A 57671-nucleotide genomic window follows, 5' to 3' on the forward strand; every position below is an offset into this window, starting at 1 on the left:
TGCAGGCAATCACCCACTTCTGGCGGTGCCTGATCCAAAAAGGCGGACAGCATCGACGGCACGAAATGCAGGGTAGTTATCCGGTGCTCTTGGATTAAGGCGCTCAGATAAGCCGGATCTTTATGTCCCTCAGGCTTTGCTACCACCAGACGGGCACCGTACATCAGGGGCCAGAAGAACTCCCAGACGGACACATCGAAACTGAAGGGTGTTTTTTGCAGAACAGCATCATTCGCATTCAGCCGATAGGCCTTTTGCATCCAGACCAAACGATTGACGACGCCAACGTGCTGGTTCATCACGCCCTTTGGTCGTCCCGTTGATCCAGAGGTATAGATCACATACGCCAGATGGGAAGAAGTCAGTCCGCTGTCAGTTGGATGTAAGTCATCAGCTTTTTGCCCGGACCATTGCAATGCATCTGCCTTCAAGTCGATCACGCTGATATTCGCGCTCATCGCATATTTCTCCAGCAGAGCGCGAACCCCAGCCGGCACCGCACCATGAGACAATAACGCACGGGGAGCGGCGTCATGCAGCATGTAGTCGAGCCTTTCAGCAGGATAGTGAGGGTCAAGAGGTACGTAGGCTCCTCCGGCTTTCAGTACCGCCAGCAGCGCAACCACCATTTCTATGCTGCGTTCTATACACACGCCGACCAATGTATCCGGGCCAACGTGCAAATCTTCTCTGAGGAATCGGGCCAGTTGGTTCGCTTTCTGGTTCAATTGCACATAACTCAGCACTTGGTCTTCGAACACCACCGCAATAGCATCCGGCGTCCGACGCACCTGATCCTCAATCAGGGTATGGAGGCAAGTCTGTCGCGGAAAATCAGATTCGGTCTGATTCCATTGCCACAGCAATTTATCTTTTTCCTGCGCCGGCAAGACATGAATCCGACCAATTCTTCTCTCTGGTGCGCTTTCCAGCGCGGTGACAATTTCCTGTAACGCTGTCTGCAAGTAGTCACAGATAAGTTCAGGATCAAGCCCCTGTTCGGCCTGTGCATTAATAACAAAATCGTTGGTGAAATCATCAATATTGACGGAAACCGGATAATGGGTTCTCTCCATACTGCCGGAATAACTGACTCCATTTATGGAGGAAGGATTCATTGCCTGAAAAGGATCTGCCGAAGGAATATTGCGCACTTCACTGTGACGATAATTCAGCAATGAAGTGAACAGAGGCGCTGTTCCCTGTGTCTGTACTGATTTCTGTGCCAGCGCTAATGACGCCTGTTCATGCCTGACCAGCTGCGTCAGAGTATCCTGAGCATTCCAAAGACACTCAAAAACAGCAAGGTTATCCAGACGTATCCGGATCGGCAGCGTATTGATAAACGGCCCCATGATGTTTTCAGCGTTTTCACCTGCAAACATGCGCCCCAGTAAGACAGTACCGAAAACGACATCGTTGCATCCGGTCAGGCAGGCGATCACTTTCGCCCAAGCCAGATGAAAAACTGCGGCCGCACTGACACCGTGTGCTTTGGCTTGTTGGCGTATCTGACTACATAAACGTTCTTGCAGCGGTCGCCAGGCTTCCACCACCACCGCGTTGCCCCCTAAGTATTCACCGGCACCAAACGGTGCCGGAGTCGGCTCATAATCCCGCAACATAGCGTCAAAGAATGCTTTTTGCGCTTCCGCGCCAGTTGCACGGACAAGATCCGCGTTCACCTGCCTGAACGATATGGGCACAATCGGAGCAGGCGGTTCTGAACTCAGTTGCGCTTCTATTTCCTGCTGCATCTTTTCTACCGTCGTGTGATCCACCGTCATATGATGGATCAAATGCAGCAATACCCATTCGTCCCGTTTCGGGTCATAGCAATAAAGACAACGCTGCAAAGGTGCTTTAGTGATATCAAAACGCAGCATGGCGGGATCGCAATGCTGTTTCAAGATGACCAACGGATCATCGCAATCCATCGTGGGTTTCAGCTCTTCCACCGTCAATTCAGCGTCCCGCCAAACCACCTGCACCGGCTGGCTAAGTCCTTTATAATGAACGCTGACCCGAAACGTATCGTGACGGGCAATCGTGCCGCGCAGGGCGTTAACATAAGCGTGCAGCAAGTCTGCATTGCGGAAACGGACGACCTGCCAAAGCACATAGGGATCTCCCGCCAAATTCGTCAGATAGTGATAGAGCATCCCCTGCTGCAATGCCCCCAAAGGATAAATATCTTGGATATTGGTGAGGCCTCCGGGAATGGCGGCAGTCAGAACGTCGATTTCTTTTTGGCTGAGTTGCGCCCAGGCGGACGCTTCCACCATAGAGCATTCCGCCATGTCAGAGCGGGTTTCCTGTGGATCGGACACCTGCAACTGTGTCGCCAGTTCGGACAATACGGGATACTGATACAGCGTGTAGCCATCCACAAAGAGTCCACGACGACGCAGCGCCAGTACCATTTTCAGAGACAGTAGAGAGTGGCCGCCCAAGTTAAAAAAGTGGGCGTTTCTGCCGATGTTTTTAACGCCGAGCAGCTCACTCCACACCTCAACCAAGGTTTGCTCCAACGCATTTTTCGGCGGTTCAACGTCTTGTGCTGTGAATTCATCAAAAGTGATCACCGGAAAGGACTTGCGGTCAATTTTACCGCTGGCGGATAAAGGAAATCCGCTGACAATAACAATAGCGGCAAGCCTCATGTAATCGGGCACCGTATCGTTGATAAGCCGTTGAATACTCTCTTTCACGCTCTCTCTGGACTGGCGCTGTAAGGCGCGTTCCGCGGCAATGACAAATCCAACCAAGCGTTTATCTTCCGCACTCTCGCCCTGCGCCAGCACAACGGCATCGCGTACGGCCGGATGCTTCATCAGACGTGCTTCAATTTCACCCAGTTCAATACGGAAGCCACGTAACTTGACCTGAAAGTCATTACGTCCCAGATATTCAATGTCGCCGCTGGGTAAATACCGAGCCAGATCCCCCGTTCGGTACATGACGCCATTTAATGCCGGACTAAAGGGATTTTTGATGAATTTTTCCGCTGTTAGTTCGGGCTGGTTCAGATATCCGCGCGCCACGCCCACACCGGCAATGTGAAGCTCACCCGCCACACCGACCGGGCACGGTTGGCCGTCAGCATCGAGGATATAAATCTGAATGTTATCAATCGGTTTACCTATCGGGATCACATTTTCCGGGATCAAGCTATCCGTTTCATCAAGGCAGCAATTCCAGGCGGTGACGTCAATGGCCGCTTCGGTCGGCCCATACAGGTTATGTAATTCGACCTTAGCAAAACGCTCCCGAAACCGATGCATACTGCGCGCCGGCAGTGCTTCACCGCTGCAAAACACGCGTTGCAGGCAATCGTCAACTTCTGACGGAGCCTGATCCAAAAAGGCGGATAACATTGACGGTACAAAATGCAGGGTAGTTATCCGATGTTCTTGAATCAACGCGCTCAGATAAGCCGGATCTTTATGTCCCTCAGGTTTTGCCACCACCAGACGGGCGCCGTACATCAGGGGCCAGAAGAACTCCCAGACGGACACATCGAAACTAAAGGGTGTTTTTTGCAGAACGGCATCACTCGCATTCAACCGATAGGCCTTTTGCATCCATACCAAACGATTGACGACGCCAACGTGCTGGTTCATCACACCCTTTGGCCGCCCGGTTGAGCCAGAGGTATAGATAACATACGCCAGATGGGAAGAAGTCAGCCCGTTATCCGCCGGATGCAAATTATCACTGTTTTGCCCGGACCACTGCGAGACATCGGCCTCCAAATCGATCACGCTGACATTTGTGCTCATCGCGTATTGATCCAGCAGCGCGCGAACCCCAGCCGGCACCGCGCCATGAGACAACAAAGCACGGGGGGCAGCGTCATGCAGCATGTAGTCGAGCCTTTCAGCAGGATAGTGAGGGTCAAGAGGTACGTAGGCTCCTCCGGCTTTCAATACCGCCAGCAACGCAACCACCATTTCTATGCTGCGCTCCACACACACACCGACCAATGTATCCGGGCCAACGTGCAAATCGTCTCTGAGGAATCGGGCCAGTTGGTTCGCTCTGCGGTTTAATTCTGCATAAGAGAGTGACTGCTCCCCGAATCGAACGGCAACCGCATCCGGTGTTTTTTCTACCTGCCGCTCAAACAGTTCATGAATACAACAATTCAGGATAGTGTCCTTTGGCGCCCGGCTCTGGTTGGAATGATCAAAATGATTTTCTGACAGCAACTGATTAAGCATAACTCTCTCCCTTTAACTCAATGAGCTGACCATTTTTCATTGTGATCAGAACATCTGCTTCCGAAAAATATTCGTCATCATGGGTCACGACAAACACGATACGATTCTGGGCTTTCAACATAGGAAGCCATTCCTTGTAAAATCGGGCCTTAGAACGAGGGTCCTGATCCGCCGCCCATTCGTCCAGAACGACCAGAGGGCTGGGATCGGCCAACAGCATGGCCAACGAAAGACGTTTGCGCTGACCCGTTGATAATTTGATGTTGTCGAAAGCACCATCACTCAGAAGTGTTGCTTTTTGCGTCAATCCCAACAACGCGATGTTCTGGTTGACAGCCTCCCGCAACGGCAATAACGCAGGGTCATAAACCCGTTTGAATAACCAATTGTCGCTGAAGATCGCCCGTGTTTGTTCCAGCAACTGATGCTGGGAAGCCTCTTCACCATTTATCCTGACCGTTCCCCGCTCAGGTGCGTACAAACCCGCCAGAATCATAGCCAGCGTACTCTTACCGGAGCCATTGCCACCGGTCAGAAAATAGCTTTTTCCACTTTCTGCTTTCAATGAAATTGGCCCTACACCGAAGCACTCTCCTCCCGTCGCCGGATAGTGAAAATACACCGCAGACAGTTCGAGCGTTTTCACATCCTGAATTTTCGGCATCACCTCCGCCGGAGAATCGGCCTGAATTGACTGACTGAACATCACCATATTATTCATCAGGCTTTTCAGCCTGATGAGTTCAGGCATGGCCGACATTACCGCGTTAAGCGGCCCGATGAGGTACAGCAGAATGATCAGATATTCTTTCGATACATTACCGTCAAAATGGGGGATCAGGAGCGGGAACATCAACGCCACCGCAACCAGTAAAATGGTGAGCAATGACTCTCCGATAAAGAAGGCATTTAAAAAGCCGAGATCGTACTGAATCCTCAATGCCTTAAAACGATCCGACACGCCCTGAGCATGGCGATAGAAACTGCGTTTTACCGCTTCACGCCGCAGTCCTTTATAGCCTTTCTGCAAATCCTCCACGGTATCCATAAATTCGCTACGGGTACTTAATGCTTGAGGCATAATGCGATTGGCTCGTTCAGAAATGCAGTAATAAAGCACGATCATGGGCAAAGCGCAGGCCAACAGCACAGAAGTGGCTACAGGTGACTTAAACACCATCAAATAAGTGAACAAAAAGATGATCGTCAGTAAGTTGGCAAAGAAAGGCACGAAAGCCAGAACGCTTTTCGCTAATTCTTGCGAATTTTCCCCAACGACGGACTGTATTTTCCCCGAAGATAGCTGTTCGATGTTTTTGTAATCCGACGCCAGCAGTTTCCGGATGATCTCCATCCGCCAGCCCTGCACGAAGGCATGTCCAAAGCGCATGATCTGCTGTTCAGCTGCTTTACGGGCGGAAATGTAGAAGTAAATACAGCTGAACAGCAGAATAGCACTGTACAGAAAATACGCAGGCGGGCTATCAATAGCCTGAATGATGAATAAAACCAATGCGGAATTGAGCAGCCCGGAAATGACCGTCAGACCGACGACTTTCGCAATCATCAACGAGGAAAAAGTCTTGCTGGTATATCTGCCGCTGCGCTGCGTCAGCAGAAAAAAGAACAGGCTGACCGCGTTGACCAAGAACAGCAGCCCCACGGCAGCCACGGGCAGGCTTAACGGCCCCCAAACCCGCAGATTTGTCCAGCTTAACCCCAACAATAACGGCGGTGTAATCGCCAGCACGGACACAAGAGCCACGTTCTGCACGATAAGCCGACTGAGAAAAGCGCGCCAGACCGGTTTTTCAGCGATGCTTTCTGCGGATCGGACAAAACTCTCTTGTATGATCGCCGTCTCCACACGACTCGCCAGAACACTTGCTCCATCGCGACCGCCTTTATCCCTGTTCTCCCTTTTATACATAACCGCCACGAAAAGCAGTATCCCACCCAGCCAGAAAATCACAGCCGCCACCGTGGAAATCCAGTCCCCATCATCAACGGGGAAATTTTCCGGCAAACCTTTCGCAGAAGCACCACGCAGGTGTTCGAATATTGCCTGCCCTAATTGAATCACTTGGGGGCTGTTGCTGTTACCTAACAGGGAAACAGCCACGCCAGCTTTCGGATCAAACGCGACATAGGCTGTGGCATTGGGGTTCTGACCCGGATGACTCCAGCTCGTGGTTATATCGGTTTTCACATCCCAACCATAAGCGTACCCCGCGTCACCATTGCCACCGTAAGGGCGCTTTGCCTGCTCCAGTGCCGCGTATAACGCAGACCGCTGTTCATCGCCATCACCTTTGTTGTTACTTAAAGGCTGCCGGTGCAGTAAGAACTGTAACCAAATACCCATATCCTGCGGAGTACTGAACACATAACCTGCGGGTGTATTTTGCAGATAGCGGGGCGCATCATACGGCCGAGCGCGGGTAAAACTGATTTTATACCCCGGAATACGCGCAGATGCAGCGGCACTCCCCTCTACCGACCGGTCGCCCTCTACCGTTGTATTCTTCATTCCTAAAGGCAGAAAGATTTTTTCCCGCATCAGGGTTGCGAACGATTTCCCCGTCGCCCGTTCAGCCGCCAGACCCAACAGGCTGTAATTCAGCGTAGCGTATTCCTCTTTAGCACCGACGGGATAGGCCAGCGGAATTTTTTGCAGCAATACCGGCAGTTTCGCCAGAGCATCAGGTGCATCATAGGGTTGCAGCAAATCGATTGTGTCGCCTGAAATACCGCTGGTATGGAACAGCAGGTTTTTAAGTAGCACGGCGGAGTAGCCCATTTCTGGATGTTCCGCCAGCTCGGGTATCCATCGTGTAATCGCGTCCTGCTGGTTGAGTACACCTTCCTGTTCCAGCAGCGCAATCAGTAATCCAGTGAAAGCTTTGGAACTGGAAGCGAGTTCGAATGTCCCTGCCTCTTCCTTGCCCAGTCGCCATGTACGGACTTTATCGCCGACGATGACACTCAGTCCGCCAGTGGGAACTTGCTCAATATCCCAACGACGGCTCAACTCACTGACTATCTGCTCCAGATCAGAATCTTGCTTCTGGCTGATAATCTGTTTCTGGTCAATCGTGTCAGCGAACACACTTCCCACCAGCGCGAGATAGATGGCGACTAAAAAAATGCCTATGCGGATCAATCCAGTATTATTCATTGTCTTCACTCCCCTGACTGGATCTTTCCTGACCGGACACAACGCCGCGTAATTTGCGTCGAGCCTGCAACGTGCGACGTTTATCTCCCAGTTCTTGTTGCGGCATCTGCGGTTCTTCTGCAACGGATTGTTCCGGTGCCAGTTCTTTGCTCAATTCCCGCAAAGAAGCAGCCTTAAACAACAGCGCTACCGGTATATCCCGTTCCAGCCGTTGTTCCAGTTTTTTGGCGAATTGAATAAGATCCAGCGAGGTTGCCCCCAAAGAGAAGAAACTGGCGTCCACGTCCAGATCGTCAACACCCAGAAATCCTTCCAGAATAGTACGCATGGCCTGCAATAAATCATCCGCATTTGCGCCCTTAAGCGATCCGTCTGCGTCTCCATCGATGGCGGCTGGTACATTCCGCGTTGAGCCAGAACTGAACAGCATTTGCTGAGTATGTCGTTGCTTTTCTAACACTGAGCCGATGGGAAGTTTAGAAACAGCGATATAAGGCAATTTGGTTTGACCGACAAGTGCTGCCATCGCCACCGCTATCTGCGTTCCTTCCAAATTGGATAATCCCTCTGCTTTCAGCTTTTCTACGAAGCTGAGTGTTTTGCTGCGTTCTTCCATCGCGATGACAATCTTGCCGATATGCCGCCCCTGAGCCATGAACTGAAATGCTTCAGTGATCTCTTTGGCGGGATAAACTTTTGTCGGCAAAGGCTTAAGGATTTCGTCCTCCAACAGTGCTGCGACCTCAGCCCAAGCCTCCTGATAGGCGGGATGTTCGGCGCCCGCCTGCACCGCGTGGAAGCTGCCGCCTTCCGCAAAAATTGACAGCCCCAGTGACCAGTTTTGCAGGATATCCCGTAAACCAAGCTCCAGAAACCGGCCTTGCGGCGCCAATAAAGAGAGGCTTTCTTCCAGCAGTTCTCCTGCCAGCGCATTGAGGATCACATCGAAAGGTCGCTCACCCAGATCACGGCGGAAACTATCGCCGAATTCCCGCGTTCTGGAGTTTGCTACGCCTTGTGCGCCCATTTCTCTGAGCAATCGACGTTTTTCTTCACTGCCCGCTGTCACCCAAACTTCCGCGCCTAAATACAGGGCAATCTGCATCGCCGCCATGCCGACACCCCCCGCTGCGGAATGAATCAAGATGCGTTCACCCTTTTTCAAATTGGCCGCGTGTTTCAAAGCAATCCATGCAGTGGTAAAAGCCACCGGAATCCCCGCAGCCTGTTGAAAGCCAAGTGTCTGTGGAATAGGTGCGACAACACGCTGCGGCATAATAACGTGTTCAGCCAGACAGCTATGTCCCGCACACATCACGCGATCACCAACGCGGATACCGTTAACCTGCCGCCCAACACGGGTGACAATCCCTGCCGCCTCCTGACCAAAAGTCATGGTCGGGTCGGCAGGAGCCGGCAATACGCCGAGCGCAATCAACACATCCTTAAAATTCAGCCCCGCCGCCTTAACCTGAATTTCTACCTCCAGCGGGCCAGGCTCTTTGCGTGTTTCGGATTGTGAGCGAAAAGAAAAATCGACGCTTCCGGCTTCTCTGGCATTCAAACGCATGACGGTGTGTTGCAAAGCAGCGGACGCATCAACCAGTAACAAATCACTGATTGTCACTAACAGGTTGTCTTCCTCAGAATAAATATTCACCTGCAACAACTTGTTGGCACCCAGATCCTGAATTTGGACGTGGCTTTTCACTCTGTCACCCATAGGCGCGAATTGAGTGAAAGCCCCTATCGAGACAGGCGCAAACTGTCCATCTTCGTGTTCTGGAGAGGCAATGAGGGTTGCCGTGTCCAACAACGCGACGTGAAGACCGGATGTTTCTGCTTCACCCCGATAGGCAGAGGGGAGCTGTAACAGATTCAACACTTCATTGACTCCGGTCTGGTCAACGGCGATCACATTTCGCCAGCGGGGACCGAATGTCAGCGCGCCTTTCGGGCTGACGCCGATGTTATCTTTGGCGCTAAACAGGTTCAGGAACGGTGGCTGGGAAGGAAGGGTTTTTAAGGAAACGGTTTCGCCAGAACGTGCAGTATGGCCGTCACGGTATTTAATTTTACCGCTGGCATGTTTAAGCCAGATCTCAGGGGAAAACTTGCCATTGCCGGAAAATAGCTCAAAAGAGTTCAAGTCGTCCGCAAAGATCACGGCGACATCAAGCTCCGCGTCGTTAGCCACTACCAACGGCCTTTCAATGGCGATCTCCTGTAATGAGAATGCCTCTGCCGCCACCGTTCGCCACTCAATCAACGCATGATGTACCAGAACCACCATTCCCATCGCGGGCATCACGGCAGTCTCTGTATCAATACGGTGCTCGTCAAGCCACCAGTCGTCCTTGGCACACAGCCGACGTCGCCAGATTGGGGCGTCGGGCGCCGTGTCCTGTGCCGGATTTTTAAGTGCACGATCCAATTGTTGTGCGGAGCGGGTTGCCATCCCTGATTCAGCCCAATCATCCCAGGCAATCGCCAGCGCTTTGCCGCCTTTGCTGCGGATTTGATCCGCGTAGGCTTCCAGACCGGCATTGGCGGCAACATAAGCGATTTGGCCGATCTTTTCCTTGGGCAGCAAATTACCCAGACTGGAAAACAACAACAGCGCCGGATTGCCAAGCCTACTCAGGTTATCGCAGAGGAAGCGGGTTCCCGTCACTTTAGGAGCCAGCGTTGCAATGGATTCCGCCTCAGAACGCATCTGCAACATCGCGCCCTCTCCGCGACCGGCGGTATGGAACACGTAATCGATCCCCTCCCCCCGCGCGACCATTTGGAATACGGGAGCAAAAGCCTGCGCCAGAGATTCACCATCGCCCAAATCCGCCTGCAACAACTCTATCCGGCTTCCCTTAGCCTCAAGGCTCAGCACCCAGCGCAAAAATTCTGCGTGGGAACCGTTGCTTTCAATCTCCGTCAGCCAATCCCGCTTTTTCGGCAGAGATTTCCGCACCAACAATAAGAGATTACAATGATAAACCTGCGCTAAATGTTCGGCGATAGCCGCGCCCATGCCGCCATTGGCACCAGTAACAAGCACCCAACTGTTGCGGCTGATGTCCGGCAGTGGGTGCGTCAATGGCTGTTTTTGCACTTGCGACGTCACGCTCCGCTGCCAAAAATCGTTCCGACGGAAACAGTAGAATTGACCGCCATGCCAGTCCTGATTTATCCAGGGCTGTAATCCACGGGCAACGTTCTCTACTTCCGAATTCTCTAAATCCACACAGAGGGCGGTAATGTTGGGGTATTCTTCCGGCAGGATCAGCAGCGACCCCAGAAGCTGGTTTTTTTCTGCATTCAGCGTCTCCGAACCACTCCATGCCGCCATTTCGGTTGTGGGGAAGAACAACCGTATTTTCGGTGCAAAACGCTGAGTTGCGCTCCATCTCGCCAGAACAGTCGGCAGCCAGAACGCCCAGAACTGCGCCTGCCGAGTGTCCAGATCATCCAGTAATCCGGTAACAATAATATCCATAGCGGCGGACACTGCCAGCCCTTGCTGCAACAGCCAACTTTCCAGCTCGGCATAAAGGTTGGCATCGCTGCCCCGCCAGTTCGCACACTCAATAAACGTCAGTTGACGGTTATTCAGTGCCAGCGTTTCAGCCAGACGACGTTCTCTTTCCTGAACCTGTGGGCAGATTATCCAGGTTGTCGGCGTATCCCCTGATTGGGCAGCGTTCTCCGGCGTGGATGGGTTGATTTTTTCCCACTCCAGCCCGTAATAATGCGAGCCGAAAAACAGAGATGATATTGCCTGAGCCGCTTTTGTGATCGCTTGTGGCAGACAAACCCGACGTTCAAAAGCGTGGCCGGGCAGGTGCGTTTTCGTTATGGTACGTTCGATGGATGTCTGCGGATGAATTCTGTTCCACTCAATGCCACCGCCCTGTATCCAGACCCTGGCAATGAACTGCAACGTTGAATTCACCTCGTGATCCGCGCCGCCCGAGCCTAAAGTCGGAACCCATCTCTCCCCATTCAGATGCAGCCATTTACGCGTGTGCTGCAACAAATCCATGCCAACCCCTATTTGCGCGAAGAGTGACGCGGGATGTTCCTGAGCCATCTGCTTTAAAGCAGCACCCAATTGCACAGGGGACAGCATTTGATTGACCCAATATTGCGGGTCACGCATCTCATCCGCTTCAATTTTCCGTCCCAAAGCGGTTGAATAAACAGCACACTGCGCGGGTTGCAGATCATAACTTTTCAGCAGCTCACCAAACGCTTTCGCCGCTGGCTCAATCATTGGTGTATGGAAGGCGTGGGATACCGCCACCCGCTTGAAAGCAAAGCCGTGCTGCGTCAGCCAGTTCTCTGCGTCTGCGACCAATCCTTCCTCTGTCGCCAGTGTCCACGTTCCCGGGCTGAGTTCTGATATGCACCAAAGCATCGCCGGAAAATCACCGTCAAAGTCTTCCTTGCTATTTTTGCTTTTGCGACTGGCGGCAAAAACCGCGCCTTTTGGCATGGAATCCATTAATTCCGCCCGTGCGACCACCAGCTCCATTCCTTCTTCGATGCTGAACACACCGGCGATAGCTGCCGCAGCGAATTCTCCCAGACTAAACCCTAACAAGGCCGTAGGCTTACAGCCAAGCCTCTGTAGCCAAACACCCAATGCCGCCTGAACTGCATATAAAATGGGCTGGAGATAAAGAGTTGACAGTTGTTCAGGTCGCTTAATGCTGTCAATTAATGTCTGTTTATCAATCAATACCGCTTTTTGAACAGATAACAGTGCTGCGGCTTTATCTAACAACCCCAGATAAATGTCACCGAACTCCGGATATTCCGCCGCCAGACGCAGACCCATTGCCGGCGATTGCGAACCCTGCCCCGGAAACAGCCAAATTAACTCCGCCATTGACGCATAAGCGCCATCCATCAGCGTCCAGTTATCAAGCTGCTGTTTCCAGTCATCGCGATGGTTGGCAACAAAAGCAGCACGACAAGGATATTCGGTTCGGTTTTCCTGTAGCTGCCGGGCGATCACTTCAAGGCTTGATGTTTCCTCTTCGGCGAATCCCTGATTAATCAGGCTGAGGTGGATGGAATAAGACTCTGCCAATCGCGCCAGCGCACTGGGAGATTTAGCCGAGAGTGGCAGTATTTGTGCGGATTTCCGGTGAGAAGCGTCTTTATCGACGGTTTCCGGCGGCTGTTCAAGCAAAACGTGAACATTGGTGCCGCCTATGCCGAATGAACTGACGCCGGCACGTCGGATCGCCTGCTTTGCCGGCCAGTCGGTGATTTGAGTGGGTACCCAGAAGGGGGTATTGTCCAGATCCAGATGGGGATTCGGTTTATTGAAATGTAACGAAGGCGGAATTTTACCAAAACGGACGCTTAAAGCGGCTTTTATCAGCCCGGCAATACCGGCGGCGGCATCCAGATGCCCCATATTGGATTTGACACTCCCCACGGCGCAGCGGAATTGTTGCAGTTCGTCCGGAGAGAGCAGTTCCCGCGCAACATTATTCAGCGCCTGAATTTCTATCGGGTCGCCAAGGACGGTAGCCGTGCCGTGTGCTTCGATCATGCCCAGACTCGAAAACGGAATATCCGCCAGCCGATAAACTTGTGAGATAACTTCTGCCTGCCCCTGCACACTGGGAGCCTCAAAGCTCACTTTTCTATCGCCGTCATTGTTCATGCCAGATTCGACGATAACGGCATGAATGGGGTCACCGTCCGCGAGTGCGTCTTCCAGCAATTTTAACAACACGACTGCCACGCCGTTGCCGTTCACCGTCCCTTTCCCGTCATCAGAGAACGTTTTGCAGTGCCCGTCCGGCGACAGGATCATCCCATCCTGATGTAAATAACCGCCTGCCACCGGATCAGTGATACATGCGCCCCCCGCCAGCGCCATTTCGCACTCACCCGCCAAAAGCGCCTTGCAAGCCAGATGGACAGCGGATAATGACGTCGAACAGGCGGATTGTACGTGCACCGCCGGGCCATTCAATTTCATGCGATAAGCGATTTGCGCAGCGAACGAAGCCGGATCGTTATAGTTGCCGACATCGAACATTTCTGAGATATCCTGACTAGCGCCCGCAAATTGCTCCAGTCGTGCCAGATTCAACGTGGAACCGATAAACACTCCCGCCTTTAACATCGACTCGCCAACAGGCAAACCTGCATCAAGAAAAGCGTTGAAACTGACTTCGTGCAATACCCGCAGTTGCGGATCCATTTTCCGCGCTTCCCGCTGCGAGTAGCCGAAAAATTCATAATCAAAACACTCAGCATCCTCAAGGGAGGCTTTGGCAGGGACGTAATTGGGAAGATCGATAATCTCAGACGGCGCACCGGCAGCTAAGAGTTCTTCCCGCGAAAAAAATGACACAAGTTCGTGTCCCGCCAATAGATTGCGCCAAAAACTTTGCCAGTCGGGACTTTGGGGAAACCGGCAAGAAATGCCAATAATAGCGACTTCACTACCCGTATATTCACGCTTCATGATACTGAACTTCCTTTCACTTTACGCCGCCTGTCCGCCAGTCTGTTTTTACCTGAGCGAGCCGACGACAGAGTATTTTCTTGGGATAGTTGCTTGCCAGAATCGGATAGCATCACCTCGGCTTCCTCATTTTCGGGAGACAAGTTGCTCTGTTTGATCCAGTTTGCGAAGGCGGTGATGGTGGGGTGTTCGAATAAGACGGCAACGCCGATTTTCTGGTTGAATGCCCGCTGCATTTGGGATTGCAGCGCGATTATTTTTATTGAGTCACCACCTGCATCGAAAAAATTCACGTTTGCATCAACCACCGGAGTTTCCAGAACCGCGCTCCAGACAGCCTGTACTTTCGCTTCGACAGGATCGGTCAACGGCGCATGATCCAGGGCAGTTTGTATTGGCAATCGCTGCATTTCGCGTTCCAGCAGTCGCTGACGATCGATCTTACCGGTAATGGTGCGTTCAAAACCGTCTATAACCACAATAAGCGCAGGAATCCACGACTCTGGAAAATGCCGACGAATATGTTCTCGCACACGGGACTCCAGCATGGCAGACGATTCGCAGCTATCGATGAAAAGACGCCATTGCCGTTTTCCTTCCCGCCCCGTTGCAGACAACAGGCAACAAGCCTTAACCTCCTCCAATGTCTCAACGGCACGTTCCAGTTCACGCGGTTCAATGCGAACGCCGTTCACTTTCACTTGATCGTCAATCCGTCCCAGATACTTAAAGCCTGACTGATGAGAAAAAGTGACCGCGTCACCTGTGCGATAAAAAGCCTGCTTACTGTATTTGACAAAATATTTATCGGACTCAACCGGATTGGTGGCGTAACCGTGAGCGACCGCCTGCCCCCCAATCCAAAGCTCGCCCCGTATCCCCGCAGGCAAAGGTTTACCGAAGACGTCCGCGCAACAGGCAATGACGTTTTGAATTGGCCAGCCGATAGAAACGTCCGCAGAGAGAGACTGTCTGGCAGTCAGGCAGTCCACCGTCGTCTCACTCGGACCATAATGATTGCTGACGGCGTAACCCTGCCGCAGCAAATCATCCCTGAGCCATTGAGGTAATTCTTCACCGCCGAATATCCACAAGCGCATAGCCGGGAAAAAAGGAGCGCCCTGAATAAGCTGTGCAATGGCGCCCGGAATAAAGTTAATCAGCGTGATGGACTCATCCCGCAGCAGATCGATAAACGTCTGTCGCTCCAACAATACATTGGATGATGGATAAATCAGCGTAGCTCCGGCAACAAGACTGCCAAACAGATCTTCGACGCTGGGATCGAAATTCAGGTCGGTCAGCCCAAGTACCCGATCCGCAGGCGTAAGGTGGGTTTCCCGGACAAACCAATCCAGCAAGTTTGCCACTGATTCATTACGGATAGAGATGCCTTTAGGTGCTCCGGTCGTTCCTGACGTGAAGATGAAGTAAAACTCATCTTCAGACCGCCGATTGCGCCATAACGTTGGTTCACCAGTGGACTCCGGCCATGTTATCTCTGTTTCGATATCCAGCAGCAAGTAACGCCCGATGTCAGCATCAAGTTCCCCGTTCAAGGAGGCACCACATAAGACAATGCCGCAATTCGCCAACGCCAACAGATTTTTTTTACGTTGCCGTGGATCTTTCGGGTTTATACAGAAGTAACTGCCGCCACTGAACAATATCGCCAGAATCGCTTGAGTGGATAACAGTCCCTTTTCGAGATGGACAGCCACTCTATCGCCCGGAACGAATCCCGCTCCCCGTAACCGTTCCTGCAAGGCAAAAACGCCCCGCAATAGTTCGCGATTACTGATCCGATGCTGGCCTTCAATCAGACTGATTTCTTGGGGTGACTGGTTAAGCCGCTGATAAATGCACAGCAGCAACGCATTGATATCCGGCGTCTGTGCATTGTGTTCTCCCATGACCAAAGCGGCTTCTTCAGCGCCGTCTGGGTTGAGTTTTAACACCAGATCTTCAATCCGTACATCCACAGACCCCTTAATCAGATCCGCTGCCAAAGATTCAAACGCGTTAAACACCCTATTTACCGCGTCAGGATCACTTGCAAAAGTTTCCCCCGCACTTAACTCAACTGTCCATTGATCCACACCGGAAACCGTCAGAGTCAAACCAAAATGCGTCGTCTCTTCACTGTGCAAATCCGTCAGAAATGCACCACAATCAGCGTTCTGTAACTCGGTATCGATCGGGTAATTATCGATAACGACAATAGAGTCATAGAGTTCGTCACGTATTCCCGTCTCTTCTCTTATCAACAGGGGTGGCGTTTTTTCATGTTGATGAGTCTGTTGCAGCGCTTGAAAAACCGCGCGTAATGCTACTTCCAGACGCCATTTTCCGTCGAGCGTCAGGATCAGCGGCACCGTATTCGTAAACAGTCCCAGAGGTTGGCGGTCGACGTTTTGTGTCAACGCCGCTCCCCTGCCGGAAAATGTACAACCGAACGTAACGGTTTTTTGGAAAGTCAACTTGGCCAGTACCAGCGCCCAGCACAGATAGATAAAACTTGCCGGAGTGACACCTGCACAGCGACAAATCAACTCTATCGCCGCTTTACGTTCTTTATCCCATATGCGGTTCGCGATGACTTTTTCATCTGTTATTTTTTCTCCCGCTTTATGCTTAATCTCGGTATGTTCGGCAGAACGGAACAGCGGTTCGGCCAGCAGTTTTGTCGTCGCCGAAGTTTCTCCGTCTGGCAGGTATTGGAAAACACGATGCCAGTGTTCACGACTGAGCCTCAGTTCTTCTTGACTTAGCCCTTTCCAGAGTTGCTGCGAATAAAGTCGTACAGCCAGAGGAACGATTTTTTGCTGGCGCAATCCCTGTAACCAGAGCGAAATCAGTAGTGAGCTACTCCAACCATCCATCAGAATATGGTGAAAAGAGAAAGCGATCCTTAAGATTCCCGCGTCAATATCGTGGAAACAAATGATCCGAAACACCTCGGCATCCAGCTCAAATGGCGTCGCTTTCGACTGTGCCAGCCAATCGAGGTCGCGTTGTTTTAGCGACGCCTCCGGGGTAGTTGAATCAACGCGGATATATTCAAGCGGTATCCGTGGTAATGCGTATACCGCCTGATGGGGAACACGAATGCCTTTCCAGACAAAAACCGCCCTCAGAGCAGGCTGTGACTGCTGTATCTGATACCAGACATCGAGGATCTCCTCCTCACTGACATCCGCTTTCAGGCTGAATGCCACGCCAATATGATAGGTACTGTTACCATCTTTCAAAGCGTGAAACAGCAGGCCGTTTGCTTGCGGCGTTACCTGTAATAATTCTTCGATATAATTGGGTTTGTTGGAATCATTGAGCTGCTTCATACTCCGCGCCCCACTGCATCAAAGAGGCTTTGCAACTTCATCTTTTCCACAGATAAAGAGGTGTCTCCCCTTCCTTCAATCATTTCCAGCCATTGCTGTGTGTGCTGATGAAGAAAGCCGCAGTCTTCAAAGGGCAGATGTGAGCCTTTTATCCTTTGTGTTACTGCATCCCTGATTTGACGCAGTTGTGCGATCGCTGCCGCATCCTTGATGTCAGGCAATCTGGAGCTATAAAGATGGAAATAACAGTGCCTGAAAAACCGCTCCAATCGGCTCTCTGCGGTGCTTAGTGCCTCAGCGAAAGTGAAAATTTCATCCGGTTCGCATAAAGGTTGCATGGGCAATCCCGCGCGCTGATTCAGATAACTCAGTACTGTTTTCGGGGAAATTTCCAGATAGCGGGTGACACCGTTTTGCGCGGCATACTGCAAACTCCGCAGCCACTGCACGGGAGAAGTCAGATGCTGTAAAATTGATGGTTTGAGATCCTCAGCAGGTAACTCTGCGCCACTGACGTTGCAGACCAGTCTGGAGAGCAGCGTCCCCTGCTTGTCTGTGTCAGGCAGGAAATCAAGCAATGCCGCCAATTTCTCTTGCGCTTCCATCATTAAAGGCGAATGAAACGGGCCACCGATTTTCAATGGATAAAGCAACCCGCCCAGCGCTTCCATACGCGGCGCAAAGCGTCGAATGTCTGCCATAACGCCAGAAACCGTCACCTGATCAAACGCATCAATGGCGGATACATACAATTCTATACCATCGTCTTTTCTGGCTTTATCCACTGCCTGTACCACAACCTCGGCAGGAAGGTGCAATACCCAACACATGTCGCCCTGTTCGTAACGACGGGCGCAGGCTTCCACGACTTCCGAGCGCAGGTTAACCACTTTGGTCAACGTCGCCAGATCAAGATAGCCAGCAGCGCACAGAGCCGGATACTGCCCCAGACTGTGTCCCATCATAAACTCAGGAACAAGCCCACAGCGCGTACGTAATATGCCCGCAATGGCGACCGTAGTCGCCGTGAGCGCCAGTTGGGCAATGCGCACTTGTTTCAAGGTGTCGCGCTGTTCGCCATGAATAACACTAAATAGATCGACCTGAGACAGCTCCGACACTTCTTCCAGACAGGCTCGATATTCGGGATAGGTTCTGAATGCGGCAAACATATCGGGTTGCTGTGCGCCCACGCCGGGAAATAAAAATACCGTCTTCGCTGAGTCGGTAACCGTTCTCATGCTGAGGCTCCATTAATAATGAGATCGAGCTCCGGTTGTGAGAGCTGACAAAGGGGAAAATCTGCCGGAATTAACGCCTGTTCCACTTGTGCGCGATGTAACGCATCGTTCCAATCGGATAGTCTTTCGTTTAATTGCATCAGGTAGCGTTTGGCATCCACGTCGCCAGCTTCGGGAATGCCCAGTCTCAACTCAACAAAAACAGAACCGGATTCGCGATCGTCGTAAATAAGCACATCAAAGTCAGCCACGCTCTTTTCATCGGGATGCCGAAAACCACCCGACAGGGAATCAACCAGATTAAAATGGCGCCATGTTCCGTGTTCGCTCAGTCCGAAACCAATATCGTTGATGCAGATGAGCGGCCGCGTCCGCACACCATTCAATCCCAGTTGTTCTTTCCAGTCTGGGCTGTCTTCATACCGTTGTGATTTCAATGTTCGTAAAAAGAAACCGGGCAAAAAACCGCTTTGATAGCCAGAGGGAACGTGGAGATTCAGTTGATTGAAGCCAGTAAACCAACCGACGGAATTCGCCATCACCGCATGCCAGACAGCGGGCGTCTCTGCCTCAGAGAATAAGCGTCCGTGGTTTTCAAACAGCACCGTAGGCTGTTCCGGTAACATGCCGTTATCCTGCACAATCTCCAGCAAAGCAGCGGCAATCAACTGCGTCCGTTCAGCTTTGTAGCGTTGTTCCATCAGCCGGAAATCCTCGCCGGTAACTGATAGCGCCAGCGTGACGGGAACGGCTGCCGGCGGATAAAAGGCATGGTCATGTGGTGCAGGTTCAGCATAAGAGACGTGATCCCGCAGCCATTTCCCCCAGAGGAATGCACCCTGCTCAACAACAGCGCTGGCTTTATCGACATTAGCTTTATCAACGTTGAGCAGAACCGCCGATTCGTTCAGCACCTGATCCAATTCATCCAGTAAGAAAATCCATGAATGGACATCACAGATCAGATGATGGCAAACCCAGATCAGATAATTTTTGTTCGCAGCCGGATCACATACCACTTCATGCACACTCGGCTTATTTTCCAGACACACTTCGCCTTGCAATCTGTGCAGTCTGCCCTCAAGGCTTTCGTCTTGCGCCAACACTTGATCCTGCAATAACATATCGCCGTCATGTTGCTCTGGCTCCAAGGACGAAAAATAAAACTCACTCAAACTCCGATTCGATCTCAAAGCGAAAATTTTATGTCTGGCTTTTACCGCTGCCACCGCGCTATTTATACGCCCGGCGCAAATGGATGACGGTAACTCAAGCACCACACCCTGTTGCAGCCGTTCACCGTATTTAAAGTGATGTTCCTGAAACCAGCGGACACTGGGTAAATAGTTCACCCAGTTTGCTTCCGGCGCTTCCAAAACAGTCGAGTCGGTGACAGCAACGTCTGGTTTTTCCGAACAAACTCTTTCAAGCACAGCCCCTAAGGCGGTTGACGTTAACAGTTCACTTGCGCCGACCCGAACGCCTTGTCTGGCGAGTAATGCGACAAGGCGGATTGCTTTGATTGAGTCACCTCCCTGCGCCAGAAATGAGGCGGTCAGATCCACGGTTTCCGGCCAAATCGGCCTTAAAAACTCGCCGTCCAGCCATGTCGGGAGTGAATAAGCTTCCGGCTCTCGCTGACCTTGCCTGTCAGTTGCACGAAACTGAGCAGGATCGGCTGCCGCCAGCTTTGCTTTAGCCGCAACAGTGAGCGCGGCCATATCAACCTTGCCATTGGCATTCATCGGCCAAGGCTGCACAGTACAATAGAGACCCGGCAGCCAAGCGTCAGGGATTGTGTTTTTCAGGTTTTTCTGGAATGCAGAGTTGTCGTATGGCACAGATTGACTACTGCACAAAGCGACCGTTTCATATCCATCAATGGCCAGTTTCAGCGCTTTCAACTCCCGACGGTCATCGTCATGTCCAAGATCCGCCAGAGCTTCTGCCACAGCTTTCTCAATTTCCGCAGGGTGAATCCGATGACCACGCACTTTGAATTCATCGTCAATGCGCCCAAGGCAATAAAATATTCCCTGTTCATCCTGCAAGCCCAGATCGCCAGTACGATACCAACGATGCTGCCCGTCGGCGCTGCATACAAACTGCGCCTCCGTCTGCGCGCTGTTGTTGATATATCCATCCGCCAGCACTGAACCGCCGATCCCTATTTCTCCTTTAAATCCACGGGGCATATTTTGCCCCCAAGCGTCTCTTATCGACATCTCCGCTTGCCCCAGCGCTTTACCGATAGGCGCAATCACGGTGCTCGCTCTGTCATTCTCATCAGATTCGCTCATCGAACTTTCGTTCATCAAATAAATACAGCACCCTACCGTCGCCTCTGTCGGCCCATATTCATTGATCACTCTGCTGCCTGAAGGAAAGAAGCCAAGCGCTCTGTTCACCAAAGCGACGGACAAATTTTCGCCGCCAACGATAAAGGTCAGCGGATTCCGTCTCCGGACGCTATGCTCAATCAATAATGAGAGATGGGATGGTGTGCATTTCACTCCCGTCAATGCCTCATCGGAGAGAAGGGTTCGCAGTAGTTCCGGGTTATCGCGAATGTCCTGTTCGTGGGCTTGTATAAACCCCCCCGATAAAACCGGGATCAGAATCGCTGTCTGCGTCAGATCAAACCCAAAGGAAGTAAACAAAGGTGCATTAAACGGCGCTTCAGAAGCGTATTCCCCTTTGGCTGCCAGTGCATAGTTCGCCAGTGCAACAGGGGAAATGACAACACCTTTTGGCTCTCCGGTTGACCCTGAGGTATACAGGATATAAGCAGGATTGCTGCCTGTTTGTTGTGACCGGGCTTGTTCGGGATGTATGAATTCTGGCTGGATTTCCGGATGCAAGCCCGCGTCACATAAATCTTTATCCAGCGAAGCGCGTAACAGAGGCAAATTCAGCGCCTCCGCAAGGTCTTGATCCGTTCCCGTATAAATACAGAGAGACGCGCCCGAATTACGGACGATAGTTGATAATCTCGCCAACGGCGTGGTGGGACAAACAGGAACCACGGTCACATTTTCAATAAGACAGGTCAAATAGGCGAGCGTCATTTCAGGCGAGCGCCTTCCCAGAATCACCACCGGATGGTGTTCGAAACGTCGATCCCGCCTGTCACGCAATTGCGCACTAAACTTGCAAATCCATTGCCATCCTTGACGGTAGGTCAGATTACCCACTCCCTCACCGGCTTCCTGTTTGAACAGCCAGTTATCGGCATAACGCTGAAAAGCGTCACATAAATGAACGCCGATCGGCTCTGCGAGACAATCAGTCTGTACGTTGACTTCTTTTGTTTGCCTTGTGGTTTCTTGTTGCCCCATCACTTCAGCGGCAGCTTCCAGTGCATAATCAATGACGGTTTGCAGGAATGCGTGACATTGGTCGGAAGACCAGACTTTGCGAAAATCGGCTTCAATCTTGAAGTCACCGCCCTCAAAGCGATCATGGATGTGCACAGTGGCAAACAACGCCTCCACTGCCTGAATATGATCAATCTCTATTTCAGCACCTGAGACGGTTTTCTGAAACACGCCTGTTTGATAGGAAACGCCGAAAGCCGGCACAATCTGTCTCCATTCCTGCGATGCGAAATCTCCCCAACGGGCGCCCGGAGCATACCGTGAGTGCATCACCGCTTTTTGCAGATGTTTTCTGAGGCTACGATAGCAATCCGCGACGGTTTCCCCTGCCTCACGAAATACCGGGATCAGAACGGGAGCCACCGCCATGCCCACTGACTGTTTTTCGTCTTCACGCCAACGATTCAGCATAGGTGCCTGTAATAACGCGCCATTGCCATCTTCAATCACCATTTGTGTATAGGCAACTGCGGCGAAAAACAGCCGAAAAACTGAACCTCCGCGATGGCTGAATTTATGCAGCATCTCGTTTTGCGCTTCGCTCAAAGCGATCCGTACACGCATCGTGTGCGGTTTCGAACTACGATAATCCCCTATTGGGTAGCGGCAGGAGATTTTGGTGGCGCTGACTGACGCCGTATCACCATAAGTATTTGGTTCACCAAAAACCGTCCGCCAATACGCCGCATCCCTTGCCATACGCCGGGAATTCTCGTAATCCCGCTCTCTCTCGGCGTGAATAGAGTACAAAGGGGAATTCACCTTCCCCGACCTCTGCACCAATGCATCGGCCAGACGCTCTAGTAATATCGCCAACGCCGCACCATCCACCGCAGCATGATGCGCTTTCACAAACCATCCCGATTGTTCCTGTCGGAAACGCACCGCAAAAATCCGTATCGGCGTGAGTGATAAGTCCTCTTCCACCAGCAGTTGACGCTCCACCCAACTTTCAAAAGCCGAACCGGGGTCTGGATGTCTGCTGAAGTCCACTCGTTCCACGGCGGCCTGAGGCGTGTTGTGCCGAATTCCACGCCATAATATTTCCCAACCAACAACTTCTGGATGAACCGTTTCTAAAGGATCGTTGACGAAGCCGATATGGCACACATCCTGCGTATTCCTGACAGTTTCGGCCGCCCGCACAAGTTGATCTAACGACACATTTCCACTCAATCGTGCCACACCGCCCAAATAAAATGGGTAGCCGGACAGATGAAACGCTTCCATTTTGAAAACGGCCTGTTGTGACCGCGATAGCTCAAAAGTCGGTTTATTCATGGCTTAAGTTCCCACCTCTGTGATGATCGGTGAAAAACAGATCCCGCATATTTTGGGCTATCGTTTTCCTGTCAAGTTTTCCTGAGCCAGACCTCGGCAGATTTCGGGCTTGCCAATAACGAGTAGGTAACATGTAAGCCGGCACCTGCGCAGCGAGAAATTGGCGAATATCCTGCTCATTAAGCTCCCTTTCGCCTGCAACAATCGCCGCGACCAGCCACTGTTCCTGATCTTCATCCTCAACCACGCAAGCAACGGCCTCGGTAATAGCAGGGTAATTGAGCAGATGGTGTTCTATTTCTCCCAACTCAATCCGCAATCCGCGTAATTTGACTTGCGTATCCTTCCGTCCCTGACAGAAAAAGCCCCGTCCTTTCTCATGCCACCCAAGATCACCGGTCAGATATAGCCGCTGCTGAAGTTCTGGATGGAAGATGAATACCTTATCCGTCAGATCTTTTCGGTTGTAGTAGCCCTCTGCCAGACATATTCCACCGATGGCAATTTCGCCTTCTTCCGAATCCGCTTTTAACGTCAGACTGTCTGGTTCCAAGATATATAACTGGCATCCAGTAAGAGGCTGTCCAATGGGAATAGCGTCCGGCACGGTTTCCACGCAGTCATAAAAACTGACATCAATGGCCGCTTCCGTGGGGCCGTATAAATTGGTCAACAGGCAGCGCGAAGCCAATATTTTCTGAAATTGCGTCACCAGACTGGCCGGCAATGATTCCCCACTCACATACACCCTGCGCAGCGCCGATAATGATGGCGTTTCAACACTGTCATCCTGAAGCTCTTGTAGTTCTTGCAGTACGGGCTTCAGCAAACTGGGGACGAAGTGGACAACCGTAATATTTTCGCTTACCAATGCAGCGACTATGCCTCTGGGGAATGCTTCCAATCCCGGTTGCAGCAGATAATTGCTCGCACTATTCAGGGCAGGTAAAAAGAGTTCCCATAAAGACACATCAAAAGTCAGCGCCGTTCTTTGCAGGATGATGTCCGAATCCGTCATCTCACTGTGAGCCTGATGCCACTCTAATCGGTTAATGAAAGCGCCATGATTAACTAACACACCTTTGGGAATGCCAGTCGTGCCGGAAGTGAAGATTAAGTAAGCCGGATCGGTAGCCTGTCGTTGACGCGCTTTTTTGCCCGTGTTTTCTGATTGATGAAAATTAAGGCAGCGGTGATCCAGACAATGAGAGGTGGAGATTTCTGTCAGAAATTCACGCCCGATCAGTTCCAGTCCGGGTTTGGCCTGAGTAAACAGACTTCCCTGTGCCACATTGCAAAAAGCGATACGGCATTGAGCCGTCGCAAACATGGATGCTAACCGAGCGACAGGCGTTTTCGCCTCTACAGGAAAATAAACACCACCAGCAAGCAGTACCGCATATGCCGCCACCAGAAATTCCGGGCTGCGCTCAAGGCCAATAGCAACACAATCGCCCTGACATATACCGCGCTCACTCACCAGATAATGAGCCAGTCGTTGCGCTCTTTCGTATAATTCGCCCCAAGATAAAGCGTTTCCTTTTCCCCACCGTATCGCCGGATTCTGGTTATCTCTCGCCGTACTTTCGAAGTAATCAGTAATAAATCGACCAGTTGCCATGATGCCGACATCCTCTGAGTGCTGGATTTATTCAAATCTCATTGTGACCTGACGTTACAGGCGAACATCAGGCGATAGAAACCTGTCAGCCGGACGCAACACGCCAGACTTTTCAGGGGGAATAATGTTGAGACGATTTACGGAATAGTCTGTGCGGCGTTATGGCGATACCGATTGCATACTGCCTTGCCGATCAGCATTTTTTGAAGTTCATTACTGCCTTCAACAACTTGCAATATTTTCGCATCCCGATAGAGCCGACTGATGCCGTTGCTTTCATCGCAACCGTGACCACCGTGAATCTGTACCGCTTTCGCTGCTGCGATGCCAGCTTCATGCGATGAGAAAAGTTTGGCTTGAAGGATCTGCTCAAGAGCGTCTTCATCCCTTGTTTCTTTGGCTTTTGTCGCTGATAAACAAATGAGTTGAGAGGCCAGCAGGCTACTGGACATTTCCGCCAGATAGCCGCGAATGATACCTTGATCCGCAAGTAACGTATCAAAGGTGATGCGGGAATTAGCCCTGCGAGCGGATGCCGCCAATGCGGCCTGCTGTATTCCGAGCGCCGCCCAGGCCACGCTGATGCGGCCATAGTCCAAGGCATTGTTAGAGATTAGGTTTTGTCCAAATCCGGGTTTTCCGACAATATTGGTCTTAGGAACCCGACAATCTTTGAAATCCAACACTGCCAAATATGCACTCTTGAAGCCCAGCATATTTTTTTTGGCGGTCACTTTTAGCCCCGGAGTATCTTTAGGAACCAGCACTGCGGTATCCAGCCCCTGATATTTACCGAATACCAGAAATAAATCCGCAATCTGGGCAAAAGTGATCCAAGATTTTTGCCCATTAGCCCTGAGATAATTTCCGTCTTCTGCAAACTGCGTCGACAGATTCTTGGAATCTCCGCCAGCGGACACTTCCGTTTGCGCGAATGCACCAATGATTTCACCCTTTACCAGCGGTGCCAGAAAGCGTTGTTTTTGATCTTGAGAACCCCAATCTTCAATAGTTTTCAACACCATGGCGTGTACATTCAGCAACCCCGTGAGCGAACCACTCCCTGCGCCGATAGCCATGTTCAGCAATCCGAAGGTCGTGACATCAAACCCCAGACCACCATTTTCGGGTTTCGCCAACCCACCCAACCAACCGTTATGTGCAAGTTTTTGCACAACCGTTGCAGGGATCGCTTCTGCCAAATCCCATTCGTCAGCATAAGGCGCAATTTCAGTCGCTGAAAATTGCTCAAATACCTGTAACCACTCGTTTTGCAAAGGTGACAAAAAGCGATTAAGCATTTACCGCCACCTTTCTGTCCAAAAAGTTACAGACAGCCTGAATGCTGGAAAAATTGGCATTATCAAGGTCATCAATTTCGACTTTGATTTTGAAGTTTTTTTCGAGAAAGGAGATTAGCTGGATAGCGGCCAAAGAGTTAACCAAGCCTGTTTCGAAGATATTGACCGAATCGTCTAAATCCTGCTTGCCAGCAAGTTTGCACAGGTATTCAGACACTAATTTTTTACGCGCAGATACGTCCATCACTAATTTCCTTATGCGAACTTAATTTCGTGGATCTTTCTATTGTAAAAACGGCTGGAACTATTATAGCTACCGCATGAGAGTGTGACTTCCCGAAGATAATACAAAATCAGAACAGGTCACTGTGACCGACATTAACATTAGTTGAATGCAGATTAATGACTGTAGATCTCTTTTTATATAACAAAAAATATTATTTAAATAAAAATCATTAACTCATGATACATTATCAGTTTAGTGAACATATCGTTAATGAACTATATATCTTAAAAACAATGAATTCTTCTCATTTTTTATGGGTCATAAATAGAATTAAATTAGTCGATAAAACAAATTAGTTCGATATATCAATAGGTTAGTGAAATATATTATCTTGAGGAATGAAAGCCGTATAAAAACGGTATAATAGCTATTTTCCATGAGTCAGAATTAAATATAATAACGAAATATTTAATTCTGTCGTAGTACATAGAAAATTTAGAAGAAGCCCCTTACGCACCTGAAAATACATCTAGAATCCATAGATATCCCAATGCCATAATAACGCCATAGCTTGACAATAAATTAATATAGCTCCCTGCAAAGAAAAGCCATAGGGAAAATCATCAGGTTATGATCAAGAAAATAATAACCATGAATATAATCAACCTATATACGCAGGTGTCCATATAGTGAAAGTTATCTGTTAAGACAACGGTCAACCAAGATTTAACCCCCTGAACGCCTTCATAAAAATAGAGAACCTGTTACAAATAGTTAGTGGTTTTATATTAACTTTACTAGCACCTTTACTCATCTCTTTATTCGCAAGCTTATTATAGTAATTACTATAATAATAAATAGCCAAATCTAGAAATCCTCGTTTTTAATAACGAGGATTTCTCATGATATACTAACAAAACTTCTCTATTCAGAGAGAAGGAATCGATACCATTTTGAATTATATTTAAGAAATTGAATGTCTCAAGAAGAAGTATGCTTGCTGGATGCTATCTGCTGGCGCTAATCCGTTATTTATTGCAACACAGATGGGGCATGTTTTTTCATCATAAATGGTTCATAACGTCTATGGCGCATGGATGCATGAAAATAGTGATGGGCCAAATTAAGCTATTAATAAAAAGCTCACGATTGCCCCATGTGTGCCCCAAATAATTAATGAAAATAAATTAATATATATAAATCAGCCTATTACACCTGCATATTCATAATCTCATGATACGCACTGACCAGCTTATTCCTGACCTGAATCCCCATCTGCAATGAAATACTCGACTTCTGCATATTGACCATCACGTCATTCAATTCCACACCCGGCACACCCAACGTAAAATCCTGAGACAACTTAGTCGCCGACAGACGGGTTTGATTTATTTTTTCTACTGCAGCGGTAAGGTGGCTGGCAAAACCTCCCTGTACTGGCATGGGATTGGCAATGTTCGTTGCCTGTAATGCCTGTGCCTTCATCTGTTGCAGTACACCTTCAATTGCCTGAATTGACATAAAAACCTCGCGTTAAATCACCCTATTGATTATGTGATTAAGTGCCATATTAGCCTTGGGCTGACATGGCAATTTTCCACGCTGCCACCGTAACATAGCCCTTTCAAACTAAAGCGCGTAATTGAAGTAAAAATTCAAAGCTTATTGTGCCATTAAAAGAGGTGTGAACAGCGAATAATGATGGGATTAATAGTAGGAAGAATCTTTTCGCTTGCGTATGGGGAGTCTGTTTTGTTACGCCACGCTTTTAGTATTCATGTTGACCAGCAAGGCAAGGATCGTCTATGAGTGCAGCAACAACCGACGTTGAGAACCAAAATAAAGGTTTCAGCGCTATCATCAGCAGGATAAAAGCTGATCCCAAAGTTCCATTATTAGTTGCTGGCTCTGCTGCCATCGCTATCGTAGTCGCCCTTTTCCTCTGGATGCGCAGCCCTGATTACCGGGTACTTTACAGCAATCTGAGTGATAAAGATGGCGGCGAAATCGTCACGCAATTAACCCAAATGAATATCCCCTACCGTTTTGCTGAAAACAGCTCTGCGCTCATGATACCCGCCGATAAGGTGCATGAGGCCCGGTTGAAACTGGCACAACAAGGGCTACCCAAAGGGGGAGCGGTGGGTTATGAGTTATTGGATAAAGAAAAATTCGGCATCAGCCAGTTCAGCGAGCAGGTAAATTACAATCGCGCAAAGGAAGGTGAGTTAAGCCGTACTATTGAGTCCCTTGACCCCGTCGAGAGTGCTCGTGTCATTCTGTCCATCCCCAAGCCTTCTCTGTTCGTTCGTGAACAAAAATCTCCTACAGCTTCCGTAACGGTAAGATTACTGCAAGGCCGTACTCTGGATGAGGGACAAGTCAACGCCATTGCGCACCTTGTTTCAAGCGGTGTGGCCGGTTTGCCGCCAAGCAATGTCAAAATTGTGGATCAGTCTGGACGCCTGCTGACTCAGGCCGATGCCAACGGGCTCGATTTAAACACCACTCAGTTGAAATACATCCAGGAAGTCGAAAAGCGTTTCCAGCATCGTATTGAAACCATTCTGACGCCGGTGGTCGGCCGTGGCAATGTTCATGCTCAGGTCACAGCCCAGCTTGATTTCTCTCGCCGCGAACAAACGGCAGAAGAATATAAACCTAATCAGCCACCTAATGAGGCCGCTGTTCTCTCTAAACAGAGCAGTTCCAGTGAGCAAAGTGGTGGGTCATTGGTGGGTGGTGTTCCGGGTGCTTTATCAAATCAACCGAGTGCAGCACCAAGCGCACCGATTGAGAAGCCCAATCCAGACACGAAAGGCAAAGGTGACGAAAAATCCGATCAGAATCGCAATAGCACCTATAACAATTATGAGCGTTTGGTGAACAACAGCCGCAATAACCGCCATGACGAACTGATTAACTATCAAGTCGGTAAAACCATTAGCCACACCCAATTGCAGGTAGGCGCAGTAGAACGCCTTTCCGTTGCCGTTGTCATCAACTATGCCACTACTCAGGGAGAAAATGGCCCTGAAACAAAAGCACTGACACCAGAACAGTTATCCCAGATCGAAGCACTGACTCGTGAAGCAATGGGCTTCTCAACTAAACGTGGCGATAGCCTGAATGTCGTCAACACACCGTTCAACGATACGGCTGAAGTGATAGAACCCCTGCCGTTCTGGCAACACCCTGTCCTGCTGGAAAAAACATTAGAGTTAGGTCGTTGGTTACTGTTGGCACTGGTTGCATGGCTATTGTGGCGCAAAATGATCGTGCCTCAAATCGCCAAGAAACGTGCGGCGGAAAAAGCCGCACTTAACGCGCAGAAAAATCAACAGAAGCAGCAAGCGCCAGAGTCCAATGCGGAACTGGATGAAAAAATGCGCCGCAAGCTGGCTCGCCAACGAGTCAATGCCGAGATTCAAAGCCAGCGTATCCGTGAACTTGCAGAAAAAGATCCTCGCGTTGTCGCGCTGGTGATCCGCCAATGGATGAGTAACGAACAATGAGCCTGACCGGAACAGAAAGAAGTGCCGTCATGTTAATGACCCTGGGAGAAGATCAGGCGGCCGAGGTGTTTAAGCACCTGAATTCCAGAGAAGTACAGCAACTGAGTATCGCGATGGCGGGAATGAGGCAAGTCTCCAACCAGCAACTGGCTGAAGTGATGGCAGAGTTTGAAGAAGATGCAGGGCAGTACGCGGCTCTCAGCATCAACGCCAACGACTACCTGCGCAGCGTCTTGGTGAAAGCGTTGGGCGAAGAACGTGCTTCCAGCCTGCTTGAAGATATCCTTGAATCCCGCGATACCACAACGGGCATCGAGACTCTCAACTTTATGGAGCCACAAATGGCGGCTGATATGATCCGCGATGAACACCCGCAGATCATTGCCACCATTCTGGTTCACCTGAACCGGGGTCAGGCCGCCGATATCCTTGCCCTGTTCGATGATCGCCTGCGTAATGATGTCATGCTGCGTATTGCAACCTTTGGTGGAGTACAGCCGTCCGCGCTGGCTGAATTGACCGAAGTACTGAATAACCTGCTGGATGGCCAGAACCTTAAACGCAGTAAAATGGGCGGTGTCCGTACTGCGGCTGAAATCATCAACCTGATGAAAAACCAGCAGGAAGAGAGCGTCATTGAGGCAGTGCGTACCTATGATGGTGAACTGGCGCAGAGAATCATTGATGAAATGTTCCTGTTCGAAAACCTCATCGGTGTGGACGCTCGCAGTATCCAGCGCTTGTTGCAGGAAATTACCACCGATTCCCTGCTTGTGGCATTGAAAGGCTGCGATCAGGCATTGCGCGATCACTTCCTCAACAATATGTCGCAGCGTGCTGCTGAAATCATGCGTGATGACTTGGCGACCCGCGGCCCGGTTCGCATGTCTCAAGTGGAAGCCGAACAGAAATCCATCCTGCTTGTGGTTCGTCGTTTGGCAGAGAACGGCGAAATTATCCTGAATGGTGGTGATGATACCTATGTCTGATAAGTCAAATAAGGGAATTTGGCAGCCGTGGCAGCCAAATGAACTGACTCAGTGGGAAACACTGCGGGCAAAACTGAAGCCCAAGGACGACGAATCGGAGCCTAGCGAGCAGGAGCGTCTGCTGGATCAGGCCAGAATGCTGGACGCGCTGAAAGAACAAGCGCGTCAGACCGGCCATGAACAAGGTTTTACGGCAGGCCAGGCGCAAGGTTATGAACAAGGGATACAGGAAGGCCGTCAGGCGGGTCTGGAGCAAGGGTTGCAGGAAGCCAGACAACAGCAGCAGATTGTTGTTGAACAGTGGAAAGCCTTGCTGGAAGATTTTAGCCATTCACTGGATGGGCTGGATACGGTTATCGCTTCACGCCTGATGCAGCTTTCCCTCACAGCCGCTCAGCATATTCTGGGGCAGCCCGCCGTGTGTGATGGCACTGCCCTGCTGAATCAGATCCGTGAATTTATCCAGCAGGAGCCAATGTTCAGTGGAAAACCACAACTGCGAGTCCACCCACAGAATATCCCGCTGGTTGAACAGCAACTGGGGGAAATTCTGGCATTGCATGGCTGGCGTCTGATTGCCGATAACAAGCTGCATCCGGGCGGCTGTAAAGCCAGTGCGGATGAAGGTGATCTGGACGCCAGTCTGGCAACGCGCTGGCACGAAATGTGTCGTCTGGCGGCGTCAGGAGAATTGTGATGACTGCACGACTTGGGCGCTGGCTGGCAACGTTAGATTCACTGGAAAAACGTCTGGAAAAAACCCCGAGAGTCCGCCGTTACGGGCGTCTGACCCGCGCGACCGGTTTAGTACTGGAAGCTACTGGCATACAGATGCCTTTGGGTGCTACCTGTCTGATCGAACGGCAGAATGGCAGTACGGTTGAAGAAGTTGAAAGCGAAGTGGTTGGTTTCAATGGTGAAAAACTGTTATTGATGCCATTGGAAGAACTGGAAGGCATAGTACCGGGTGCCCGTGTCTATGCCCGTTCTTACGGTGAAGATTCGGCTGGCGGACGTCGTTTGCCACTGGGGACTGAATTGCTTGGCAGAGTGCTGGATGGCTCTGGTCGCCCCCTCGACGGCTTCCCTGCCCCCGATACAGGTTATCGTGCCTTGTTGACTACTCCCCCGATCAATCCACTGCAACGGACACCCATCAGCGATGTTCTGGACGTTGGTGTGCGAGCCATCAATTCCCTGCTGACCGTTGGACGCGGGCAACGCATGGGGCTGTTTGCCGGATCAGGCGTCGGTAAAAGTGTGCTCCTCGGTATGATGGCCCGCTATACCCAAGCAGACGTGATTGTCGTTGGACTGATCGGTGAACGTGGCCGTGAAGTCAAAGATTTCATCGAAAACATTTTAGGTGTGGAAGGGCTGGCACGTTCAGTTGTCGTGGCCGCACCTGCCGACGTTTCGCCACTGCTGCGGATGCAAGGCGCTTCTTATGCCACCCGTATTGCCGAAGATTTCCGCGATCGCGGCAAACATGTCCTGCTGATCATGGACTCCCTCACCCGCTACAGCATGGCGCAACGCGAAATAGCCTTGGCTATCGGCGAGCCGCCGGCAACCAAAGGCTACCCACCTTCCGTATTTGCCAAGTTGCCGGCACTGGTAGAGCGAGCAGGCAATGGCGTCAGTGATGGCGGTTCGATTACTGCGTTTTATACCGTTCTGACAGAAGGTGATGATCAGCAAGATCCAATTGCCGATTCCGCCCGTGCTATTCTGGATGGTCATATCGTGCTATCGCGTTCACTGGCAGAATCTGGCCACTACCCTGCCATTGACATTGAAGCGTCCATCAGCCGCGCCATGACCTCGCTGATTGATAACGACCATTATCGACGGGTACAGCAGTTCAAACAGTTGCTTGCCAGCTACCAGCGCAATCGGGATTTAATTAATGTCGGCGCTTACGCCGCGGGCAGCGATCCTTTACTGGACAGAGCGATTCAGCTTTATCCTCATATGGCCCAGTTCCTGCAACAGGGCATGAGTGAACGTAGTGAGTACGATGCGGCATGTATTCAGCTTCAACAATTATTGCCAATATAGTTTATTGCTAATACAACTTTGCTATTAATGTAATTCAGTAACGCTTATGTCTGTTTTGTCATTAAAACGAGGAAATACATGCAACAGCACTCCCCTCTCGTGACTTTACGTGAACTTGCTCAAGATGCGGCAGAAAAAGCGGCAAAGCAACTTGCACAGATCCGGCAGAGTCATCAGCAAATGGAGCAACAACTCACGGCGTTGACAAATTATCAGGATGAATATCGTACACGTTTAAATGACACACTCAGCAGCGGCATGTCCAGCTCAACCTGGCAAAACTATCAGCAGTTCATGAAAACGCTGGAAATGGCGATTGAACAACACAGGTTACAGCTTACCCAATGGAAAAATCGGCTTGAGCAGGCCATGTCACAATGGCAGGACAAACAGCAGCGTCTGAACGCCTTCGACACACTGCAACAGCGGGCAGAGCACAATTTGAAGTTACACCAGAATCGCATGGAGCAAAAACAAATGGATGAGTACGCACAACGTAGTGCACAACGGAGAATGAAACAATGAACCTCACTCTTTTGCCTACTGATATAAAACTCACAGAAAAAAGTCAGCCGACATTGAATGATCCCCTGACCCGTAACAATTCGTCTGAATTTGGGCAGCATCTCAATGCAGAAATAGCCTCTGTGCGGAAGACGGCGATTGAGGCTGATAAAAATGGTCTGAATAATGAGAAGTGCTCCGGTGATACCCCAATTGAAGGTGAATTGGCACCCTTGCTGGCTGTAGCGGACAACACGGTAATACGTGTTGACGGTAAAACGCTGGCTGGAGGCAAACTATTGACAGAAACCTCCACGCTGGAAAGCGATATTGATTTCGCTGTGTTGAAGGATGAAGATCTCTTATCTGCTGAAGCTCTGGTGGCTGCAATGCCAATCCAACTCGCCGGATTGATCAACGCTCAGTCGATTCCTGCGGATGGTACTGAAAACACAGACGAACTGCTACGTGGTGAAAATACCGGTGCGGAGACTTTACTGGGTCAGCATGTAAAATCTGGCAAGAATGCAAAAGTCGATGCTGCACTGAGCACTACAGATCGTACTGACCACACCAAAGATGGCGAACAAGATAAAAGTATCCGGTCTTTCGCCACACAAGAGACTACCCTGAGCAACAACGCGGAACAATCAACCAAAACACGCCCAACTCTGGCTACCGCTGCCGGGCAAGTGAAACTCGCCATCAATAATAAAGCAGAACAACACTCCGCTTCCCAAAATAACGGAAAAGAGTTGAACCAGTTCCAGACAGCGATTCAGGGGATACCCGCACTGGTGGCGGTCGCGGCTGAAACTTTCCAGCCAGAATCACCTGCAATACCGGCTGCCTCTCCCCTGCTTCCGGCGGGACAGCAAACAACCGGTCAATTTCAGTTAAACAGCACTCCTACTCCGTTACTGAGCGCCCATATTGGCAGTGAAGAGTGGCAACAACAACTCAACCAACATGTTCTGTTCTTTAATCGCAACGGGCTGCAACAAGCTGAATTGCGCTTACACCCTCAAGAATTAGGCGCACTGCATATCCGCATGAATGTTGAAGACAATCAGGCTCAACTGCATTTTGTCTCAGCACACCAGCATGTCCGTACAGCGCTGGAAGCAGCGTTACCCGGGCTTCGCCATGCATTGGCAGAAAATGGCATCCAATTAGCACAAAGCAGTGTAGGTGGTGACACTCAGGGAAACTGGCAGCAGGAACAGACGAGCAATTCACCGAGTCATTCCCATCATTCTGCCAAGGCTCAGGGACAGAATTCAACCGCCGTGACACAGATGCCAACGACTCATGAATCAGCCATCAAAATAACACCGCAGCAGCTCGCTTCAATTCGCGGAGGTGTTGATATTTTCGCCTGATTTCAGGATGTACTGCAATAAACGGCAAGAAAAAGAAAGAAGGCCGATAACAAACGTATGAGTTAATGGTTTTTTCCGCGTTTGTTCTCGCTATTGGCGGAACAAAGACGCGGGATAATTGGTATCGATTTTGATGGATAAGAAGACCCGCCACGGAATGCGCGGGGACTTATTCGTAACGGAAAACAGGAATTTGTCTGTCCATGTCTGATTATAGCTACGAGCGTAAACGCACAAATCCAATTTGGATAATACTGTTAATACTGATTGCCGTTCTTAGTGCCGCCATCGGCGGGTATAGCTGGTGGACAATGAAGCAGCCAACCAAGAACAGCACCGAAAAAGCCAAAGTCATCAGTACTCCGGTATTTATGACGCTGGAAAATTTTACCGTCAATTTGATCGACAACGAAGACCATATTGACCGTGTTTTATATGTTGGAGTGACACTGCGTCTGCCTGATGAAAAAACCCGTCAGCGCTTCCATGATTATCTGCCAGAAGTTCGCAGCCGTATGCTGCTATTGTTATCCCGTCAGAAAGCAATAGATCTGGCGAAAAATGACGGCAAGATGCGTTTGATGGCCGATATCAAGCAGACGCTGCACCCAACGATGATACCCGGTGAGCCAGATCAAGTGGTCACCGATGTGTTGTTTACCACGTTTATTCTGCGATAATCACGATGAGTGACAATATTCTTTCACAGGCAGAGATTGATGCTCTGCTCAATGGTGACAGTGCCACTGCTGATGACATAGAACCCACTGCGTCAGGGGAGAGTGAGATTCGACCTTACGATCCCAATACGCAACGTCGTGTTGTACGCGAACGTTTGCAGTCACTGGAAATCATCAATGAACGTTTTGCCCGTCAATTCAGAATGGGGCTGTTTAATATGCTGCGTCGCAGTCCAGATATTACGGTCGGCGCCATTAAAATCCAGCCCTATCACGAATTCGCCCGCAATCTGGCCGTGCCAACCAACCTCAATCTGGTTCATCTGAAACCCTTAAGGGGAACCGCATTATTCGCTTTTGAACCCAGTCTGGTTTATATCGCCGTTGATAACCTGTTTGGCGGTGATGGCCGTTTTCCGACGAAAGTCGAAGGCCGTGAATTCACCTATACCGAACAGAGAGTCATCAACCGGATGCTGAAACTGGCACTGGATGCCTACCGTGACGCATGGGATTCCATCTTTAAAATTGAAGTGGAATACGTCCGTTCCGAAATGCAGGTGAAATTCACCAATATCACCACCTCACCGAACGATATCGTGGTTACGACGCCGTTTCAGGTGGAAATTGGCGCACTGTGCGGAGAATTCAACATTTGTATTCCTTTCGCCATGATTGAACCGCTGCGCGAACGGCTGACCAATCCTCCTGTAGAAAATGTACGTCAGGAAGAAGGCCAGTGGCGTGAAAGTCTGGTGAAGCAGGTTCAGCATTCAGAATTGGAACTCGTTGCTAACTTTGTTGATATTCCCCTGCGACTGTCAAAAATTCTCCAACTGAGACGCGGCGATGTTTTGCCGATTGAGAGACCGGAACGCCTTATCGCTCACGTTGATGGTGTGCCCGTGCTCACCAGCCAATATGGAACACTGAACGGGCAGTATGCCCTGCGTGTTGAACATCTGATTAACCCTGTTTTAAATGCTCTGGATGAGGAAAAGCCCAATGAGTGATGCTAAACAACCCGCAGAAGCCAGACTGACTGAAGATATGTGGGCAGAAGCACTGGAACAACAGGCCGCACAGCAAACCTCTGACAGCGGCGCGTCAATATTTGAGAACCTTGAGCCGCAGGATGCACTCGCTCAGCTTTCTGATATTGACCTGATCATGGATATTCCCGTTAAGCTTTCTGTTGAGCTGGGACGTACTAAAATGACTATCAAACAACTCCTGAGACTATCCCAAGGCTCAGTGGTTCCTCTTGATGGTCTTGCCGGTGAGCCACTGGATATTCTGATCAATGGCTATTTGATTGCACAAGGGGAAGTGGTTGTCGTATCCGATAAATACGGTATCCGTATCACGGATATCATCACGCCTTCTGAACGCATGCGTCGTTTGAGTCGTTGACCATGATGGCGAACCAGCCTTCCCTTTATGCTTCTTTTCAACATGGTGCAGCATCTGATGCTGCACCGGTTAACGCAAAAGCTAATACCCTATCTGCAAACACGGTGAAACCCGCAGCCAGTCCAGAACCCCTCCCCGCCAGTCAGACACTGATGCAGGTCAGCAGTGCGCTAGGGGGTATCCTGCTGCTGATTTTTGTCATGACATGGCTGATTCGCCGTCTGGGGCTTGCTCCTGCCAAGAACAAAAATCACCGGTTGCTCAATGTGAAAGCGAGTTGCTCTCTTGGGCCAAAAGAACGGGTCGTTGTGCTGGAGATCGAAGACAGTTGGCTCGTATTAGGCGTGACATCCCAACAGATTAATGTCTTGCATCAGATGCCTGTACCGTCTGATAACGCGGAAAAGGAAACTGCACTCAAAACATTACCCTTCAGCCAAATGTTAAAAAATACGCTCCAGCGAAAAAGCAAAAACGACAAGGATGACGATGAAAAATAGCGTTTTCTTTATGACCGGCACTCCAATGACTGGCAAGAAATTTGTTTCTCTCCTCCGGCCTGTGCATTTAGCAACCCTGCTGATGGCGCTTTTGTTGCCGCTATTCCCCATGAATGCCGCGGCCGCATTGCCTGGCATCATCAGCCAGCCGATGGCAAATGGTGGACAAAGCTGGTCACTGCCGGTGCAAACTCTGGTTTTCATCACGGCACTGGGTTTTATTCCAGCCGCTTTGCTGATGATGACCAGCTTTACCCGCATCATTATCGTGCTTGGTTTACTGCGTAACGCACTGGGGACACCTTCTGCCCCACCCAATCAAATCATGATTGGCTTGGCGCTGTTCATGACTTTTTTCATTATGTCACCCGTATTCGATAAGGTTTATCAAGATGCTTACCTGCCTTTCAGTGAGGACAAAATAAGTCTGGAAGCTGCACTGGATAAAGGTGCCCAGCCTCTGCGTCAGTTCATGTTGCGCCAGACACGCCAAACCGATCTGGCACTGTTTGCCCGTCTTGCGGATCAGGATGCTTTTGAAACAGCGGATTCCGTCCCCATCCGGGTTCTGGTTCCGGCATTTATTACCAGTGAATTGAAAACCGCCTTCCAGATTGGTTTTACGCTCTTCATTCCTTTCCTGATCATCGATCTGGTCGTTGCCAGTGTTTTGATGGCCTTGGGGATGATGATGGTTCCACCTGCCACCATATCGCTGCCCTTCAAACTCATGTTGTTTGTCTTGGTGGATGGCTGGCAATTGCTGCTTGGCTCATTGGCACAAAGCTTTTATGTCTAGCGAACAGTTTTTATGTCTAGCGCGAAACTTGCGTGAAATCCTATTGGAACAAGATCGAAAAAGCGGTTTAAAAAAATTATGACTCCAGAATCGGTAATGGCTCTCGGCATCGAAGCAATGAAAGTGGCGCTGGCGCTGGCCGCCCCGCTGCTTCTGTCTGCCCTGATATGTGGTTTGGTGATCAGCCTGTTGCAGGCAGCAACTCAGATAAACGAAATGACCTTATCGTTTATTCCTAAAATTCTGGCTGTTTTTGTCACTATTGTTATCGCTGGTCCGTGGATGCTGAACTTACTGCTAGATTACATGCGCGTGTTATTTAGCAGCATTCCAACCATTATTGGTTAATCATGATCCCGTTTGATAGCGAAATGCTCTCTCGTCTTGTCAGTGATTTTTTCTGGCCACTGGTACGCCTTTTGGCGCTATTCAGCACAGCGCCCATTTTCAGTGAAAAACAAACGCCGATAAAAGTCAGAATGAGTTTGGCGCTGGCGATCACCTTCTTGTTGGTTCCTAACATACCCTCTCCGCAAATTCCGGTATTTTCCGTTGCGGGGGTTTGGGTCATGATACAACAGGTGTTAATTGGTGTTGCCTTGGGATTAACCATGCAGATTGCTTTTGCAGCAATACGTCATGCCGGAGAAATACTCGGCTTACAGATGGGACTTTCATTCGCCACATTTTTTGATCCTACCGGTGGCCCGAATATGCCGATTTTGGCGCGTATTCTGAATTTGCTGATGATGTTGATGTTTCTGGCTTTGGATGGGCATTTATGGTTACTGAGCATTCTTGCCGGTACGTTTGATTCGATTCCCATTCAACCAATGCAACTGAATCCCAAAGGTTTTCTGCTGTTAGCCCAAAGCGCCCATTTAATCTTTATCAATGGCATGATGCTGGCAATGCCGCTGATTACCCTGCTGTTGGTTCTGAACTTCGCTTTGGGGATGCTCAACCGCATGACGCCACAACTTTCCGTGTTCGTCATCGGCTTTCCGCTGACGCTCACTGTGGGGATCTTTACACTTTCTCTGTTGTTCCCGATGCTGGCGCCCTTTACTGAACGGCTAATGGCCGAAATATTCGATCGGCTGGCAGTGATTATCGGGGAACTGGTGTTATAAATCACCACTCCCCGGTACCCTTTATATTTAACTAAAATTGGGCTGACCATTTGATGCTGTAACACCACCATCGATTGGCAGGTTAACACCATTAATAAAGCTGGCATCTTCGCTGGCTAAAAATGCAATGGCTGATGCAACTTCAGCCGGAGTTCCCGCTCTTTTCATTGAGATGCGAGAATCGAATTTTTGCAGAACGTCATCGGACATATACTCGGTCATTGGTGTGATGATCAGGCTTGGGCACACCGCGTTAACCCTAATTCCCTGTGAGCCATGATCCAATGCCATGGCACGGGTCAGATTGACCACCGCCCCTTTTGCCGTACAGTAATAAGCATTGCCCCAATCAGCCCTTATCCCCGATACAGAGGCATTATTGACAATACATCCTTTGCTTTTGAGTAAGTGAGGCAAGGCAAAATGGCTGCAATAAATAACACCATCAAGGTTGGCCGCCAACACTTTTTTGCCATCATCCAGCGAAGTATCCAATATCGTACTGGGAATATACAATCCGGCATTATTGACGAGAATATCTATCTTGCCGAAATGTTCGATGGTCTCATCAATCATCATCTTGACGGAATCCTGATCCGACACGTCCGCCTGAATGACCCGTGCATAACTGGATGACAGCTCACTGTACACACGATTAAGTTTATCAACATTGCGTCCCACCAAAACAACAATAGCGCCTTCCTGAGAAAAACGCTTCGCGGTGGCTTCACCGATACCACTTCCCGCACCGGTAATCACGACAACTTTATTTTCAAATCGCATCATATTATTAATTTACCTATAAAAAACATATGATTATATAATAATCCAAGTGAAATAAAGTATGCACACTAATATGTACAAACTAAAAGAGCGCTTAATATGACACTTAGAGCCTATCCCAATAGGATTATATTCCAGACAATTAAACTACAAGCCAAATGAAGCATGGCTTCATAATTTTCAACCCGTTTTTCCCAACGAACCAGAATACGACGAAAACGATTAAGCCAACTGTGTGTCCTTTCAACAACCCAACGGTTCACTTTAAAATCATATTGTTCGGCCAGCGCATCTTGTTCTTCTTTTCTTGATTGTATGCAGGGGACGTATCCACGGGTTTTTAATTCTTTTTCCAGCCATTCCGCCTCATAAGCTTTATCCAGATGGAGTTTGGTTCCATAACCCCGGCGTCCTGTCTGTAAACCGTCCAGGGTGGCTATAACAAGTCTGATATCATGAATATTAGCGGGCGCAACGGCAATCGCTAATGGCAAGCCCTGTCCATCCGTGAGCAAACTTCGCTTTACGCCTTGTTTTCCCCGGTCTGTTGGGTTGCGGCCTGTTTTTTTGAGCCGGCCAGGGGCGCTTTAGTCAAACAGCCATCCAGTGCCAATTTGCCCCAGTCGATAGCCCCTATTTTTTCACTGGCGAGTAAGCCATTTTGCCAGAGTCGCTCAAAGACGCCTCCCGCCACCCATTCCTGAAAACGGCGGTGAGCACTGCTTGAAGAACAAATCCCTGTGGCATTGAGGGCATTCCACTGGCATCCGGTTCGTAACACAAAAAAGATAGCATTCATAGCGGCCCGATTATCGACACGGCGGCGATGGCAGCCCAAAGGGTGATGGGTTTTATGTGGAGGGAGTAAGGGTTCAATTTTCTGCCAGAGTTCATCAGAAATGAACCATTGGGCTATTGATTTCTTATTCATGAAAAAATCCCCTAAATGTAAAAAAACAGGCTGACTATAATATCAAATATCTCCTATTGGGATACACTCTTAGAAATTGATTTCATACTATTAGATAGAAGAAGTTGAGAGTAGTTCCAAAATGAGAATGAGAATGAGAAGATAGATGGCTGTCACTATAGGGCAGAAATCTGACCTTTAGATAACTTGTTGAGTTTGCGTAATTCCTGTATGAAACGTGAATTTAATTAAATCAATGAGTTAAAAACGGTGTAATTCTCCCATTTAGATAAGTGACAACTAAAAAAACTTATATATATGAAGATATTAAGTGTTTGTATAAATTTTACCCAAAAAAAATAGATATAGAAAAATCCGTCAATGAGGCTAATAAATAGTGCAGCCAGATTGCACCAAATCCGAATGGAAGGTGCTGGCAATATAGCCAAAACGTAATCAGGGCAATCACATCTAAATTTGCCGGGCTTTAATTCCTGCTTTGGCAGGTATAGGAGGTAACACAGGCAACCAGACCATTACCATGATCGTTCGGGCGTTGTCACCTGTCTACTCGATGGCGATCTTGCGATGGGCGGTGTGATGACAATGGAAATGATATTAAATCTGCTGATGGCAGCTCTAATGGGAGTATTGATTCCATTTATTAATGATGAAACTGGGGCGAGATCCGGCCATTGGTTCCAGTGTGATGATCACGGCAATGACCGATACTGGCGGATTCTTTATCTTTTTGGGGTTGGCAACGCTGTTTTTGATTTGAGCTTCATGGGAGAAACGCCGATTTATAAATGATATCGGCGTTTTCGATCCCGTTTCTAAATTTGTGTCATTGCCTGTTTTTAATATGTTTAATTTATCAACGAGAACAGGTGACAAGATGAACGAAAAACAGTGACACACCTTGGCTAGTGAGCTGGCTAAAAACCGATTCTGTCGCATTAACAGAGAAAGTCTAAATAAATGTAGGGTTGATTGTTATTTGCGTAGTCAATCGATAAAACCTCCCTGCTGGTGAGATCATAGGCTTATAGAGCAATTACGGCTGTAGCACTAACATGCGATTCGTCAGCATCAAAACGCCTGAACAGCAATCGTTACTATCGTTCCATCAAAATCTGGGACTAATCACCTAGAATCCCTATCTTCTCCCATTTTAGTATCAGCAATAATCTCTGTAATATACCAATGATTTTTACTTTGGTTTTGCCTCAAAAAATATTGATTTTCACCAATGGAAAATGGAATTAAATATTGATAACTCGTATCCCATGGTTCTGCGTGTTCGTTAACATGCTCAGGAACACCCTTACTATATATGTAAGAAATAAACCAATAGTTATCATAGAATCTCTGACCAGTGTAATAATACTTTCCTTTAATAAAGTATGGAAACTGAGGATAGTAATAATATGACCACGTATCAGAATATGCTAGCTTACCTAAGGTTCCATCTTTGTTAAACTCAAATGTATAAATATTTTTAGTAGTCTTTGTATGACAGTATATATATTGATTACCTTCCATTGAAATAAAGAATACAACTCCGTAAAAATTATCCCAGTTTTGTTGACATATCGGTTTACGATTCATTTTTACTTTTGTAAAAATTTCGTAACATATAATAGGCCATCCATTTCCTTTACCATGAAGTAAGATAAACTGTCTACCTCCAATATTATATGCAAACCCAACATCATAACTAACATCAAAATATCCACTATCTATTATTTCTTTCTGTCCGTTTTCATCCAACTTTGCAATCATCCAAAATGATTTATCTGTATTTTGTGGTGCATTAATAAAGTCCTTGGCTAAACCAAAAACATATTGCTCATTCTCAATAACAAATGGGAACATTAAATCATAATAATTTACCCACTTTTGCCCGGTCGAAGTTTGCTCTCCCTGTTTCCCGCCAGCAAGCAATTTATGTACAGTGACCAAATGATCGCATTGGCGCTGGCGTAAAAGGTATTGATCATTATTAATAGAATAAGTAAAAATTGTTCTAATATATATTTCGTTACTAGGGGGATGAGCATCACAATCCAGGTTAGGCTGGAAATGAATTTGTTCCGTATTATGAGATATTTTATTACCACTCAATTGGCCTGCCAGGGTGACAGTCTCACCACTATTATTTGCATCATAAAGTTCAAAACTCACATTACCTAACGGATCAGTATTAATAGAAGTGGTCTGGGTTACCTTATTTTGCTCAAAAGAAGCAGAACCTGTCACAATTAAATCCAACTGGCGGTTTTTGAGATCAAACACGGTTCCCATTCCCGTCAGAATCGCATTAACTTTATTACTCTGTTTACCATCTGCCATTGCATAGTCACCAGTAACACTAAAGTTAAGCTGATAGTCTGTTGTTATTAGATCGTAAGGTAATATGCCAATCTGCTTATTATTCTCCCTAAGGGAAACAGTCAGTTGACCATTGCCACCTGTCATTGGCCCCACAACCAAGACAGATGTTTCTCCAGTGCCGCCAATCTTGCCAAAAAGTCTTTTTTTACCTGTATCTTCACCATTAACAACAAAGCTACCGACTGAGCATTCAAAAACAATCTCTAACCCAGGTAATGACTCCGAATATTCATAAGCTAATATATTAATATTAACCGCCGATCTATCTTGAAATACTTCATATGATGGAGTAAAGTTTATTGTAATAGCCATATTATTTTACTCAAATGTTAGCGGATCGACAAAAACGATAGTGTTATTAATTTGTTCCATATAAATACCTTTACCACTGGCATTAATAGAAAAATTAGCCCTAAATGCTTTATTTGAAGTTATTTTATAGCTTAAAGTTTTATTAGAAACAGGATTATTTATTGGTATAGAACTCTTAACAACATCATCAATTATGATATCTGGTGTATCAAACTTAACATTAATAGTCTCAATTCCAGTTATTAGCGGTTCAATAAAAAGGAAACATTGGCACGTTCCATCTGCAACACCATAAGAGCTATAAGTATATTTAATTTCTTCACTTGATGATAATAACCAAACCGAAAAATTCAAACAAACCTTATAAGCATTAACAGGATCTAGATAGTTAAGAGTTAGAACACTATTTTTAGCAATATCTTTACTATAAATATTCAGATACCCCACTCCATTGTTATTTATTTCCCCCAGTGGGGTTCTATTAGAACCATCACTAAAGTAAGCATTGGATACTTGGGCAATAATTGCATTGCTATTTGATCCTGTATACACTACTGCTGTTAAAAAAGGTTTTACATCAGGAGATTCACTACTAGTACCAATATTTTGAGTCAATTGTACTTTGACATTAACATTATCTAAATCGTTATAAATAGAAATTTGAGATAAAGAGGATGTTATATTAATATCAGCACTATAAAAACCAGCCAAAATAGATTTAGCCTCTACAAAATTAATCCCACCCTCACCTGTGCTTATTGTATAATCAGCATAGTCTTGATTTACCTGATCTTGGAGCAATACTTTGTCAGATTTTAAAGTATTTATTGGGCTATTTTCTTCATCTAAAATCTTTAATGTAATAGTGATGGTATCCCCAGCCGTAAAACCTTTAAAGTTTGTACGAATCCTTATTCCTCTTTCACGAGAAATACTACTTAAATATAATTTACGATTTTTAATGTCAGTAAACGTTATTTCATTATCTGAAGCGTTCATAGAAGGGTCCTCTATAATATTAACACTTGAAATTGGTGAAGTATTTTTATTGTCATTTAAACTTGTCACTGTATATACTGCTTCGTATAATCCATATGTATGAAAATCGTTTACATTAAAAATCACAGAATAATAATCATAGTCGTTATCTAAAACATCTGGCGTTACACAGTAAGTAATGCTTTTTATTTTAATCTTTGAATTATCTTTTAGATAGAGTTCACCATCTATACTATCTAATAGCTCTACTCCATCATATTTATTCACTTTCATTACTAAATATTTAATTCCCATCGTTTTAACTTCAAGGATATTAATGACGTTATTTGAATCACTTTGGGGGAATTCAGGTTTAGATAAAACGATGTTATTTTTTATATTCATATATCACCATTTTAAACATAGTTTTAATGTAATTTAAATTATACATATATGCCTAGTGAATTGATTCTAATCTGTAACGATATGACCAGACCAAATACCACCATACGTCACATCCCTATCATTATCATCACCAACCTGATAATCAAAATATATCATCCCGTCATGGAAAGGAAATGCAAAATGACCATTTAATAATTTATAACGTATATTAAATCTTAATACCGCTGTTTTTCCATCTTTATTATCTGGATGATATGGCATTATACAATTAAAAGGTAGTGTGACTGTTTTGTTTTTAGAATTAATATATAAATTTAAAGTAACTTTTGATCCGAGTTTTACTTTAGTATTATCACTATTATCATTAGTTCCTGTTATTGTAACAAACAAGCCAGCATCATCTGGATTTTTTGCATGGTTAGATATTTTTTGATTGTTTATATCACCATCCTGCTCTATAACATCATTAAAGCTAGTATAAACCTTACAGGGTTCATATATTCTATCAACATCTGTCCATGGTTTATTTGTCCTTCCTCTGTAAGTAACATCTACAGGATAGGATTTAGCTATAATATCTCCATTCCCTCTTATTACAAGATAAGAAAGATTTGATAATTTATTTTTCTCAAGAATAAAGTAAGGTAATTTAATTAAGCATTGATTGTCTTCAATTACATCAAATCCTCTGACATAATACTTGTATTCACCATTAATATTGAATAATAAAAAATCATCAACATCATAAGCTGTACATGGTGTTGTATCTAGCCAAAATTTACTTTCTCCTTTCGATGTTAAATCACCATCAATAGCAGTAACCGCTTCAGGTTCTTGTCGGTTATATTTCTTATTATCAAAAATGATGAAAACAGTACTATGAGAAATAGCATAATCGGATGGAATCCTTATAGTTGAAGACAAGTCAATAACTAATGCCAGTGGTTTAATTGGAGAAATATAAAATTCCACCTGACCTTTATCACCTGAATTTATAGAAAAACCAGAATAAAGAGAAAGGTTTTGAACATTTATTTTATTTCTTACATCATTAGCATAAATATATACTTCTTCTAGCTGATTAAATGCTCTACTCTTTATAAAGATCGGAATTCCTGATAATGGATTACCATCTTTATCTTTGATAATGGTGTGTACTTTAGTTGATACAGTACCTATTTGAGAATGATCATATGATGTTGGTACTGATAAAAAAGCATTATCAACGCTCAACCTCAATGATTCAGGATAAATTTCTTTTGCAAGATATTGCAATTTTTTTTGCTGAATACCACTTAATGATGTTTTTACACTAAAATGAATCTCCTCATTTTCTGCTATCAAATTACTTACGGTAAGCGTCACTGTTGCCGTGGCTTTTTTATTGTCACTTTCCAAATTTACGGAAACATCTCCAATTGGTACAGAAATGTTTTTAGTATTAAAAAATGAAATTATTGAACTGCCATCTATAACCTCATCAGAGGATAATATCACTGTAAATAAAAAAGTTTGCCCTATGATTAAATTCCCCGTTTCTGGCTGTGAAAAAGTCATAACATTAGACATATGTTTATTCCTCTTATAAACTTCATATTTTTAATTATCTATGCTATAGAAAAAAATCCCTTTACCACAGTAAGTTAATTAAACATTTTATATTATATATAAAATAAAAATATAACTATCTTCCAAACATTTCCTTACTCCTTGATATATTAGGAGCAAGGAAATTTATTATTTTCAGTTATTCGTTATAATAAAATACTATTTCCACTACTTTATGAAATCACATCACACATACATTCTCTTTCGATTAATTAGAACCATCAAGCGGTTCGGTACCAATATATCCATTCCAAACAGCACTATACTGAATAACCTCATCTTTAAAGAATTGATAATCAAAACTGATATTCCCTCTCCACTTAACACCAACAATATCATCATATGGAATATGAAAGAAAATAGAGTCTTTATTACCAGGGCCACTTATATCTGCCAAATTAATCTGTTTGGTATAAGGTTTAGTGAAGTTTTTATTATCTGAATTAATATACATATTCAGAGTAATATCCTTTATATTTAATGGAACTGGATTTAATTTTGAAGCAGCATCGTTAGATTTTAAACGTACTATTTCAATAAATAATCCATCATATTTATGATGAGGATATTTCTTAATATTTTCATAACCAATATCATTATCAGCTGGTATAAAAACATCAGGATCAACACCAGTACTGGGGTGAACTATGCAAAGCTCATAGCTTCTCTTAGCTTCTTGATCAGGTACATATGGTGTTCCTCCTAAATAAGTTACTGGTAATGTGTCAGAGTATAAAGCTGATCCATCCGGCTTAACAACAGTATAAGAAAGTTCCGACGATATAGACTGTTCAAAAATCGTATAAGGAAGTTTCATACTATACCGATCTAATTGTGTTTTAGGATCATCAATCAACTCCGTATAGCCAGTAAATTTAGGAGCTTTCGTAGAGTTTAATTTATTAACAAAAAATAAAACCGTATCACCTTTTGATATTCTAGGATCACCACTAACGGATACCATAAAATATGGTAATATCGAATCTGCACGTATACCAGCAGTACTATAGCCAGAAATATCAGGCATACCTATAGAATTAAAGAAAGTAGGCTTAATATAGTTCACTGCATAGATTACTTGCTTAGCTTCACGTCTAATATCTGTTGTATAACTTATAATATAGCTCCATAAATTAACAACACTTACCAGTGCTGTTTGAGGATAGAGATAGAACTTTACTAAACCATCATCTTTAGAAGCGATAATTAATCCTTTAGTATTATCTTTCTCCTCAAGAATTATAGGATTGTTCCCATCGCCATCCTTAAATTTAAATTCTTCTATTTGATTACGCTTTTGTGATGTAATAAATACAGGTGTTCCCACCAATGGTTTCTGTGTATTTCTATTCTTTAAATAAGTATATATTGCCGTAGGATGTTGTTGATCACTTTCTGATGACATTTGCAGAAAAGGGTTCTCAACAAAAAGTGCCAGTGAATCCATATCAATTTCGTTTGCTGTGCCATTGAATGGAACAGAACCGAAATTACCTTCAGACGTCAACGCATCAGTATGGATTACAAATGTAATAGCATCACCATCTTGTGCAGATGCTCCACCTGACACACCATCAAGTACGGTAAAACTTAACTTCGCAGATACTTTATTACCAACTTGGCTATAAATCGGAATAGTCTTAGTCGTATCTTGATCAAACTTTATATTGGAACTAATTTTTTCTATGGTTATATTACCTGCTGGTAAAATAGGATTATCTGAGTTTAATTCTACAAAAAAACTCACTTTCTGACCTATAACTAAATCGGCATTTTTATTAATTGTGATATCTATTTTATTGCTATTTACTGGCTTAACTTTAATTTTACTATTGTACGTGTGGGGCATGTTTGGAAATACAGTTGCATCCGATTTCGCATCAGTATTGATTGTAAATGAAATAGAATCATTATTATTCACATTCGCCCCTACTCCTCCGATTTTATCAAGCACCGTAAAATCAAATTCGGCAGTTGCGGTAAAAAGCCCACTTTCATTTTTATCGACAAGTAGAACTTTTAAGTTATCAAATTTTATATTTTGAACGTAGCCACTTTCTACTATTATATACTTGTTATTATCAATAGGTTTATTCGATGTTAATTTTACTGAAAATGTTACTTTCTGGCCCACCTCTAATTCATTCGCCAGTGGTGAAATTTTCGTGCTAGTAATAGCTGCCATTTTATTACCTCATATTATTATTAATAGATAATCATTAACCACATTACATTTAAAAAAATCACTCCAAAAATAGTTTTAAATATAAACTTATTATAAAAAAACTTTAATATTGACTGCTATATAACCATCTCAACTCTGCTCTCCAGCATAAGCATAAAAAAATAAAACACTAATCAAAAAAAATTATCAATTGATAACTTTTTTTGATTACTATAATTTATTATTTTTTACTATCCTTTTTATCTCGATACTAACCAAGCTTAAAGATGTGAGGTATCTATCCCCGTGAAGTGGGGATAGACAATGCTTCACATGGTTTTATAGTAACTCAGTGTTTTAATGGTATAGTCTTAATTTTTACCTGATTTTAACCAGTGATCATAACAAAAAATAACCCCCTCTGACTGTTGATCGAAAGTATTATTTTTAGAATCATAAATCCTAAATCGTTTACTACTAGCAGAACTGGTACTCTTTACTATAATAGTAGCTTTTTCAGCGTTGTGATTATTAACTTCGTCGAAGAGTCCCCAATCGTATAAACTGTACCTTTCTCCCCGTTCAGTTTCCCCCCATTCATTATGTATAGAATAAGGATTAGTAGGATCAGATGCTTCCTTATCTGAATACAAATCTTGCCTTCCTCCCTTTAAGTTAACCCCACAATCAATATTACTCCCATTTACACTTACATAGCCTTTTTGATTATTAACTGATGAGACACTTTTGATATCTATTTTATATTTATATAATTTAATTTCGCCACTTTGCATTGTTACGTTTGAATATATCTCTACAATCCCCATAGCTCTAAATTGAATTGGGCCATGTTCTTTGTCACCAAAAGTTAATGTAATACCTCCATATGGCGCCTCGTCCTTATTAAATTTCATACTATAAATAACTTCAGAAACGTCTGGATCATCATAAAAAGATTTAGGATTTTTAGGGTCTCTTAACTCCCCTCGTAAAGATTCAAACACATTACTTGGACGGTTCAAGTTGTCTTTGTTATCAAAATATTTATATATTTTTTTATCATTTCTATTATAAACATATAATAGCGCTACTTTGGCTACCGGAGTGAATTCAACTCCCGCCGTTGTCGTAAGCTCCTCATTAGTATTCTTTGCTCCGGAAACTTTTAATGTCATATTAACTTTTTTAACGCCGACCGAACTTTTTAACGTCGCATATAAATATCCTTTATCATCTGTTGTATACACATCTTTATTTGTTGGTGAATAAAGTTCAGGAGAAGGAAGTTTTGCTGATTCTATTTTGTTATGATCGTGTATCCAACTAATATCTTTAGGTTCGAATTTTCTACCCGCTATTATTTTGGTATTATCTTTATAATCAACAATCTTTGCTCTATATTGATATTTTGAATTACCATCTCCCAACAATGGGCTAGCCGGATCAAAATTAATCACTTCAATACTATCAATCTTAAAATCCTGCACAAAATTTATCAGCTCAGAACATATATCTGAGGCAGAATCTCTACCTTCAATATTAATACACGCTTTAACCTGTTCATTATTCGCTTTATTTCCGCTAATATGAGTTTCCAATTTACCCTGGGAATCTACAGATTGAGGAGTACCCGGTGATGGTTTGGAAGTCACGCCGGAGGCATTATTACCATTTTCAAGTTTCAGATCCTTCCATACGAACTTAATGTCCTTCCCTTTATTCTCTGTATTCCCCGTATATACTTTACCGCCTTTTTCGCGCAAGATGGTTGCTCTCACGGTATAGTGTTCCACCTCATCCCCATCAGTTGTACTTTTCGACAGCGGATCTAGGGTGATTTCTGGCCAACTAAAATTGATTTTATTTGATTTATAAGTCGGTTGACCATCATCAACAGAGGCTATAACAACAAGACCTGAAAGCTCAGTAGAGCTAGTTAAGGTTGCCGTGGCTTCCCCATCGGCATTAGTTTGCTCGATAACAGGTATCGGTTGAAGTTTATTGTGTCCTTCCACTTTCCAATTGACTTTTTTTCCTATGATATAGTCACTTTTACCTTTAGCACCCGTTACTATTGCCTTACATATATAGGACTCGTTCACTAATACCGGAGTTTCACCCTGAGCCTGGCATTTCACCTCAATGTTTTCAGGTTTATCTGGTACGGGCTTAACAGGATCAAAATTCACTTCACCTATTTCTTGTTTTGTCGCACCATCTAACTGTATATACACTTTGACTTTATCATTCTGGTTTTTATTTTTACTGACTAAAATGTTAGATATTGGTTTCCTGTTTTCATCGATTAATTCACCTTTTTCATTTGTTTGAGCTGGTCTATTATTCCATGCAAAACTTAATTCAGATTCATCACCTAAAGAGGATTCCACTATCCAGCGCACATTATCAATTTTACCATTTTTAACAATTTCTCCTTTAATCACACCTTGATAAGTAATAACTAAATCAGTAAATTTATAGCCATTTTTTTCCTCATCTGTTGATTCTAGAGATTTAGGTGGAATAACTTTTACTTTTCCATCAATCAAAAAAGGTAAAATTTTTATTGGCATATGTGTATTTTTAATTCTTTCCTGATTATCCATGATGGATATATCGAGGATGTAATCCTGTTTATGAGCTTCTTGATAGCTAGGGAGTGTAACCGTAATGTCTTTTCCTAAATCAGAAGAAAGTTTTCCGTTATATTGCTCAAATGCCTTATCAGCCACTTTCCAACTAGCCTGTTTAATATTTTTATGAGTTCGGACGGGAACGCTGATCTTTATTTCCTGATGCCCATAACCAAGAATTGGTTCGACAGCGAGTAGTTCTATTTCCTCTATTTTTTTATGTTCCAAAACAATATTATTATTTCGTTCTACCAAATCATAGCGGCTGCCTGCTAATGTCCGCATTGAAGCGACATTATTATGATCTAGTTGAGTGCTGATTGGTATACCAAATCTATAATTCAGATTCACTAAAAGTTGGGTTTCACTACGACCGCTTTCCCCCTGTCTGTAATCCACTCCTATTGTAAAAAGCGGAATTGGAGTATAAGTCAAACCCATTTTTGCCAGACTCGGGTTTTTCTGTTTGGTATCACGATTAAATAAAGTGACACTATCACCAAAATATTTTTCATAGCTTAATTTGGCACCCAGATTAGGGTAAAAAGGCAGGTAAAATTCGCTATTAATATCATAGCCATTAGCAGGGCGCTCGTAGTAATAATCGAAATTACGTGAGTTTTGCCAGTCACTTAAGCGATAATAAGCATTGGCTGAGAGTTTAATATAATCCCCCCATATTTCACTTCCCAAGCCTATACGCCTGTTTTTACCAGTAATATCATAGTCATAAAATGTATTCAGCCCATACATCCAATTCTGATAAAAATAACGCCCGCCTAAGCCGATATTTATCGTATTTCTGCTGTCTTTATTGCGATAACCTAATTGGGAAAAGAACAGCCAGTCGGCTTTGTTATCGTACAATGGCAATAAGAGATCAAGTGAGTGATTTTTCAGTTTCCAGTCCCTGTCTAAGCCAAAATTAATGCTTACTGTACCAAACTGTGATAACCATTTTTGTGTTTCTGATAATATGGTGCTGTTAAGTTTACCCAACGCATAAGAAGTTGCTTGCGTCTTAAGCTCTGAAGGAGAAGAAGATAATACCTGACTCATGGTTTGGAGATTATTGACAATGAAATTCTGCGCATCAAATTCTGGGGTATTCTGTGTTTCTTTTGAATGTGGATGCGATGTCTCATGTCTTATAGCATCTTTGGCTAAAGCGAACGTTATTGTAGAAGGTATCAATAAGGCATAAATAAAAATAAAAGTCCCAATGATTTTTTTCGCAAATGATGGCATAGATAAACACCTCGGAAAAATTTATATCAACGGATAGCTATCATTGTTTTCATACCGCTTTAACATACTCATTGGTTAATATTAGTAAAAAATTTAAAATTCGTCTTACTTTACTGTAGAGCATAAAATCTATGGTTGCCTGGCTCAATGATGCGCTCCGCCGCACACTTCTATACCAATGAGGCAGGTGTCTTGGTTTGAAAAGAATTCGAGGAATTTGTTACGCCTGATAGCGTTGCTAAAGATTTCACCTGATTGAACAGGATTATCGCAACATCAAACGGCGAACACGTCCTATGCTGGGATTCAAAAACTTTAGGGGGGCTCAGGTCCTGTTTGCCGTGATCGATACCAATAAGGTTATATTATTTATTCATGGCGATGGCCTCTTGTAAAAAAAATCCCCCTGCCAACATACGCCTACAGGGGGAGGGAGACTAACTTGCTTGTGAATTTTCTTTTGCATTTCTTCCTGTTTTTTTATCCTGCATTCGGTATATCAAAAGCTGATATTGAAACCGAGGTTGAAACCATAATTATGATTTGATGTCTTATCGCTTTTTTCATGTGATATCGCTGCAAATGCCCGAAAATTATTGGTCAGGTTAGCATTGACCCCAACGGTATATTGGAAACGGTTTCTATCTTGCTTTTCCTCCCGTTGTATGAAGGAAGTTTTAGTGGAATTAATGGCGCTACGAAGTATGTAAGATTCATCATCGAATTGGTGACTGAACAGGATAGAAGCGTAAGGATTGAAGCGGCCTAATTGAGTATCCACTCGCCAGCCGACTGAACCCACTTTAGAGTTATAGTGTTGATCCTCAAAATGCATGGAGGTGCTATTGTTACCGGATTCACGATAGCCATCAACATTCCCTTTATCCCAAGCATACTGGATGATTGGACTGGTGGTCAGGTAATGGGTGATAGGGATATTCCAGCCAGCCGTGATTCGCCATCCCCACTGTTTGCCGGTAGTTGAGCCTGTTTCTCTACGCGTGGCTTGACCAAGCTGGATGGAACGTGACAGGTTATCGTAGTTGGTGCGTGAATAATGGAGATCGCCACTCAGCCAGCCGTGGTTATAATAGTTCCAGAGTGCATAAGCCGTTACGACATGACCAGTAGCGGCATAATTGAAATTAGAAGCTGAACTTTGTTCATCTCGATAACGTGAAACTGTCGCCCCTAATAGCAAGTCATTTGTCAGTTGATAATCACTGCCCAATGTGAGAGTGCTATTGTGGTTACCTGTATAACCGCCGAATATTCCAATTTTACCTTGTGCATTACGACCATTGCGAAATTGTTGCAAGTGTCCATCAAGTGAATTTAGGACACTTATGACGGGTACTCGATTGATGTGATTCAACGTCATCACCTGTAACGGGGCATTATAGATGGACATAATGTACTGACTTATCATCAGATGTACATAAGGTGTTGGATGGAAGCTATCAGAAAACAAGTATGATTGGCTTTTATCAAAGTCGGGATCGGAAGAAGAACAAAACGCGGCAAGTCCACCTTGTGTGCAGCCATAACCAAGGGTATTGGAAATACCATAGATGGTCGGATTCTCAATCACTTCCCGTAAGAGGTGGTTGATATCGGCACGAAGAATATTACCATTACCAAGCTGGTCTTCTTCTTTCTGGTTATATTCGTCAGAAAATTGGGAAGCAATTTTGCTACTTTGATTATAAGCATCGAGTAGTTGGTTATAGATTTCTTTAGCTTTGCTTGGATTTTTAGGAGCAGCATCTTCAGCAATTTTTTTAAAAACTCCTTCGATGATTTGATGCCGGGTAGCAATATTCGGTGTAGGGTACTGGTTGATAGCTTGGTGAGCTTTTTTCAGAATCTGCTTGATTTCTTTTGCAGACACTTTACTTTTCCCTAATGCTCCTTGAAGTACTTCCTCCATAATTTTTGGAGTTGTGCCAATATCGGGAACATTAGGCACAATAACCAGACCTGCTCCGGCCTTAATAAGATTATTGACCTGCGATGCTGCGGATGCAGAACTGTCATTGATAATTTTTTGTGCTGTATATTTATCGCCTTTCGCGACATTATCGAGTGCTTCATCAATATTATTACCGCCCACCCAATGTATATACAGACCATTAGAATCAGCCTTTCCAGAGTGTGCCTTCAAATAACTGTCGATTTGTTTTTTTGTTGTGGGATTAAATAGGAAATGCGATGGATTCAGTGAACCATTGGCAGTTGCCCCACCTTGTGCATAATTAGTTCCGCCACGTCTAGATGGTATTAGCTTTTTGCCAGTTAATTCTCGAGTTATATATTCATTGTATAATTCAGAATTTTCTCCATCTGTTGTGAATCTACCGATATTTCCACCATCACTCAAACTATCACCAAAAACATAAACATTGTCATAGGCATGGGCATTTGTAATGGAATTCAATAAAAATAATGTTGTAGCTGATATCAAAAAAAGTGCTTTTTTCATCGTAGTTCTCCTGAAAAACTCGCTCACTATTTTTACGCCAGCACAAAACCGTGAATTAAAAGATCATTTATCTATTACCTATCCACTATCTCTGGTTGAGGGCTGATATTTTGATGATTTCAGTTAGATACTACTTCGAGGCACATATACGGAAAATCAACGTCATGTTGATGTGTATATATGAATGTTAAATAGCGAAAAAATAAAAACGCAAGACAGTGATATTTATTGTCTTGCGTTTCTGATTGAGGTCTTGTTTCTGTTTTTCGATGGTTTATTTACATCGATTTATTGTTAGTTTTTCCATCTTATCTGTCATCGATTGATCAATGAGGCCTGTCTTTTTCACTATCATCGAATTTTATCCTTCCGCCACTTTTACCTACATTGTGTAGATCTAAACCCTACGCCAAAGCCCAAGACAGGCAACTCGTTGACATAACTTCCATATTTTCTCCATCATTGGCTATTTCCCTTTGGTTACACTATTAATATATGTTTATTAAACCGATTTAGCATAAGATGCTGCATGACTGGTCACTGCAACAATACTGAGAGAATGTCGAGCACATGAAAAATAAACGTCGTACTTACTTTTTCCAATTTGCGGTACTAGCCGTTGTCATCGCAACAGCTTATTTCGCGTGGAACTACTTCAAAGCATCCACAATATCAGAAGAAAAATCTGCTCAGGCATCAAAATCTCTACAAGATTTAAAATATTTGCTACAACCGCCTGTGCAAGTAGCAACAGCCAAAATACAGTCCGTCCCCCATTATCTGGGAGGACTAGGTACTGTTCAGGCGGCCAATACCGTCACTGTCACTAGCCTTGTTGCTGGTCAATTAACCGCCCTGCATTTTGATGAAGGTCAGTTCGTCAAGCAAGGCGATTTATTAGCAGAAATCGATCCCCGTTCCTTTCAAATCCAACTGGCAAAAGTACAAGGACAATATGCCAAAGATCAGGCAACACTAGCCAATTCCCGACAGGATTTAGTTCGCTATCAGCAATTAGCGAAAAACAAATCAATTTCCCAACAGGATCTAGACAAGCAGATTTCTACAGTGCGCCAGTATGAAGCCCTCCTGAAAGCCGATCAGTCAAGTATTGATGATGCGAGACTGCAATTGACTTACAGCCGGATTACAGCTCCCATTTCCGGCCGTGTTGGTCTGAAAAAAATTGATGTTGGCAATTACATATCTGCCGGTGGAGGAACTCCGCTCGTGATCATCACTCAGGTCGATCCGATTGATGTGTTGTTTGCTCTGCCGGAAAACGATATCAGCGCGGTATTGAAAGCACAGAAAAATAATAAGGATGTTGTCGTCACCGCCTGGGATCGCAATAACCAGCAGCAATTGGCACAAGGTAAATTACTCAGTATCGATAACCTGATTGATGTGACTACTGGCACGATTAAAATGAAAGCACGATTCGATAACCAAAACAACGTGCTGTTTCCCAATCAATTTGTCAATATTCAGATTAAGGTTAATACACTGGAAAATGCCATCGTTATCCCGAATGCCGCATTACAGATGAGTAGTGAGGGGCATTATGTCTGGAAGGTGGACAAAGAAAACAAAGTCAACAAGCGTAAAGTCACCATCGGGTTACAAAATGCTCAACTGGTAGTCATCAGCAAAGGTTTGGCAACAGGTGATCGGGTCGTTACGGATGGTACTGACGCATTAACCGAAGGTACTGGTATCACGATTGTCAAACCACTAAAATCAGAATCTGCCAATACTTACGATCAGATGGATAAATCAAAGCCATCAAACAGTAAAGTGGAGAATACTTAATGCATTCTGATTCTCCAATGACTGGCGGTGGTCCATCTCGCCTATTTATTCTACGTCCAGTTGCTACCACGCTGTTTATGATAGCAATACTACTGGCAGGGATCATCGGCTACCGGATGCTGCCAGTTTCCGCTTTACCTCAAGTGGATTATCCTACTATTCAGGTGGTGACTCTCTACCCCGGAGCAAGTCCCGATATCATGACGTCTGTCGTAACTGCCCCGCTAGAACGTCAATTCGGGAAGATATCCGGCCTGAAACAGATGACATCACAAAGTTCTGGGGGTGCCTCCGTTATAACACTGGTGTTCCAGCTTTCGTTGCCATTGGATGTCGCAGAGCAGGATGTACAGGCAGCGATTAATGCAGCGACGAATCTATTACCCAATGACCTGCCTTATCCACCAATTTACAGCAAGGTCAATCCGGCTGATCCTCCCATCTTGACGTTGGCCGTCACTTCTGATGCCCTGCCGATGATTCAGGTACAGGATATGGTAGAGACCCGTATTGCCCAGCGTATTTCTCAAGTCGGAGGAGTTGGCTTGGTGACACTGGCTGGTGGGCAGCGTCCGGCTGTGCGCGTGAAGTTTAATGCACAGGCCATCGCCGCACATGGACTAAACAGCGAAACCATTCGTACCACAATAATGAATGCGAATGTAAGTTCAGCAAAAGGCAGTT

32 protein-coding genes and 4 pseudogenes (2 of these 36 cut by a window edge) are annotated in these 57671 nt (G+C 45.9%); 18 read left to right on the plus strand and 18 right to left on the minus strand.

The genetic code is table 11. The annotated features are described in order from the left end of the window. From XBJ1_RS11415 to XBJ1_RS11455, 9 genes and pseudogenes are all read right to left on the minus strand, one after another. Positions 1 to 4223, minus strand: a pseudogene (locus XBJ1_RS11415) (non-ribosomal peptide synthetase); its annotated part reaches 2317 nt to the left of the window's first position; the annotation flags it as partial. After that, the gene (locus tag XBJ1_RS11420; RefSeq protein WP_012989105.1) at positions 4216 to 7401 is read right to left on the minus strand and encodes a serine hydrolase; all 3186 of its coding nucleotides are present in this window, start codon (positions 7399 to 7401) and stop codon (positions 4216 to 4218) included. The gene XBJ1_RS11420 and the pseudogene XBJ1_RS11415, both read right to left, overlap by 8 nt. Further along, positions 7394 to 13891, minus strand: coding sequence for a type I polyketide synthase (locus XBJ1_RS11425; RefSeq protein ID WP_012989106.1), 6498 nt, complete (start codon positions 13889 to 13891; stop codon positions 7394 to 7396). Before XBJ1_RS11425 ends, XBJ1_RS11420 begins: the two co-directional genes overlap by 8 nt. Then, positions 13888 to 17232 (minus strand): AMP-binding protein, encoded by a 3345-nt coding sequence (locus XBJ1_RS11430; protein WP_012989107.1) that lies wholly within the window; start codon positions 17230 to 17232, stop codon positions 13888 to 13890. The genes XBJ1_RS11425 and XBJ1_RS11430 overlap by 4 nt, the downstream gene beginning before the upstream one ends. Next, on the minus strand, positions 17229 to 18473 hold the full coding sequence (locus XBJ1_RS11435; protein ID WP_012989108.1) for an ACP S-malonyltransferase: 1245 nt from the start codon (positions 18471 to 18473) through the stop codon (positions 17229 to 17231). Before XBJ1_RS11435 ends, XBJ1_RS11430 begins: the two co-directional genes overlap by 4 nt. Further along, a complete protein-coding gene (locus tag XBJ1_RS11440; RefSeq protein ID WP_012989109.1) occupies positions 18470 to 23131 on the minus strand; it encodes an AMP-binding protein in 4662 nt (1553 codons plus the stop codon). Before XBJ1_RS11440 ends, XBJ1_RS11435 begins: the two co-directional genes overlap by 4 nt. Beyond that, positions 23124 to 24752: an amino acid adenylation domain-containing protein gene (locus tag XBJ1_RS11445; protein ID WP_012989110.1), complete on the minus strand. Its 1629-nt coding sequence runs from the start codon at positions 24750 to 24752 to the stop codon at positions 23124 to 23126. Before XBJ1_RS11445 ends, XBJ1_RS11440 begins: the two co-directional genes overlap by 8 nt. A 137-nt stretch (positions 24753 to 24889) precedes the next feature. Continuing rightward, positions 24890 to 26053 carry an acyl-CoA dehydrogenase family protein gene (locus tag XBJ1_RS11450; protein ID WP_012989111.1) on the minus strand — a complete coding sequence of 388 codons (1164 nt, stop codon included), beginning with the start codon at positions 26051 to 26053 and terminating at the stop codon, positions 24890 to 24892. Next, on the minus strand, positions 26046 to 26297 hold the full coding sequence (locus tag XBJ1_RS11455) for an acyl carrier protein (RefSeq protein WP_012989112.1): 252 nt from the start codon (positions 26295 to 26297) through the stop codon (positions 26046 to 26048). Before XBJ1_RS11455 ends, XBJ1_RS11450 begins: the two co-directional genes overlap by 8 nt. Positions 26298 to 27271: 974 nt before the next feature. Here XBJ1_RS11455 and XBJ1_RS23020 point away from each other — a divergent pair. After that, positions 27272 to 27346 (plus strand): annotated as a pseudogene (locus XBJ1_RS23020) (hypothetical protein); the annotation flags it as partial. A 142-nt stretch (positions 27347 to 27488) separates the two neighbouring features. On the opposite strand, the gene fliE reads toward XBJ1_RS23020, so the two are convergent. After that, positions 27489 to 27800, minus strand: a complete 312-nt coding sequence (gene fliE, locus XBJ1_RS11460) for a flagellar hook-basal body complex protein FliE (RefSeq protein ID WP_012989115.1) — start codon at positions 27798 to 27800, stop codon at positions 27489 to 27491. Positions 27801 to 28084: 284 nt separating this feature from the next. On the opposite strand from fliE, the gene fliF reads away from it, so the two are divergent. From fliF to fliR, 13 genes are all read left to right on the plus strand, one after another. Further along, on the plus strand, positions 28085 to 29794 hold the full coding sequence (fliF, locus tag XBJ1_RS11465) for a flagellar basal-body MS-ring/collar protein FliF (protein WP_012989116.1): 1710 nt from the start codon (positions 28085 to 28087) through the stop codon (positions 29792 to 29794). Next, a complete protein-coding gene (fliG, locus tag XBJ1_RS11470; RefSeq protein WP_012989117.1) occupies positions 29791 to 30783 on the plus strand; it encodes a flagellar motor switch protein FliG in 993 nt (330 codons plus the stop codon). Before fliF ends, fliG begins: the two co-directional genes overlap by 4 nt. Beyond that, on the plus strand, positions 30776 to 31480 hold the full coding sequence (gene fliH / locus XBJ1_RS11475) for a flagellar assembly protein FliH (RefSeq protein ID WP_012989118.1): 705 nt from the start codon (positions 30776 to 30778) through the stop codon (positions 31478 to 31480). The genes fliG and fliH overlap by 8 nt, the downstream gene beginning before the upstream one ends. After that, on the plus strand, positions 31480 to 32844 hold the full coding sequence (gene fliI / locus XBJ1_RS11480; RefSeq protein WP_012989119.1) for a flagellar protein export ATPase FliI: 1365 nt from the start codon (positions 31480 to 31482) through the stop codon (positions 32842 to 32844). Before fliH ends, fliI begins: the two co-directional genes overlap by 1 nt. 78 nt (positions 32845 to 32922) lie before the next feature. After that, complete coding sequence (gene fliJ / locus XBJ1_RS11485) at positions 32923 to 33369, plus strand: flagellar export protein FliJ (RefSeq protein ID WP_012989120.1); 447 nt, start codon at positions 32923 to 32925, stop codon at positions 33367 to 33369. Next, on the plus strand, positions 33366 to 34730 hold the full coding sequence (locus XBJ1_RS11490) for a flagellar hook-length control protein FliK (protein WP_012989121.1): 1365 nt from the start codon (positions 33366 to 33368) through the stop codon (positions 34728 to 34730). The genes fliJ and XBJ1_RS11490 overlap by 4 nt, the downstream gene beginning before the upstream one ends. Before the next feature lie 203 nt (positions 34731 to 34933). After that, the gene (fliL, locus tag XBJ1_RS11495; RefSeq protein ID WP_012989123.1) at positions 34934 to 35410 is read left to right on the plus strand and encodes a flagellar basal body-associated protein FliL; all 477 of its coding nucleotides are present in this window, start codon (positions 34934 to 34936) and stop codon (positions 35408 to 35410) included. Positions 35411 to 35415: 5 nt separating this feature from the next. Further along, positions 35416 to 36423 carry a flagellar motor switch protein FliM gene (gene fliM, locus XBJ1_RS11500; RefSeq protein ID WP_012989124.1) on the plus strand — a complete coding sequence of 336 codons (1008 nt, stop codon included), beginning with the start codon at positions 35416 to 35418 and terminating at the stop codon, positions 36421 to 36423. Then, complete coding sequence (gene fliN, locus XBJ1_RS11505) at positions 36416 to 36823, plus strand: flagellar motor switch protein FliN (protein ID WP_012989125.1); 408 nt, start codon at positions 36416 to 36418, stop codon at positions 36821 to 36823. The genes fliM and fliN overlap by 8 nt, the downstream gene beginning before the upstream one ends. 2 nt (positions 36824 to 36825) lie before the next feature. Further along, positions 36826 to 37323 (plus strand): flagellar biosynthetic protein FliO, encoded by a 498-nt coding sequence (fliO, locus tag XBJ1_RS11510; protein ID WP_012989126.1) that lies wholly within the window; start codon positions 36826 to 36828, stop codon positions 37321 to 37323. A gap of 82 nt (positions 37324 to 37405) precedes the next feature. Further along, complete coding sequence (gene fliP / locus XBJ1_RS11515) at positions 37406 to 38122, plus strand: flagellar type III secretion system pore protein FliP (RefSeq protein ID WP_143827733.1); 717 nt, start codon at positions 37406 to 37408, stop codon at positions 38120 to 38122. A 78-nt stretch (positions 38123 to 38200) separates the two neighbouring features. Further along, positions 38201 to 38470, plus strand: coding sequence for a flagellar biosynthesis protein FliQ (fliQ, locus tag XBJ1_RS11520; RefSeq protein ID WP_012989128.1), 270 nt, complete (start codon positions 38201 to 38203; stop codon positions 38468 to 38470). A 2-nt stretch (positions 38471 to 38472) separates the two neighbouring features. Beyond that, a complete protein-coding gene (gene fliR / locus XBJ1_RS11525; protein WP_012989129.1) occupies positions 38473 to 39255 on the plus strand; it encodes a flagellar biosynthetic protein FliR in 783 nt (260 codons plus the stop codon). Positions 39256 to 39282: 27 nt separating this feature from the next. Here fliR and XBJ1_RS11530 read toward each other — a convergent pair whose 3' ends face one another. Next, positions 39283 to 40041 (minus strand): SDR family NAD(P)-dependent oxidoreductase, encoded by a 759-nt coding sequence (locus XBJ1_RS11530; RefSeq protein ID WP_012989130.1) that lies wholly within the window; start codon positions 40039 to 40041, stop codon positions 39283 to 39285. A 110-nt stretch (positions 40042 to 40151) separates the two neighbouring features. Beyond that, positions 40152 to 40969, minus strand: a protein-coding gene (locus tag XBJ1_RS20835) for an IS5-like element ISXbo1 family transposase (RefSeq protein WP_143827669.1) whose coding sequence is annotated in 2 segments (ribosomal slippage) — positions 40152 to 40609 and positions 40609 to 40969 — 819 coding nt in all. Because the reading frame shifts where the segments join, the coding sequence is not laid out codon by codon here. A gap of 463 nt (positions 40970 to 41432) precedes the next feature. Here XBJ1_RS20835 and XBJ1_RS20840 point away from each other — a divergent pair. Beyond that, a pseudogene (locus tag XBJ1_RS20840) lies at positions 41433 to 41729 on the plus strand (magnesium transporter); the annotation flags it as partial. Positions 41730 to 42094: 365 nt separating this feature from the next. Here XBJ1_RS20840 and XBJ1_RS11550 read toward each other — a convergent pair. The 5 genes from XBJ1_RS11550 to XBJ1_RS19085 all read right to left on the minus strand — a co-directional run bounded on the left by XBJ1_RS11550 (position 42095) and on the right by XBJ1_RS19085 (position 52693). Next, on the minus strand, positions 42095 to 43657 hold the full coding sequence (locus XBJ1_RS11550) for a hypothetical protein (RefSeq protein WP_012989132.1): 1563 nt from the start codon (positions 43655 to 43657) through the stop codon (positions 42095 to 42097). Positions 43658 to 43663: 6 nt separating this feature from the next. Then, positions 43664 to 45040, minus strand: a complete 1377-nt coding sequence (locus XBJ1_RS11555; protein WP_012989133.1) for a hypothetical protein — start codon at positions 45038 to 45040, stop codon at positions 43664 to 43666. A gap of 66 nt (positions 45041 to 45106) precedes the next feature. Continuing rightward, entirely contained in the window at positions 45107 to 46609 is a 1503-nt protein-coding gene (locus XBJ1_RS11560) for a hypothetical protein (protein WP_012989134.1), read from the minus strand. 247 nt (positions 46610 to 46856) lie between these two features. Beyond that, positions 46857 to 48833: a hypothetical protein gene (locus tag XBJ1_RS11565; RefSeq protein ID WP_012989135.1), complete on the minus strand. Its 1977-nt coding sequence runs from the start codon at positions 48831 to 48833 to the stop codon at positions 46857 to 46859. A 350-nt stretch (positions 48834 to 49183) separates the two neighbouring features. Then, positions 49184 to 52693, minus strand: a complete 3510-nt coding sequence (locus XBJ1_RS19085; protein ID WP_012989136.1) for an inverse autotransporter beta domain-containing protein — start codon at positions 52691 to 52693, stop codon at positions 49184 to 49186. Positions 52694 to 52941: 248 nt separating this feature from the next. Here XBJ1_RS19085 and XBJ1_RS22550 point away from each other — a divergent pair. Then, positions 52942 to 53043, plus strand: a pseudogene (locus XBJ1_RS22550) (IS6 family transposase); the annotation flags it as partial. A 149-nt stretch (positions 53044 to 53192) separates the two neighbouring features. Here XBJ1_RS22550 and XBJ1_RS11575 read toward each other — a convergent pair. After that, positions 53193 to 55175 carry an autotransporter domain-containing esterase gene (locus XBJ1_RS11575; RefSeq protein WP_012989138.1) on the minus strand — a complete coding sequence of 661 codons (1983 nt, stop codon included), beginning with the start codon at positions 55173 to 55175 and terminating at the stop codon, positions 53193 to 53195. 570 nt (positions 55176 to 55745) lie between these two features. Here XBJ1_RS11575 and XBJ1_RS11580 point away from each other — a divergent pair. Beyond that, positions 55746 to 56987, plus strand: a complete 1242-nt coding sequence (locus XBJ1_RS11580; RefSeq protein ID WP_012989140.1) for an MdtA/MuxA family multidrug efflux RND transporter periplasmic adaptor subunit — start codon at positions 55746 to 55748, stop codon at positions 56985 to 56987. Beyond that, positions 56987 to 57671, plus strand: the 5' portion of a protein-coding gene (locus XBJ1_RS11585) for an MdtB/MuxB family multidrug efflux RND transporter permease subunit (RefSeq protein ID WP_012989141.1). Its footprint extends 2486 nt past the window's final position; only the first 685 of its 3171 coding nucleotides appear in the window; its start codon is at positions 56987 to 56989; its stop codon lies off the right edge, out of view. Before XBJ1_RS11580 ends, XBJ1_RS11585 begins: the two co-directional genes overlap by 1 nt.

This window comes from Xenorhabdus bovienii SS-2004 (assembly GCF_000027225.1).
Taxonomy (GTDB): Bacteria; Pseudomonadota; Gammaproteobacteria; order Enterobacterales; family Enterobacteriaceae; genus Xenorhabdus; species Xenorhabdus bovienii_C.

Bases quoted from the DNA above. Each gene is read 5' to 3' on its own strand.
- XBJ1_RS11420 (WP_012989105.1), bottom strand. From the start codon at position 7,401: ATGAATAATACTGGATTGATCCGCATAGGCATTTTTTTAGTCGCCATC.
- XBJ1_RS11425 (WP_012989106.1), bottom strand. From the start codon at position 13,891: ATGAAGCGTGAATATACGGGTAGTGAAGTCGCTATTATTGGCATTTCT.
- XBJ1_RS11430 (WP_012989107.1), bottom strand. From the start codon at position 17,232: ATGAAGCAGCTCAATGATTCCAACAAACCCAATTATATCGAAGAATTA.
- XBJ1_RS11435 (WP_012989108.1), bottom strand. From the start codon at position 18,473: ATGAGAACGGTTACCGACTCAGCGAAGACGGTATTTTTATTTCCCGGC.
- XBJ1_RS11440 (WP_012989109.1), bottom strand. From the start codon at position 23,131: ATGAATAAACCGACTTTTGAGCTATCGCGGTCACAACAGGCCGTTTTC.
- XBJ1_RS11445 (WP_012989110.1), bottom strand. From the start codon at position 24,752: ATGGCAACTGGTCGATTTATTACTGATTACTTCGAAAGTACGGCGAGA.
- XBJ1_RS11450 (WP_012989111.1), bottom strand. From the start codon at position 26,053: ATGCTTAATCGCTTTTTGTCACCTTTGCAAAACGAGTGGTTACAGGTA.
- XBJ1_RS11455 (WP_012989112.1), bottom strand. From the start codon at position 26,297: ATGGACGTATCTGCGCGTAAAAAATTAGTGTCTGAATACCTGTGCAAA.
- fliE (WP_012989115.1), bottom strand. From the start codon at position 27,800: ATGTCAATTCAGGCAATTGAAGGTGTACTGCAACAGATGAAGGCACAG.
- fliF (WP_012989116.1), top strand. From the start codon at position 28,085: ATGAGTGCAGCAACAACCGACGTTGAGAACCAAAATAAAGGTTTCAGC.
- fliG (WP_012989117.1), top strand. From the start codon at position 29,791: ATGAGCCTGACCGGAACAGAAAGAAGTGCCGTCATGTTAATGACCCTG.
- fliH (WP_012989118.1), top strand. From the start codon at position 30,776: ATGTCTGATAAGTCAAATAAGGGAATTTGGCAGCCGTGGCAGCCAAAT.
- fliI (WP_012989119.1), top strand. From the start codon at position 31,480: ATGACTGCACGACTTGGGCGCTGGCTGGCAACGTTAGATTCACTGGAA.
- fliJ (WP_012989120.1), top strand. From the start codon at position 32,923: ATGCAACAGCACTCCCCTCTCGTGACTTTACGTGAACTTGCTCAAGAT.
- XBJ1_RS11490 (WP_012989121.1), top strand. From the start codon at position 33,366: ATGAACCTCACTCTTTTGCCTACTGATATAAAACTCACAGAAAAAAGT.
- fliL (WP_012989123.1), top strand. From the start codon at position 34,934: ATGTCTGATTATAGCTACGAGCGTAAACGCACAAATCCAATTTGGATA.
- fliM (WP_012989124.1), top strand. From the start codon at position 35,416: ATGAGTGACAATATTCTTTCACAGGCAGAGATTGATGCTCTGCTCAAT.
- fliN (WP_012989125.1), top strand. From the start codon at position 36,416: ATGAGTGATGCTAAACAACCCGCAGAAGCCAGACTGACTGAAGATATG.
- fliO (WP_012989126.1), top strand. From the start codon at position 36,826: ATGATGGCGAACCAGCCTTCCCTTTATGCTTCTTTTCAACATGGTGCA.
- fliP (WP_143827733.1), top strand. From the start codon at position 37,406: ATGGCGCTTTTGTTGCCGCTATTCCCCATGAATGCCGCGGCCGCATTG.
- fliQ (WP_012989128.1), top strand. From the start codon at position 38,201: ATGACTCCAGAATCGGTAATGGCTCTCGGCATCGAAGCAATGAAAGTG.
- fliR (WP_012989129.1), top strand. From the start codon at position 38,473: ATGATCCCGTTTGATAGCGAAATGCTCTCTCGTCTTGTCAGTGATTTT.
- XBJ1_RS11530 (WP_012989130.1), bottom strand. From the start codon at position 40,041: ATGATGCGATTTGAAAATAAAGTTGTCGTGATTACCGGTGCGGGAAGT.
- XBJ1_RS11550 (WP_012989132.1), bottom strand. From the start codon at position 43,657: ATGGCTATTACAATAAACTTTACTCCATCATATGAAGTATTTCAAGAT.
- XBJ1_RS11555 (WP_012989133.1), bottom strand. From the start codon at position 45,040: ATGAATATAAAAAATAACATCGTTTTATCTAAACCTGAATTCCCCCAA.
- XBJ1_RS11560 (WP_012989134.1), bottom strand. From the start codon at position 46,609: ATGTCTAATGTTATGACTTTTTCACAGCCAGAAACGGGGAATTTAATC.
- XBJ1_RS11565 (WP_012989135.1), bottom strand. From the start codon at position 48,833: ATGGCAGCTATTACTAGCACGAAAATTTCACCACTGGCGAATGAATTA.
- XBJ1_RS19085 (WP_012989136.1), bottom strand. From the start codon at position 52,693: ATGCCATCATTTGCGAAAAAAATCATTGGGACTTTTATTTTTATTTAT.
- XBJ1_RS11575 (WP_012989138.1), bottom strand. From the start codon at position 55,175: ATGAAAAAAGCACTTTTTTTGATATCAGCTACAACATTATTTTTATTG.
- XBJ1_RS11580 (WP_012989140.1), top strand. From the start codon at position 55,746: ATGAAAAATAAACGTCGTACTTACTTTTTCCAATTTGCGGTACTAGCC.